This is a genomic window from Nonomuraea coxensis DSM 45129, assembly GCF_019397265.1.
GTDB lineage: Bacteria > Actinomycetota > Actinomycetes > Streptosporangiales > Streptosporangiaceae > Nonomuraea > Nonomuraea coxensis.
This window is the reverse complement of sequence record NZ_CP068985.1, coordinates 8,571,061-8,626,016: the sequence shown is the minus strand read 5'-3', so window position 1 is coordinate 8,626,016 and position 54,956 is coordinate 8,571,061. Positions and strand designations below refer to the sequence as shown.

Below are 54,956 nucleotides of genomic sequence, written 5' to 3'. Positions count from 1 at the left end.
GCCTGGCAGTGCGTGGCGGCGGGGCTGCCGTTCTGGGCGGCGCTCGCGCTCACGCTGGCGGTGTCGTTCGCGGGCGGGATGCTCATCGAGCGGATCGTGATCAGGCCGGTCGAGGGCGCGCCCGAGCTGACCCTGGTGATCGTCACCGTCGGGCTGTTCATCTTCGTCAACGCCGCCGCCGGCTGGATCTGGACGTTCCTCATCAAGGACTTCCCGAACCCGTTCCCGCGCGGCGCGCTGGAGGTCGGCGGGGTGAGCGTCGGCTTCTCGACGCTCGGCGTGCTCGGCGTGGTGGCGCTGGTCATGGGCCTGCTGTACCTGCTCTTCCAGCACACCAGGATCGGGCTCGGCATGCGGGCCGTGGCCGCGAACCCCGACTCGGCCCGGCTGGTCGGCATCCGCGTGGGCCGCACGCTCGCGATCGGCTGGGGACTCGCCGCCACCGTCGGCGCGGTGTCCGGCGTGCTGGTCGCGCCGCTGCTGTTCCTGGAGCCCAACATGATGGGCGGCGTCCTCATCTACGCCTTCGCGGCGGCCACGCTCGGCGGGTTCGACAGCCCGGCCGGCGCGGTCGTCGGCGGCGTGATCGTCGGCGTGGCGGAGACGCTGGCCGGCGCGTACGTGCCCGCCATCGGCTCCGACCTCAAGATCGGCGTGCCCCTGGCGATCATCCTCGGCGTGCTCCTGGTACGGCCACGCGGGCTGTTCGGCCGAGCGGTGGTGGAACGCGCATGACCCAGGTCGAGGACGCCGGCGTGGACACGCGCCCCGCGCGCCGCCGCCTCCGGTGGACGCCCGCCGGGCGGCGCCGGGCGGCGACGGCGGCGCTGCTGGCCGCCGCGCTCTACGCGCCGTTCCAGCTCGTCCCCTTCCACGTCTTCCAGCTCACGATGGTCCTGGTGTACGCGGTCGCGCTGCTCGGGCTGAACCTGCTCGTCGGCCACGCCGGGCAGATCTCGCTCGGGCACGGGGCGTTCTTCGCCGTGGGCGCGTACACGGCGGCGGTCCTGGCGCACGGGCCCGGCCTGCCGTACCCGCTGACGCTGCCGGCCGCGGCGGCCGTGGCGTTCCTGCTGGGGCTGGCGTTCGGGGTCCCCGCGGTCCGGCTGCGCGGGCTCTACCTGGCGCTCGTCACGCTGGCGATCGCGATCTTCCTGGTGCCGCTGCTGAAGCGGTTCGAGCACGTCACCGGCGGCTCGATGGGGCTGACGCTGCCCAAGCCGAGCCCGCCCGCCTGGAGCGGCCTCGCCGAGGACCAGTGGCTGTACTTCCTCGCCCTCGCGGTCGCCGTGGCCTCGTTCGCGCTGGTCGGCAGCCTGCTGCGGTCGCGGGTGGGGCGGGCGCTGCACGCGCTGCGCGACGACGAGGGCGCGGCCGAGGTCATGGGGGTGCGGCTGTCGGCGTACAAGACGCTGGCCTTCGCGTGGAGCGCGATGTTCGCCGGCGTGGCCGGCTGCGTCTACACGTGGGTGATCGGGTTCGTCTCGCCGGACTCGTTCACCCTCAACCTGTCGATCACCCTGCTCGCCGGCCTGGTCGTCGGCGGGCTCGGCTCGACCGCCGGGCCGGTGCTCGGCGCGCTGTTCGTGATGTTCGTCCCGAGCGTCGCGCAGGACCTCAACGAGGCCGCGCCCGGCGTCATCCTCGGCCTGCTGATCATCGCCGTGATGTACGTGGCCCCTACGGGCCTCGCCGGGCTGGCCGGCCGCCTGATCAGGAAGATCCCCCGGAAGGAGTAAGAGGGATGCGTGTATCTGCGATCGGCTGCACGGCGCTGCTCCTGGTCGCCGTCGGCGCCTGCGGGGGCCGCGAGAGCGGCGGCGACTCCGGGACGGCCGCGTCCGGCCAGTGCCAGGGCCAGCAGACGACCGGCATCACCGACAAGAGCATCAAGCTGGGCGGCATCTACCCGCTGTCCGGCCCGGCCTCCGCCTACGGGGACATCCCCAAGGGCATCAAGGCGTACTTCGACTACGTCAACGCCGAGAAGGGCGGGATCGGCGGGCGCACGGTGGAGTTCATCGTGCGCGACGACGGCTACCAGCCGCCGAAGGCCGTCGAGGAGGCCCGCAGGCTGGTGGAGCAGGACCAGGTCTTCGCCCTGTTCCAGACGCTCGGCACCCCCTCGACCACCGCCACCTGGGACTACGCCAACCAGCGCAAGGTGCCGCAGGTCTTCGTCGCGACCGGCGCGTCCAAGTGGGGCACCGACGGCGCGCACCCGTGGACCATCGGCTGGCAGCCGAACTACGTCTCCGAGGCCCGCGTCTACGCGCAGTACCTGAAGGCGGAGCAGCCGTCGGCCAAGATCGCCGTGCTCTTCCAGAACGACGACTTCGGCAAGGACCTCCTCAACGGCTTCAAGCGGGCCATCGAGGGCACCCAGCTCACGATCGTCGCCGAGCAGAGCTACGAGGTCACCGACCCGAGCATCGACCCCCAGATGCGCAACCTGGCCGGCTCGAAGGCCGACGTCTTCCTCAACATCACCACGCCGAAGTTCGGCTCACAGGCGCTGGCCGCCGACGTCAGGAACACCGGCTGGAACCCGCTGCACATCCTCAACAACGTCGCCGCGTCGATCACCGTGCTGAAGCCGGTCGGCTTCGACAACGTGCAGGGCGTCGTGTCCAGCTCGTACTACAAGGACCCGAACGACCCGACCTGGGCGACCGATGCCGAGATGACGCTCTACAAGCAGAAGGTCAAGCAGTACGCGCCCGGGGCCGACCCGAACATCCCGTACCTGACCTTCGGCTGGGCCGTCGCCAACAGCTTCCACAAGGCGATGGACGCGGCCAAGTGCCCCACCAGGGAAGGGCTGCGGGACTCGGTGCGCGACCTGCGCAACGTGCCGATCGACATGCTGCTGCCCGGCGTGACGCTCAGCACCGGGCAGGGTGACGCCTTCCCGATCGAGTCGATGCAGCTCATGACGTTCAAGGGGCAGCGGTGGGAGCTGTTCGGGAAGGTCATCGACACGCGGAAGGTGTTCGGGCCGCTGACCGGCTGACCGGACGCGCTCAGGCGGCGATCGTCCCGGCGCGGACCAGCCAGCCGACGGCCTCCTCGATCGCCTCCAGCGCCTCGTGGCGGGGCCGGTGGCCGAGCAGCCGCGCCGCCTTCGCCATGCCGCAGTGCGGGCTGTACATGATGTGGTCGTAGGTGACCGCCGCGTCCTCCTCGGACACCGTGGCCCGCCACCGCTCCCACGGGAGGTACGTCAGCCGCGCCTCCTGCCCGAACCACCCGGCCACCGCCTCGGCGTAGCCGCGCAGTGTGAGCGCGCCCTCCGCCACCGAGTGGAAGCTCTCGCCGACCGACGCGGACGGCGTGGCCAGCGCGTCCATGAACAGCCTGGCCACGTCGTCGGCGTGCACGTGCTGCACGGTCTCCATGCCGAAGTTCGGCAGCGCCAGCTCCTCCCCGTCGGCCAGGGCCTGGAAGACGGCCGGGTTGACGTTGCCCGCCGGGTTGACCGGCACCCATCCGGGACCGGTGATGTGCCCGGGATGGACGATCGTCGCGGGGAACCCGTCGCGGTGCGCCCGGTCCAGCAGGTACGCCTCGATCGCGGCCTTCTGCCTGCCGTACTCGCCGAGCGGCCGTTTCGGCCGGTCCTCGGTCGTCGGCACCCGCGCGCTGGGGCCGTGTGTCCAGATGGTCCCGCAGTGCAGGAAGTGCCGGACCCGCCCGGTCAGCGCCTCGGCCAGGTGGCGGGCGCTCGCCTCCTGGAAGCAGATGAGGTCGATGACGGCGTCGCCCTCCAGGTCGGCGATCCGCCGCCCGAAGGTGCCCGCCGCGTCCTCCGCGTCCCGGTCGGCGGTGACGGCGGTGACCCGCCGCCAGGCCCCGTGCGGGGTGTAGGGCTCCCGCTTGCCCCTGCTCACCGCCACGACGTCGTGGCCCGCGTCCACCAGCCGGGGGACGAGATAAGTGCCGATGTGCCCGCTCGCGCCGATCACCACTACACGCATGAGTGCAGCGTAACCAACGGCGCTACCAGGCGACCGGCAGCGAGGACAGCCCGTACACGACGCTGAACGAGCGGAACTGCGGCTCGGCGCCGTCGGCCACCCGGAGCCCCGGGAAGCGCTGGAACAGCGCGGGGAAGGCCATCTTCAGCTCCATCCTGGCGAGCGGCGCACCCAGGCAGTGGTGGATGCCGTGCCCGAACGCGAGGTGGCCGGGAGCGCCGCGCGTCAGGTCGAACCGGTCGGCGTCCGGCACCGCCCCGGAGTCGCGGTTGGCCGTGGGCAGGGAGCAGATCACCAGGTCGCCGGGCGCGATGACGGCGTCGCCGAGCCGGGTCTCGGCGGTGGCGACCTTGGTGGTGCCCGAGTGCACGATGCTGAGCCAGCGCAGCAGCTCCTCCACCGCCGCCTCGATCCGCTCGGGCTCCTTGCGCAGCAGGTCGAGCTGTTCCGGGTGGCGGAGCAGCGCCAGCGTGCCGAGCGAGAGCATGTTGGAGGTCGTCTCGTGCCCGGCGAACAGCAGCAGGCTGCCGATGCCGATCAGCTCGTCCTTGGTGAGGTCGTCGCCGTGCTCGCGGACCAGCATGCCGAGCAGGTCCTCGCCGGGGTCGGCCTGGATGCGGCCGACCAGGTCCTCCATGTACGCCCGCCCCTGGAACTGCAGCGCCACCCGCTCCTCGGCGGGCACCGTGACGTCGAGCATCCGGCTGGTGCGCTCCTGGAACCCGGCGCGGTCCTCGTACGGGACGCCGAGCAGCTCGCAGATCACGAGCGACGGGATCGGCAGCGCGAACGACGGCACCAGGTCCGCGGGCGGCCCGGCGGCCTCCATGGCGTCCAGGTGCTCGTCGATGATGGCCTTGACCCTGGGCTCCATGCGCCGCATGCGCCGCAGCGTGAACTCGGGGGTCAGCATGCGCCGCAGCCGGGTGTGCTCGGGCGGGTCCTGGCCGAGCAGGTTGCCCGCGTTGATCTTGGCGAGCTGTTCGGGGGTCATCTCGGGGGCTCCGGGCAGCCGCGCGATGGTCTGCCGGGCGATCGGGAACCGCTCGGCGTCGCCCAGGACCTCGCGGACGTAGGCGTACCGGCTCACCAGCCAGGCGTCGGCCCCGAACGCGGTCTTGACCCGGGTGACGCCCGACTCCTCGCGCGCCGCTGCGAGGTCCGGCGCGGGGTCGAACTGCGCGCGCCGCATGTGCAGCGGCATCACCGAGGACTCGGACATGGGAACCCCTGAATGATCGTCGTTGGTGTGGCGTAAACCGTAACAACGCGGGAGAGGCGCCTCTAGTGTGATCTTCAATCAGTTATGGGTTCGTACCGCGCTTGATCACCTTTCCGCGATCCTGGGCCCCTCGCGGGCGCCTTGACGGCGGAGACGGGACGCCAGGAGCATGCCCGTAACTGCCGCGGACGATTGGGGACGACAGTGATGAACAAGGCGGGTGTGCCGGACGAGGTGCCCGTACTGGTCGCCGGAGGCGGGCCCGTCGGCCTGGCGACCGCCGTGGAGCTGGCGCACCACGGGGTGCGGAGCCTGGTGGTGGAGCCGCGCGAGACGGTGTCGTGGCTGCGCCCCCGCGCCAAGACGACCTCCGCCCGCACGATGGAGCTGCTGCGCCGCTGGGGCCTCGCCGAGACGTTGCGCGCCCGCGCCCCGCTCGCGGTGTCCTGGTCGGACCAGGCGGTGTTCGTCAACAGCCTGCTCGGCCGCGAGATCGCCAGGATCGGCGGCTGCTTCGGCCTCGACCTGGCCGGCTCCGACCTCGCCGCAGAGCCGGGGCAGCAGGCGCCCCAGCCGCTGGTCGAGGAGATCCTGCGGGAGGCGGCCGGGGACGCGCTGCTCACCGGCTGGCAGGTGGCCGGGCTGACGGAGGACGGCGACGGCGTCACCGTGCGGATCGTGTCGGGCGAGGGCGAGGAGCGCGAGGTCCGGGCCGCGTACGTGGTCGGCTGCGACGGACCGCGCAGCGTCACCAGGGCCGCCATCGGCGCCCGCTACGAGGGCCGCCAGGACGCCCGCCCCAACTTCAACATCGTCTTCCGCGCCCCCGGCCTCGCCGAGCGCGTCCCGCACGGCCCCGCCGTCCACTACTGGGTGCTGAACCCCGCCCAGCCCGGCCTGACCGGCCGCCTCGACCTGAAGGACACCTGGTGGTGCATCGCCCAGGGCGTACGGGCCGAGGACGCCGACCCGGTGCGGCTCGTCCGCAACCTGGCCGGCGACGACGACCTGGAGGTCGAGATCCTGGCGACCGACCCGTGGACCGCCCGCATGCTGCTGGCCGACCGCTACGCGAGCGCCCGCGTGTTCCTGGCCGGCGACGCCGCCCACCAGAACCCGCCCTACGGCGGCCACGGCTTCAACACCGGCATCGGCGACGCGGTCAACATCGGCTGGAAGCTCGCCGCCGTGCTGAACGGCTGGGCGCCGGCCGCGTTGCTGGGCACGTACGAGGCCGAGCGCCGCCCGATCGCCGCCGACACCATCGAGGCCGCCGCCGCGAACATGGCCACCCTCGCCCCCGAGCTGGCCGACCCGGCGCTGATGGGCGACGAGGCCGAGTTCGAGAAGGTGCGCCCGGCGGTGGCCGAGGCCGTGCTCCGCACCAAGCACAGCGAGTTCCACAGCCTCGACCTGGTGCTCGGCTACGTCTACACGGGCTCGCCGATCGTCGCCGACGGCGCCGGCGAACGCCTCCCGCACCGCTGGCTCGCCCCCGGGGTCTCCCTCTACGACCGTCTCGGCCGCGGCTTCGCCGTCCTCGGCGACCCGGACGCGCCCGGCGTCAAGATCCTGGAGGCGGAGGCCCGCGACCTCGGCGTCCCCCTGGAACTCGTGCCGCTCCCCGGCGAACCCCTGACCCTGGTCCGCCCCGACCAGCACGTGGCCTGGCGCGGCGAGAACCCGGAAGGCGCCCTCCGCCACGCGCTGGCCATGAGCTGACCGCCCCGCGCCATCACCCGGCCGCTACATCCGGCCCAACCCCTCCGTAATGGTGCGAACACGTACAGTTACTATGTGTCAGGTTCATGCGTGTACGCATTCACACATCCCAGGGGGCTGGATATGGACGAGAACAGGGCCAACACCTCAGAACTCGACTTCGACGCCGAGGCGTCGCTGTTCCAGGCGCAGGACGACCCCTTCGCCGCCGCCGCGGCGGGCCTCGCGGTCGAGACCGAGCTGCTGCGGGACGACGACCTCGCCGACCGCGCCGCCGCCGAGGCCGACTGGCTGGCGGCCAGGCGCGAGAGCGAGCGCCGCATCGGCGAGCTGGACGCCCGGGACCAGGAGCGCGTACGCCGCCTCCAGGGCGAGCTGCGCGCCGCCGGCGCCGAGGTGTGGCCCGTGGCCCGCTGGTGGGGCTTCGAGATCAACCTCAACGAGGCCGCCGCCTCCCGCGCCGCCGAGCTGGCGCCCCTCATCGGGGAGACCGCGGGCGCGGTGCTCGGCGGCTGGCTCACGCCGATCGTCGAGTGGTCGGCCAGGAACAAGGCCCGCTGGATCAGCTCGGTCGCCGGTCCGTACGGCGCCCGCCTGGTCTCGCCGTGGACCGCGCCCGCCTCGCTCGTCCCCGTCCGCACGGCCACGACGCCGGCCGGCGACGCCCGTCTGTGGTGGACGGTCCACGAGCCCGGCGAGGGCTGGAGCGAGGACCAGCGCTTCGTCGACCACTTCACCGCCTCCGGCGCGGCGCTCGCCGAGTACCGGGACCGGCTCTACGTCGCCCACCGGGGCAGCGACGGCGACGCCGCCCTGTGGTGGGCCGTCTACGACGCCGATCAGGGCTGGAGCGAGGACCAGCGCTTCCCCAAGCACTTCAGCGCGAACGCCCCCGCGCTCGCCGTGTACGACGGCGCGCTCTACTGCGTGCACCGCGGCGCCGGCCAGGACACCGCCCTGTGGTGGACCCGCTGGGACGGCTCCACGTGGAGCCCGGACGCCAAGCTGCCCGACCACTTCTCCGTGAGCAGCCCGACCCTCGCCGCCTACGACGGCAAGCTGTGGTGCGTGCACCGCGGCGCGCACGACGACCGCCTCTGGTGGACGATCTGGGACGGCAGCAGGTGGAGCGAGGACAACCGCTTCCCCGACCACGCCAGCCGGTCCAACCCGGCGCTCGCCGTCTTCCGCGGCCACCTCTACTGCGTGCACCGCGGCGCGGGCGAGGACACCGGGCTCTGGTGGACCCGCTGGGACGGCTCCTCCTGGAGCCGCGACGAGCGGCTGCCCGACCACTTCTCGGCCGAGGGCCCGGCCCTGACCGTCTACAAGGACCGGCTCTACGTCGTGCACCGCGGCGCGGCCGACCAGAGCCTCTGGTGGGCCTCCTTCGACGGCGCGAGCTGGAGCGCCGACGAGCGACTGCCCGGCCACCTCAGCGCCGAGGCTCCCGCCGCCCTCGCCTTCCGCGACAAGAACGCCACCCGCGACCAGCTCGTGGTGCTGCACCGCGGCAGCCGCTGAGCCGCAGGAGGGGCGCCGGAGGGGCGCGGGGTACGGCGCCCCTCGTCCCTCCTCACCAGCCCGCGAGCTGCTCCACGAGCCACTCCGCCAGCGTCCTCGTCACCGCGCCGTGCGGACTGTTGCCGAGGTCGCAGCAGTGCGCGTCGAGGAACGTCCCGTCCTTCGGCAGCTCACGCAGGTCGGTGTAGAGCTCCGACGGCCAGGTCAGCGGATCCCGCGCGAGCGCGACCGCGCTCACCGACGGCACGAAGCAGGTGCCGCGGAAGCGGTCCTCGACCGGCAGCCCCATCGCGTCCGCGACCCGGCCGAACGCGTCCAGGGTGCCGCCCGGCGCCCCGTCGAACGCCGGCACGTGCGAGGTCGCGCTCGTCCACACCGGCTCGCCGAAGCCGATCGCGCCGACGTTGCGCAGCTCGCCCAGGTCCGGCTGGATCCGCGCCACCAGCCGCAGCGGGCCCTCGCCCAGGTCCAGCGCCGGCGTGCCAGGACGCAGGTCCGGCCCGCGCCCGTCGCCGCCGCCGTTGGCCAGACCCAGCTTGTACGGCCGCATCGGGAACCAGCCGACCCGGCGCAGGTCCTCCAGCAGCTCCTTGCGCAGCGGGCTGGAGTCGGTGACCCGGCCCGAGTAGCCCGTGCCCGGCAGCCATCCCCACAGGAGCTGCTGCGCCGCCGGGCTGCGGATCAGCTCGGCCTGCCCGGCCCCGTCGGGACGCGGCTGGATCGTCTCGTGCAGGTAGGCGAGCTGCTGCAGCACCAGCGGGATCCACGCCCCGAGGTGCGGGGTGTCGTACGAGACGTACTTGTCGGTCTGGTGGTCCACGCCCTCGCTCTCCATGCGGGCCAGCGCGTACCGGGTGATCATGCCGCCGGCGCCGACGCCGCCCACGATCAGCGGCGTGTCGCCCCGCCGCGTCTCCAGCACGCGCAGCAGGCAGGTCACCGCGACGGCCGCGTTCGCCTGCACGTACGCCTGCCGCTGGTCGAAGCCCAGCAGGACGACGTCGAGCCCCATCTCCAGGAGCTGGTCGAGCAGCCCGGGCACGCCCGGCTCGTACGGCGCGTTGAAGTGCCGCCACATGCTCGCCAGGTCGCTCGGCCCGTAGTTGAAGCCGTCGGCGAAGATCAGCGGCCGGACCGGCGCCGTCCGCCCCTCGGCCAGGTGGACGTGGGCCCGGCCGGTCGCCACGTGGCCCCGGTGCGGCTTGTCCGCGACCAGTTCCCACACGAGGTCGGGCTCGGCCGCCTCGCCCTCGCGCACCGGCGGGGTGGCGAACCAGACCCCCGGGTCGCCGAGCGTGCTCGCGATGCGCTCGATCTGTTCCGGGGCCAGGCCGCTCTCGACGGTCCTGGCCTTGCTCTCGACGTCGATCCTCGGTTCCTGTGCCATGGTGATCCCCTCCCTACGTGATCACTCACAGTAATCGAACCAGGTGGGAGGGGTGGTGGCGGCGCGCGTGCGCCCGCCCAAGCGCGGTTCACCGGAGTGTCAGGAAACGGCGGTTCGCCGAGTTTGCTGATGAACGCCGGGTAGGGACGCCATGAGCCACATGAGCAGGGACGATCACGTTCCAGCCGATACGGAGGTGAAAGCGATGGCGATTCCCGCCAGGCGCCACGGAGTGCCCGCGCAGTGGAGCGGCGGCGCGGGCATGCCGGCCCGCTCGTGGGACCCCTTCACGGAGTTCCAGCAGCTCTGGGACCAGATGGGCCGGCTGTTCGAGCAGGGCGTCGAGGCCGAGACCGCCGCCTGGCGGCCGGTCGCCGAGACCGAGGAGACGGTGGAGGAGTACCTGGTGCGCGCGGAGCTCCCCGGGCTGCAGCGGGACGAGATCAACGTCGAGGTGGACGGCAACGAGCTCCGCGTCTCGGGCGAGATCACCGAGGAGGAGCGGGGCCACAGGCTGAAGCGGCGCACCGGCGCGTTCGTCTACCGCACGATCCTGCCGTCCGACGCCGACCTCGACAAGGTCGGCTGCGAGCTCCACGACGGCGTGCTGACGGTGCACGTCCCCAAGACCGAGCAGGGCCGCTCGCGCCGCATCGCGATCAAGGGCTGACCGGGGCGGGGGCGGCCATGGCCGGGACCCAGGCGTTCTGGATCGACGCGGCGCACGAGGGCGCGCAGACCCGCTACGGCGAGCAGTTGCGCAGGTGGCGGCAGCTCTTCGCGGCGGCCGACGGGGAGCAGGGCGCGGCCGGCGTCACCCTCGACCCGCTGCGCTTCGCGCTCGGCGCGTGGGAGGCCGCCATGCGTCCCGTCACGGACGAGCCCTACGTGCGCTGCCATCCGCGCGTGCTCGACGCGACCTGCCACCACCCCGAGGAGGCACGCGGGCCGCTCGCCGTGGTCGAGCTCGCCGTGCCCTCGCCGGTGCCGCTGCCCGCCGGCTGGCAGACCTGGCACCGCCCGGACGGTGACGCCGGCGCGTACGCGCCGCCGCCGTACGAGCGGCCGACCGCGCTGACCACGCTGGAACTGCGGACCCCGCTCTCGCCCGACCGGCTGCCCACGCCCACCCACGCCCGCGCCGCGGGCCTGCCCAATCTGGACGACGCCCAGGCGTCGCTGGAGGCGCTGGTGACCGAGCTGAACGCGGTCGTCGCGCCCTTCCTGCACGCCCTGGAACAGAACCCGAGGTGAACCCCCGTGAACAGACCCGCAGGCGACCCTGACGACGAGTTCTTCGCGCCCGTGCTGCGCGAGCCGCCGCCCCCCGAGGCCGAGTCCGCGACCGGGAAGGTGAGCGACACCGGCGTGCGCCGGGCGCGCTCGGACGGCGGGCCGCCCACGTTCGGCTGAGCCCGGAGCGAGAAGGAGACATGACCATGAGGAACGAGCGACGGGGCGCCGCGAGCACCCAGCTCATCGACAGGGAGTGCGTGCGCGCGCTGCTGGAGTCCGACCGGGACGACGCGACGCTCGTCTACGTACGCGGCGAGTGCGTGGTGCTGCCCGACGCCGAGGTGGACGAGGCGCACCGGGGGCTGGTGATCGCCCGCCGTGACGAACTGCTGGCCAGGATGCCCGGCGAGGAGCTGACCGACCAGGTGCTCGACAACCTGGCGCACCGGCTGGACAACATCGTCCGCGATCTCGGCGCCTGACGTCTGGTGCCGCGGCCCCCTGCCGGGGTTTGATCGAAGCACCCACGACCAGGGAGACGGACCATGGCATTCCAGTTCATCGCGCTCTACAACCACCCCGAGAGCGCCGAGGACTTCGACAAGCACTACGACGGCACGCACGCCCCGCTCGCCGCGCGGCTGCCGGGGCTGCGGTCGTACACGGCGCTGCGGCCGGCGGGGGAGCGGCCTCCGTACCATCTCGTCGCGGTCCTGACCTTCGACGACGAGGCCGCCTTCAACGCGGCGATGGCCAGCGAGGAGGGCCAGGCGACCGCGGCCGACCTGGCGAACTTCGCCGGCGCCGGCGTCGAGATGCTCATGGGGCCGGCGGGGACGATCGTCTGAGGAGGGCGGGGGCAGGGCGGCGCCGCGGCCGCCCTGACGCCCGTCCAGCGCCGAAGGAAAGCGGCCGGGGTAACCATCACCTGTCCGCCGGGAGACTCTGCCCAGCGTGTTCGGATGAATACGTTCGGTGACGAGGAGCCGGCGATTGCGAGGGATGATGCCCACGGACCCCACCGAACAGCGGCTGAGCCTGGACACCAGGGCCGCGCGCACCCTGGCCACGACCACCAAGACCCGCCCCCAGATGCAGGCGATCACGTCCCGGTGGCTGCTGCGCATGCTGCCCTGGGTCGACGTGCGCGGCGGCACCTACCGGGTCAACCGGCGCCTCACCCACCGGGTGGGGCGCGGGCGGGTGAGCGTGGTGCGGGAGGGGGCCGACGACGTCCGGGTCATCCCCGAGACGCTGGCCGAGCTGCGGGCGCTGCGCGGCTACGACGACCTCGACGTGCTGACGGCCATCGCCGCCACGTTCAGGCCGCGCGAGGTCGCCCCGGGCGAGGTGATCGTGGCGGCGGGCACGCCGGTCACCGAGACCTGCATCGTCGCCCACGGCCGCCTGGAGAAGCAGGCCGTCGGCAAATACGGCGCCACCGAGGCCCTCGGCGTCCTCACCGACGGCGACCAGTTCGGCGACGAGGCCCTCGGCCAGGACGACCCCCGCTGGTCCTGCACGGTCAGGGCGGCCACCGCCGGCACGATCCTGGTCTCGCCGTGGGCCGACTTCCAGCGCGTCCTCGCCCGCGCCCCCGGCCTGCGCGCCCACCTCGACCGCTACCTCGCCGGCCTCCGCAGGCCCGTCAACCGGCGCGGCGAGGCGGCCGTCGAGATCGCCGCCGGCCACGTCGGCGAGCCCGTCATCGGCGGCACGTTCGTCGACTACGACCTCCGGCCGCGCGAGTACGAGCTGAGCGTGTCGCAGACCGTCCTCCGCGTCCACACCCGCGTGGCCGACCTCTACAACCACCCGATGAACCAGCTTGAGGAACAGCTCAGGCTCACGGTCCACGAGGTCCGCGAGCGCCAGGAGTGGGAGCTGCTCAACAACCGCGAGTTCGGCCTGCTCCACAACGCCGACTACGACCAGCGCCTGTCCACCTGGTCAGGCCCGCCCACGCCCGACGACCTGGACGACCTCATCAGCATGCGCCGCAAGACCCGCGTGCTGCTGGCCCATCCCAAGGCGATCGCCGCCTTCTTCCGCGAGTGCAACAGGCGCGGCCTCGTGCCGGGCGGCGCGGAGGTGGGCGGGCACGAGATCCCGGCCTGGAGAGGCATTCCGATCTTCCCCTGCGGCAAGATCCCGGTCAGCGCGCAGCAGACCACCTCGCGGGCCGCCCGCGCGGCGGCCCGGCCCCCTACTGCTTCTGCTCCTGCATCGTCGCGGTGACGACGTTCTCCTTGCCGTCGCGCAGGTACGTGATCCGCACCTGCTGTCCCACGGTGAACCCGCGGACCTGCCCCACGACCGTGTCGCCGCCGTCCACCGGCGTGTCGCCGATCTTCGTGATGAGGTCGCCCTGCTTGAGCCCCGCCTTGGCCGCCGGGCTGCCCTCGGTCACCTGGCGGATGAGCGCGCCGGGCACGTCGCCGGTGGCGTCGGTGACGCTCACGCCGAGGAAGGCGTGGCTCACCTTGCCCTTGCTGATGAGCTGCTCGGACACCTGCTTGGCGGTGTTCACCGGGATGGCGAAGCCGAGGTTGACGCCCTGCGAGGAGACCGCGCTGTTGATGCCGATCAGCTCGCCGGCCGCGTTGACCAGGGCGCCGCCGGAGTTGCCGGGGTTGATCGCGGCGTCGGTCTGGATCATGCCGCCGAGCGTGGTCGTCCGGCTCTGCTGCTGCTGCTGTTGCCCCCAGGGGAACTGCTGCCCGCCGCCGCCGTCACCGGCGGTCACCGTGCGGTCGAGCGCGCTGACGATGCCGGCGGTCACCGTGCCGTCCAGGCCGAGCGGGCTGCCGACGGCGAGCACGTCGTCGCCCACCTTGAGCTGGTCGCTGTCCCCGAGCGTGGCCTTGGCCAGGCCCGACACGCCCTCGGCCCGGATGACCGCGAGGTCCGTCGCCGGGTCGGTGCCGACCGTCTTGGCCTTGGCCGTCCTGCCGTCGTTGAACTTGACGGTCAGTGCGCCGCCCTGCCCGTCCACGACGTGGTTGTTGGTGAGGATCAGCCCGTCCTCCGACAGCACCACGCCTGAGCCCTCGGCGCTCTGGCCCTGGATCATCACCACCGACGGCTGCACCTTCGCCGCCACCTCGGCCACCGTGAGCTGGTCGGCCACGGTGCGGAAGGCCGGGCTCGGCGCGCTCGCCGTCGCGGTCGCGGCCGGGCGGTCCGCCCCCGCCAGGTACGCCCCCACGGCCCCGCCGCCGAGCGCCGACACCCCGAGCGCGGTCATGGCCGCCAGCGCGAGCCCCGCGACCGCCTTGCGGCTGAGCGCGAACCCCGGCCGCCGCGGCGGCGGAGGGGGCGGCGGCAGCGCCGGGCCCACGGGCTCCTTCCTGGGGAACCCGCCCACGGAGGGCGGCGTGTCACCGAACTGGGTCCAGCCGCCGGCGGCCTGCTCGCGGGGGTCGTTCGCGTCCATGTGATCTCCTAGCGTCCCGATGACACCAGACTGATCCATGGCCGGTAAGAGCTGGTTAAGGGAAAGATCGGGCCGGTGGCCGCGCCCTGACGCCGGCCTTATCACTGCTGGCCGGGCCTCCGGGGAGCGGGCGAGAAAATGTTGAGATTTCCGGCCGGTCGGGGCCGCGGCGCCCGGTAGAGCGCGACCGAGAACGGACGCGCGCAGTCCAGCTCGACGTGTTCGCCGACCTTGGCCAGCTCCGGCGCGGCGTCGGCGAAGCGGTGCAGCCGCCGCGCCTCCGGCCACGGGTGCACGAGGACCAGATGGCCGCCGGGGGCCAGCAGCGCGACCAGCCGGCGCGAGGCGGCGCGCAGCCGCTCGCCGCCGCCCACGTAGTAGAGGGTCTCCGCGCAGACCACCAGGTCGAAGCCGGGCCTGAGCCGGTGGGAGCCGTCGAGCAGGTCGGCGTGGACGAAGCGGACCCGCCCGGCGAACCGCTCGGCACGCCGCCGGGCCCGCTCCAGCGCCTTCCCGGAGATGTCGATGCCGGTGATCCCGGCGTCCGGGCACGCCTCGGCCAGCAGTTCGGTGAAGACCCCTTCGGCGCAGCCGGCCTCCAGGACGCGGCTCGGGCGCGCGGCGGGCAGCAGGGCCAGGGTGGTGCGGTACTTGTGCTGCTCGTAGGCGTCGCCGGTCAGGTTCCAGGGGTCGGGGCGGCGGTGCCACCAGTCGAAGTAGCGGCGCAGGACCGCCTTCTGGCTGCGGCGGCCGAGCAGGGCGAAGGACACGAAAAGCGCACGGTGTAACAGGTCGGGAAAGCCGGCCACAAGCCTCCTCGCGCTGGGGAGGGATCACGTGATCCGGCTCCCGAGTAGGGGGCGACAGGGCCGCACCCGAGCCTAAATTCCGCCTATTTCGTGATTAAGCCTGGGTGAGAGTTTTCTCCGGCGCGTTGGCCTGCTGCAGAGCGGCGATCACGGCCTGCTCCACCGTCTCGTGCACGTGCAGAACGGTGTTCGCCTGGGTCAGCTCCATGAGCCCGGCGATCTTGGGATGCGGCGCGGCCAGATGCAGCACGCCGCCGTGCTGACGGGCGAAGGCATGGGTGTTGAGCAGCACCCGCAGCCCCGCGCTGGCGAGGAAGGTGACCTCACTGAGATCGACGACCACGTGTTCGCCCGGCGCGCGCCGCTGGCGCTGGATGTAGAGGTCGAACGCGCGAGCCGTGGCGGAGTCGATCTCCCCTGCGACGGAGATCACGCACACGCCCGGCAGTTTCTGCACGGCGAACGTGAGATCCAGCATGCGATGCCCACCGATCGGAATTCGAGCGCGAATTCTCAGGGAACATGGACAAGGCGTGGTTCGCCTTTACCGCACGATATCCGCGTGCCGCCCGTCTTAGAAGATGCGGCGCTCGAATTCTTACCCCGGCGGACGGCCGCGCGGCCCGCCCTGCCGCTGTAAGGGTTATAGTCGATCTGCAACGGTTACAGAAGAGGGGCCCGTGGACATCCGGATAGCCGACTACGCCACCGGAGTGGCGGTGGCGAACGACCTGGTCAGCACCTCGCCTACGGTGCGGGGCGCGGCCGGGGACGCCTTGCCCTGCCCGGCCGCGCTGACGGACCTCCTGGCCAGGCACGGCCTCGTCCTCGACGCCCCGCCGACGGACGACGCCGACCTCCGCGAGGTGCTCCTGCTGCGCCGCGAGACCCGCGGCGTCATCGAGACCGAGACCGAGGAGCAGGCCGTCGCCGGAGCCATGGTGCTGGCCGGGCGCGCGGGCCGCTCCCCGGTCCTGCGGCGCGACGCCGCCGGCGCCTGGCAGTGGCACGTGCCCACCGCGCCCGGCGCCCCGCCGGCCGCCGAGCTGGCCGCCGTGATCGGCATCGGCCTGCTCGGCGCGGTGCGCGCGCTCGGCCACTCCCGCTTCCGCCCGTGCGCCGCCCCCGGCTGCCGGGGCGTGTTCGTGGACGTCAGCAGGGCGGGGCGGCGGGCGTACTGCATGCCCGACCGGTGCGGCAACCGGGTCAACGTCGCGGGCCACCGCGCCCGCCTGAGGAACGCGATCTGATGGCGGCGCTCGAAGGCGCGATCCGGCTGCCGGACGGCCTCCACGTACGGGGCCGCGGCCTGCGCCGCCCGCTCCCGCCCGGGCCGGTCCCCGACTTCGGGCTCTACCTCGGCTCCGACCGGCTCCGCCGCCGCCACGAGGAGACGCTGACCTGGCCGCACGAGTGGATCGTATGGCCCGACTTCCTGCTGCCGCGCGACCGGGACCTCGCCGTGCGCCGCATCGGTGAGCTGCGCGAGCGGGCGCGGGCGGGCCAGGCGGTCGAGGTGGCCTGCGGAGGCGGCGTCGGGCGCACCGGCACGGTGATCGCCTGCCTGGCGGTGCTGTCCGGCCTCGACCCGGCCGCCGCGCTCGCCTGGACCCGCGAGCACCATCATCCCCGCGCGGTCGAGACCCCCTGGCAGCGCCGGTGGATCGCCCGCTTTCCCCTATGATGCCGAAGGATCTTCATCCCGGAGAGAGAGGCGGTCGCCCGTGACGTCATCGGATGCCGTCATCCGCGCGGCCGTCCCCGCCGACCTGCCGGCCGTGACCGCGATCAACGCCCACTACGTCGCCAACACCGTCATCACCTTCGAGGAGACCCCGCCCACGGTGGCGGACTGGCGGGCCAGGCTCGCCGACCTGACCGCCCGCGGCTTCCCCTTCCTCGTCGCCGACGTCGGCGGCGAGGTCGCCGGCTACGCCTACGCGGGACCCTGGCGGCCCAAGCCCGCCTACCGCTACACCGTCGAGGACAGCGTCTACCTGGCTCCCGGCCTCGGCGGCCGCGGCCTCGGCGGCGCCCTGCTGGGCGCCGTGATCGACGGCGCGACGGCGGCCGGGCTGCGCCGGATGGTGGCCGTCATCGCCGACGCGGGCGACGACCGCTCGATCGCCCTGCACCGCAGGCACGGCTTCACCGAGGTCGGCCGGCTGACCGAGGTCGGCTTCAAGCTCGGCCGCTGGGTGGACACCACGCTGATGGAACGCCCGCTGACCTGAGGTTTCTCCGGTGGGTGGCGGGTAGCCGACCCTCATCCGAGTGGAGGAGCAGGCAGATGCGTTCGTCCTTCCGGTTGGGCCGCATCGGCGGGGTCGTCGTGGGGCTCAACGTCAGCGTGCTGGTGATCGTGGTGATCCTGGTGGCCGGGCTGTCGTTCGGGCAGTTCCCGCTCGCCTTTCCCGGATACCCCACGGTGGCGTACGTGCTGGCGGGGGTGGCCGCCGCCGTCCTGTTCCTGGCCTCGCTGCTCGCGCACGAGCTGGCGCACGCCATCGTGGCCCGGCGCAACGGGATCGAGGTGCCCCGGATCACGCTGTGGCTGCTCGGCGGGGTGGCCGAGCTGCGCAGCGAGCCCCGCACGCCGGGCGCGGACCTGCGGATCGCGGTCGTGGGGCCGCTGACCAGCTTCGTGTGCGCGGTGGTGTTCGTGGCGCTGGCGCTGGTGACCGGCGCCGTGTCGCTGGTGGCCGGCATGTTCGGCTATCTGGCCGCGGTCAACGTGCTGCTCGCCGTGTTCAACCTGATCCCGGCCGCGCCGCTGGACGGCGGGCGGGTGCTGCGGGCCGCGCTCTGGTCCCGCTGGGGCGACCGGGTACGCGCCGCCGTCGCCGCCGCCCGCGCCGGCCGCGTCTTCGGGTACGTGCTCATCGCGTTCGGCTTCCTCCAGGTCGTCACGGGGCTGGGCTTCCAGGGGCTGTGGCTCGTCCTCATCGGCCTGTTCCTGGTGAACGCGGCCAGCGCCGAGGAGCAGCAGGCCCAGCTCGGCGCGACGCTCCACGGGGTCCGGGTCGGCGACGTGATGTCGGGGCGGCCCGTCACCGCCTCGCCGGACGAGACCGTCGCCGGGCTCATCGACCGGCTGGTGCTGAGCCGGCGGCTGTCGACGTACCCGCTGGTGGCCGAGGACGGGACCTTTCTCGGGCTGGTGACGCTCAACCGGCTCCGGCAGGTGCCGCCGCAGGCGCGGGAGACCACCCGGCTCGCCGACATCGCCTGCCCGCCCGGCGACGTGCCCAAGGCGGTCCCCGACGAGCCGCTGCTCGGCCTGCTGCCCCGGATGACCGGCTGCGCCGACGGCCGCGCCGTGGTGCTCGGCCCGTCCGGGCAGCTTCTCGGGCTGCTCACGCCGAGCGACATCAGCCGGGTGATCCAGACCGCCGGGCTGCACGGCCACGACCCCTACCCGCACCCGCGCGGCGCCGACCTCACCGTCCCGCCCCAGCGCCAGGCCGAGGCGGGGGAACGCGAGCGCCGCCGCAGCGACGTCTGACCCCCGGCCGCACGAGGTCCCGGCGGTCACGGGCGCCTGGCGGCGGCGGCCTGGACGCCGGAGGGCGGGAGCGGCAGCACCGCGTGGACCCGGTAGCCGCCGTCCTCGCGCGGTCCCGCGTCCATGGCGCCGCGGAAGAGCGCCACCCGCTCCCTGATCCCGGTCAGCCCGTCACCGCCCGGCGGCGGCGCCGGCTCGGGCCGGCCGGCGCGCGGCCCCTCGCCGGTGATCTCCAGGCGCAGCTCGGCGTCGCCGTGCGTGATCCGGACCAGGGCATGCGTAGGGCCGGCGTGCTTGAGGACGTTCGCGAGCGCGTCCTGCGCGATGCGGTACGCGGACAGGTCCAGGCCCGCGGGCAGGGGCCGGGGCGTGCCCTCGATCCGCAGCGCCACGTCCAGGCCCGCCGAGCGCAGGTGCGTGACCAGCTCGGCCAGCCGGTCGAGGGTGGGCTGCGGGGTCGTCCCGCCGCCGTCGGGGGCGGTGCGCAGCAGGTCCAGCGTGCGGTGCAGCTCCTCCACCGCGCCGCGCCCGGTCTCCTCGATCAGGGCCAGCGCCTCGCGCTCCTGCCGCAGCTCGCGGGGCAGGAGCAGCCGTACGCCGCCGGCCTGGAGCACCATGACGCTGACGTCGTGCGCGACGAGGTCGTACAGTTCGCGGGCGATCCTGGCGCGCTCCCGCGCCACCGCCGCCGCCTCGGGAGCCTCCGTCGCCCGCGGCGGCTCGCCGGAGGCGCCGTGCTCGCGCCGGCGGCGGACCGTCACGCCGGCGACCCCGGCGACGAGGGCCAGCGCGCCCGCGACCAGGTGCTCCCCGACCGCCGCCGGATCGGCGAGCACCAGCCCCGACAGGAACAGCGCGGTCATCCCGATCCCGGCGACGCCCCGTGGGCCGCCCGCCGGGGCCAGGCTGAGCACGGTGAACAGCAGCAGCAGCGCCGTGTGCCACTGCCAGGACAGCGGCGGCCGGCCGGCCAGCAGGTACGCCCCCAGACCGATCCCCGTGAACACGGCCATCACCGCGACCGGCCACCGCCGCCGCGCCAGCACCAGAGCCGCGGCCGGCACCGCGCCCGCCGCCCAGAGCTCCGGCACCGCGCCGCCGGAGGCCCGCAGCTCCTCGGCGAGCGCGAGCAGGCCGATCACGGCGGCCGGCAGCCAGTCGATCGGCCCCGGCCACGTCGTCGTGGAGAGGTCACGGGAAGTGTCGGCCATGCAGCGCAGCCTAGGGAGCGGGAGGAGGGCGGTCATCAGCCCAGCGCCGCACGCGGGGTCCCCCTCGGGGGTGATTCCCGGCGGCGGCCGGGCCGCTGAACCGCCGCCGCCCGCCTCCCGTACCTCCGGGTGAGGACGCCGAGCGGGGAGGTCGGGACGGTGCGGCACCGGATCACGAGCGCGGCCGCTGGGCTGCTGCTGTCAATCAGCATGATCGCCGGGCCGGCGGACGCCCACGGTGCGCTGGAGAGCCCGCTCAGCAGGGCCGCCGCCTGCGGCGGGACGGACACGTACGCCGCCTGCCGCGCCGCGCTCAAGGTCGCGGGCTCGGCCGTGCCCGGCGAGTGGGACAACCTCAGGGTGGCGGGCGTCGCGGGCCGGGACCGCCGGGTCGTCCCGGACGGCAAGCTGTGCAGCGGCGGCCTGCCGGGCTTCCGTGGGCTGGACCTCGCCCGTACGGACTGGCCGGCCACCAAGCTGCGCCCCGGAGCCGCCTTCACCTTCCGTTACCGGGGCACGATCCCGCACAAGGGCACCTTCCGCCTGTACGTCACCAAGCCCGGCTACGACCCGGCCGAGCCGCTGCGCTGGTCGTCGCTGGAACGCAAGCCGTTCCTCACGGTCACCGACCCGAGGCTCGCCGACGGTTCGTACGCCTTCAAGGGCCGGCTCCCCACCGGCAGGACCGGCCGCCACCTGATCTATACGATCTGGCAGAACTCCGACACGCCGGACACCTACTACTCCTGCTCCGACGTCGTCTTCACGGCCGCCGCGAAGAAGGGCAACGCCCCCGCGCTCCAGCCGCCGGCCCAGGGCGGCCCCGCCGCGCCGGCCGGCGTCCCGTGGCAGCTCGGTGTGGCCGTCCTGCTGGCCGCCGGGGCGGGAACGGCGGCGTTCGCGGGACTCCGGGCAGGTCGCCGCCGTAGGTGAGCCGCCCGCGGATCGTCGGGTGAAGGCTCCTTCCGGCATTGGGCTTCTGGCGTTAGTGTGTGCAGCGGTCCGTACGCGCTGTCCCGCCTCAGGCACGCCTCTCCACCCCGGGAGCCCCAGTGAAACTGACCTGCAGGCACCTGCCGGGCGTCACCCTGATCACCGTGTCCGGCCCGGTCGACGCCACCAACTCCGCCGAGCTGGAAAGCTTCGTCGACGGGGCGAGGCGGCGGCTGGACGAGCATCTGGTCTTCGACCTCGGCGAAGTGTCGTTCCTCGACAGCTCGGGCCTGGCGGTCCTGCTCGCCGCCGCGACCCTGGCCCGTGCGCACGGCGTGGCCGTCCATCTCGCCGCCGTCCAGGAGCGGCCGATCCGCATCATGGAGATCACCGGCGCCTGGCGGGCCGTCCACCTGTACGACCGCGTCGACCAGGCGCTCGCGGCGGCCGGGGCCGGACCGTCCCCCCGTCGCAGCGGCACAGCGCCTTGACGGCACCGCGCTCACCCCGCGGTGTATTAACTTAGCCTTGCCTTAGTCGACACGACGTTGGGAGGCGACCATCAGCCCCGCGCAGCACGCCGTCTACGGCCCGGCCACCACCTCCGTCCTCGCCGCGTTGCCCGCCCGCCCCACGCCCGCCCACCTGGACGAGCTCCTGGCGGCGCGCGGACCGGTGCTGACGGAGTCCGCCGCCGACGGCCACACCGAGGTGACCTTCGTGACGGCCGGAGGCCGGGCCCCGCTGTCGCTCTGGATCCAGGGCGTCCGCCAGGCCCTTCCCCAGCGGATGCGCCGCCTCGGCGCAGACGGCCGGGGCCGCCAGGTGTGGGCCTTCGGCGCCCGGTTCCCGTCCGACAGCACGCTCACCTACTGCTACGTCGAGCGCGACCCGGTCGCCAGGCTCGGCCTGGTCCGCCGGGCCCGGCTGGCCGCGTCGGCCGGCGCCCGCGACGAGCTGATCGAGACCCTGTTGTCACGTTCCTTTCCCGACCCGGCCGTGGCGCGCCGCGTGCCGAACGTGCTCGGGCTGCTCGGCCGGCAGCAGGCGCCGATCCCCGCGACCGTCAGCGACTGGGTCACGCCGCTGGCCCTGCCCGGCGCGCCCGGCCAGGACTGGCGGCACCGCCCGGTGCGCCTCGGCCGCCTGGTGACCGAGCGCCCGGGGGCGGGCCCGCTGGCCCGCCCGGTCACCGTCTACCACCCGCCCTGCCGGGGCGAGGCCCGTGACCTGCCGCTGGTGGTGGTCTTCGACGGCGAGGCGTTCGCCTGGCTCGCCGGCGAGCTGGACGAGGCCATCGCGCGCGGCCGGATGCCCGCGTTCCTGGTCGCCTACGTCCACAACCTGTCGCGCCGGCGCCGGGTGGACGAGCTGTCCGGCGACCCCGGCCTCGTCGCGGGGCTCGTGTCGGAGATCGTGTCCTGGCTGCGGGCCCGGCACCACGCCGCGGCCGACCCGGCGCGGGCGATCGTGGCGGGGGCCGGGCTCGGCGGGCTGGCCGCCGCCCGCCTGGCCCATCGGCGTCCTGATCTGTTCGGGGCGGCGCTGGTGATGTCCGGCTCGCTCTGGTGGGAGCCGCGCGGGCGCGCCGCCCGTCCGGCGGGGCTCGACCTGCTGGCCCGCCTGGCCCGCGAGCACCGCCACCGCTGGCCGGTACGCCTGTGGATGAGCTACGGCACTCTGGAGGCCGACGTCGGCGACCGCAGGCTGACCCTGCTCGGCGCCGTCGAGCGCTTCGCCCGCGCGGCCCGGCCGCACGTGGACGAGCTGACGGTGCGCGAGTTCCCCGGCGGCCACGACACGCCGTGCTGGCGGCCGGCGCTCCGCGACGGGCTGCGCCATCTCACGGCCCGCTGGAGGTCCTTCTAGACTCGCCAGTCATGACCGTGATCGACGAACAGGGCCGTCCTGAGCCCCCCATCGCCGCCGGCGAGACCGCGACCCTCCTCGGCTACCTCGACTATCAGCGCGCCACCCTCGCCTGGAAATGCTCGGGCCTGGACGCGGCCGGCCTGCGGGCCACGGTCGGCGTCTCGTCGATGACCCTCGGCGGGCTGCTCAAGCACATGTCCTACGTGGAGGACCATTGGTTCTCCCGCTCGCTGCACGGCAACGACCCGCAGCCGCCGTGGGACACCGTGGACTGGGCGGCCGACCGCGACTGGGACTGGAACTCGGCCGCCGGCGACTCCCCGGAGCAGCTTCTCGCGCTGTGGCAGGGCTCCGTGGCCCGTTCGCGCGAGCTGACCGAGAAGGCCCTGGCCGATGGCGGCCCGGACCGGCTCGCGCGGCGGAGCTGGGCCGATGGCACCACCCCGTCACTCCGCTGGATCCTCTGCCACATGATCGAGGAGTACGCCCGCCACAACGGCCACGCCGACCTCATCCGCGAGTCCGTGGACGGCCTCACCGGCGAGTGACCCGGCGGACGGTCAGAGCAGCCGGTCGTGCCGGCTGTCGGCCTCCTGCCGGAGCGCGACGATGAAGGCGCGGCGCAGCTTCTGCCGGCGCGGGCCCTCCACGCTCAGGCCGCCGCCTGGCTGGGTGGCCCGGACGTGCCGCTCGTAGAACCCCCAGCAGCTCTGGATGCCGTGCAGCAGGTTCTCCAGCAGGTCGGGGGCGGGACGGCCGGGGTCGAGCGGGGTCAGGGGCAGGTGCACGGTGTCGGCGCCCACGGCGAGCTCGGGATGCTCGGCGTGGACCTCGCCGATGAGGCGCTCGGCCGCGTTGATGCGGTGGCGGGCCTCGATGATGCCGAGCAGGTGCCCCTCGCCGACATGCAGGGCGTTGCGGACCAGGGTCATGACGACCTGTCGCGGGCGCACGCCGGCCCCGAGCCCGCCGAGGACCTCGGTCAGGCTCTCGAACGCGAGCGGCTTGACCGGCTGGTCGGCGGCGGCCACGATCTGCGCCGGGTGGGCGCGGGTGAGCCGGGAGGTGACGACGACCGCGGCGTGCAGCCAGTGGGCGGCGGCGATGGCCGCCGCGGTCGGGTCGAGCCGGGTGAACAGCGCGTCGCAGCCGAACGGGTGCCGGCGCAGCAGCCGGTCGGCCTGGACGACCTGCAGCGGGGAGGTGTCCTCGCGGCTGAGGGCGACGGCCTGCCCGGCCCGCTCCGACAGGTCGCCCAGCTCGGCGCGTTCGACGGCGGCGAGCTCGGCGGCGACCTCGCCGGCGATCCGCGTCGTGAGGCCGGGCCGGTCGAGGAAGGCGAGGACGCGGCCGACCGCGTGGGCGGCCTCCTGGACCCTGGTGTCGATCTGCGCCCAGGCGGTGCGGTCGGCGGCGACGACGAAGTCGTGGACCGTTCCGAAGGCGTCGCGCTCCTGCTGCCGCTGCCGGCCGAGGCTGCCGGGCCCGTAGTGGTCGGCGACGCTGGCGGGATGGGTGTAGCAGCGCCAGCAGGCGTGCGAGAGCTGGGTGAGCCCGGCGGACAGGCGCAGCAGTTCGTGGTGGGGGAGTGCGGAAGGTAGGTCGGCCACGGTGGTGGCGGTCTCGCCGATGCCGGTGCTCCATTGAGCGATGAGCGCGCCCCGGGCGCGGTCGATGGCGTACCGAGTCACAGAGACTCCTTCGACGGGGGGACTGAGCGGGCGAGAGCCGTGCTCAGTGAGCGTGGGCGCGGTCGTGGGCGGCCACGTGCAGAATGCTAATGACGACCCCGGCCGGCCGAAGGATTTTTTCGCGAGGCGCGAATTCCTGGCGTCGGCTCAATAGTCGATAAAAGCGCATATGCCGTGCTCGGCGGGAGGATATTTTGCTCCGAGGAACGCCGCCCGGCGCTTGTGCTGCCGGGCGGCGTCCGCGTTTTCCGCACGATTCACGGATCAGGGGGCCGGATAGTCCGTGACGTACACCGGCGCGCCGGTCCTGGACGGGTCGGCCGCCTCGCCCACGCCGTTGACGACGTGGTCGATCGTGCCGGCGCTGAGGTTGACGGTCATGACGTGGTGCAGCCGGACGCCCGGGGTGCGCGGCACCTCGAAGCCGTTCTCGGTGTGGATGTCCGGGTTGTTCTGGTTGAAGACGTAGACGCCGGCTCCGTACAGGCGGTGCGTCCGGACCAGGTCGCCGACCTTGTAGCCGGCCCAGCCCTCGACGTCGCCGTTCATCCAGTCGGCCTGCGCCGGCGGGTCGTACGGCAGCTCGTTCTGGTAGAGGATCGTGGTGCCCGCCTCGCCGTTCCAGACCGTGTTGTACTGCTGGAAGTGCTCGACGAACAGCCCGGTCGCGGTCACCCGGTCGCCGTTGACGACCGCGCCGGTGCGGCCGAGGTTGGTGTTCCAGCGCTGGGTGTCGGTCAGGCCCTCCACGCCGTGGTCGGCGCGCCACACCCACGTGTGGTCGATCAGCACGTCGTCGCTGTTGACCTCCAGCGCGACGTCCGTGCGGCCGACGTGCGGGCCGCCGACCCGGAAGTACACGTCGGACAGCGTCGTCGGGTTGCCCGGCGAGCTGTGGCCCCGCCCGTTCCGCTTGCCGACCCGCAGCAGGACGGGCGACTTCCGCTCGCCCGCGTCGATGGTCACGCCGGCCACGATCACGCCGGGGACGTCGGCGACCTCGATGGGGGTCGAGCCGTTGATCGCGGTGAGCGTGGCGTGCCCGAGGCCGAGCACGACGGTGTCCGGGCGCTTGATCTCGATGCCGCGCGGGATGTCGTACACGCCGGGCGTGAGCAGCAGGTGCTTGCCGCGGGCGAGCTGGCTGTTGATGACCTGCACCGGGTCCGACGGCCGGGCCACGAAGAAGTCGCCGATCGGGATCGTCCTGCCGGGCGTCAGGCCGTCCGCCCACGAGACGCCGCGGGTGTTCCTGCGGGCGGACGGGACGCGCACCTGGTAGCGGCCGCGTGCGTCCGTGTAGAGGAACGGCTTCTCCCTGCTGACCGGGGTGGTGTCGAGCGTCGTGTACGGCGGGTCGGGGAACGCCGACTCCTCCGGCGCGCCGACGACGCCCGAGAAGACCTGGTTCCAGACCGCGTTGGACCAGCCGGCGATCTCGCTGTCGCGGGTCAGCCACTGCTGCTGGGAGCCGTTCGTGACGGCCGGCAGCCGGGAGTCGGCGATGAAGCCGCCGCTCGCGTACTGGGGGCCGGCGGTGCAGTAGTCCATCAGGGACAGGGTGCCGCCGGTGACGTCGAGCCGGCGCAGGGAGACCGCCTGGGAGACGGCCCAGAAGTCCGCCGAGGACCGGCAGCCGTCCTGGCCGGCGGCGTTGACGTTGACGGACAGGTTGGAGAGGGTGCGCCAGAAGTTGACGAGGGCGAGGCAGTTGGCGGTGCCGCCGTCGGCGAGGCAGCGGTTGTAGACCTCGACCTTGCCGTTGATGACGACGTCCGTGGGGGAGGCGCCGAGGCCGGCGATCTCGGTGTAGTAGCCGACCTTGATCTGGAGGGGGTGCTCGGCGGTGCCGTACGTGCCGGGCTTGAAGAGGTAGGCGTGCCTGGCGGTGCCCATCTCGGCGTCGACCTGGGCGGCGTGCGCGGCGTCGAGGGTGGCCTGGATGTCGGCGACCGGCATGCTCGGGTCGAAGACGGTGACGTTGGGCCCGAGGTCGGGCGCGCCGCCCGCGGGCGGTGACGCGCTCGCGGGCAGGCCGGTGGCTCCGGCGGTCATGACGGCGGTGGCGAGGACGACGCCCAACGCCATCGTCCGGCCGGTGCGCCGGCGCCCGTCGGGTTGCTGGATCGTCATGGGGTTCGTCCTTTCGACGGGCGGCCTGCCGCGCTGAGAGAGCGCTCTCTCGGGTCGTTTGTACCGTGCCGCCCGCTCCGTTCACAAGGGCGCGCACGAGCCTGTGGGGCCGCGGAAATCAGGGGTTGGCCGCAGGCCCAAGATCGTGTTGTCTGGAGGCACCCCCAGACCACGAGGATCGCCCGATGCCCCAGCCGAGAGCCGCACTCCCCGTGCTCGCCGCGGCCACGCTCGTGTCCGCCCTGCTGACCGCCGCCCCCGCGGGCGCGGCCATCAGCGGGGCGGCGGACCTGCCCCTGACCTCGGCGATCTTCGGCGCCACGCACAACAGCTACTCCGGCGACCTCGACGGCGCGAGAGGCTCGATCGTCCGCCAGCTCGACGAGGGCGTACGCTTCATCGAGCTCGACATCCACGACAACGGCTACGCGAGCGCCCGCGACTACGCGATCGGCCACGACGCCCCCGGCGACCTCGTGGACCACGCGGGCAACCCGGCCTCGAACCTCCTGCGCGACTGGCTCGCCACGATCGACGCCTGGTCGGCCGCCCATCCCGCCGCCGCGCCCGTCACCGTCGCCCTCGACATCAAGGACGACCTGACCGACAACACCTCCTACGCCGCGGGCAACCTCGCCGCGCTCAACCAGGAGCTCACCGCCGCCTTCGGAGCCCGGCTGCTGCGCGCGTCCGACTACCCGGCCGCCACGCCCACGGTGGACGGCTTACGCGGCCGGGTCCTCGTGGTGCTGTCCGGCAATGGGCGCACGCGCACGCTCTACAAGCGCGACGCCGGCACGAACCCCGCCGTCGCCATGAACGGCCGCGGCCAGGTCGTCGAGGTGCACGACTCGGGGTCGGGCGAGCTCTGGTACTGGAGCGGCACGTACGCCCCCGACGGCACCGTGACCTGGCTGCGCCACGGCCGCTACGACAGCGGCGTGACCCCGGCCGTGGCGCTCAACGACGCCGGCGACCTGGTCGAGGTCCACCAGTCCCAGAACGCCACCACGCTGTGGTACCGCGTCGGCCGCCTCGCCGCCGACGGCGAGATCACCTGGTCGGCGAGCCGCCAGTACGACAACGGCGTCCTGCCCACCGTCCGCTTCGCCGACGCCGCCGGCACCCGGCTGCACGAGATCCACCGCAGCCAGAGCAACAGCCAGAACTGGACCTGGTCCGGCGTCCTCGACCCCGCCGCGCGCACGGTCGCCTGGACCGGCAACGCGAAGACCTCCGACGCCCGCCACGACAAGACCACCGCGGTCAGCGGCACGTCCCGGGTGCGCGTCTGGACCGGCGCCGACGGCCCGACCCCGGCGACGACCCTGCGCGTCGACACCGACCGGCGCGCCGGCGAGCGCATCCGCTACCCGCAGGTCGCCTTCACCGAGTTCCAGCAGGGCGACAGCGCCGAGCTCCAGCAGGACGCGCTCCACCACGCCGCGCCCGCCACGCAGTCGTCGTTCCTCGTCGCGGCCAGGCGGGCCGGGCGGCTGGCCCGCGGCTGGAACTTCGACTCGGCGTCACAGGCGAGCGACCCCCTCGCCAATTACCCGGCGACGAACCGCCCGTACGACACTTGGTACCGGAACCTGCTCACGCAGGCGGGCGCCGTTCGCTGAACGGGATCACCGTCTCCTGATCGTCACGCAGGCCGCGTCGACGCTGAGGAAGGCGGCACCATGACCGACGCCCCGCCCCGCCCCGCGACCGGGGTCACCGTGCTGGTCGCGGCCGGGCTCGCGGCGGACCGTGACCTGCTGGCGGAGCTGGCCGGTCGCGAGTTCGCGGCGCTCGGGGCCGAAGGGCGGCTGGTCGTGCCGCCGGACGCCGCGTCCTTCGCGACCGCGCTGGACGCCGCCGGAGCCGATCCGGGGCACGCCGTCGTCGCCCTGCCCGGAGCCGATCCCGAGGTGCGCGCCCTGATGGAGCCGCCGCGGCCGTACCGCGACCGGCTGGTCTGGCTGGACCTGGGGAGGACCGGCCCGCGGCCGGCCGGCGGCGCGCTCCACCTGTACGGCCGCGGCGTCGGCGGCCTCACCTGGGCCGTCAGGGCGGCGGCGCACCGGGTGACGTGCCGCCCCCGCCGCGTCGCCTACGGCCCCCACCCCGACCAGTACGCGGAGCTGCTCCTGCCGGACGCCGGGCCCGCGCCGGTCGCGATGCTGCTGCACGGCGGCTTCTACCGGACACGCTGGGCCGCCGACCTCATGGACGCGCTCGCCGCCGACCTCGCCGGCCGCGGGTTCGCCGCCTGGAACGTGGAGTACCGCCGCCCGGACCGGCACGGCTGGGCCGCCACCGTGTCCGACGTCGCCGAGGCGTACGCCGCCCTCCAGACCCTCGGCGGGGACGTCGATCCGGCCCGCGTCGCGGTGATCGGCCACTCGGCGGGCGGCCAGCTCGCGCTGCGCCTGGCCGCCGACCTGTGGGCGGCCGGACGCGGCCCGGCGCTCGCCGTCTCCCTGGCCGGCCTCGTGGACCTGGTGGAGTGCGACCTCCGCGACCTGAGCGGCGGCGCGACGGCCCTGGCGCTCGGCGGCCGGTGCACCGAGATCCCCGACGTGTACGCGGCCTCCAGCCCTCTCGCCCGGCTCCCGCTGGGCGGCCCGCAGCTCGTGGTCCAGGGCACCGGGGACGACCCGGACCTCGTGGACTTCAACCGCCGCTACGCCCGCGCCGCGACCGCGGACCCGGTCACCTACCTGGAGGCCCCCGGCGACCACTTCTCGGTGATCGACCCGGCGACCCCCATCTGGGCCGCGACGGCCGCCCGCGTCGAGGAGGCGCTCAGGCCGGCGGGGTGACCGGCCGCCAGCCCACGGGGCTGGACAGCACCATCGTGCTCGACGGCCGCCCGTACGGCGACAGCCCGTCGATCAGCCGCTCGAAGTCGGTCATCGAGTCCAGCGCCACCACGAGCAGGCAGCAGGTGTCCCCGGTCACCCGGTACACCTGGACGATCTCGGGCCGGGCCAGCACCTCCTCGTGGCGCAGCACACAGCGGGCGCCGTAGCAGTCCATCCTGATCAGCGCCCGCACCGTGCGCCCGGCCCGGCCGAGGTCCACGTGCGCGTGGTAGCCCGAGATCACCCCGGTCTCCTCCAGCCGCCGTACGCGCTCGGCCACGGCAGGGGCGGACAGGTGCACCCGCCGTGACAGCTCGCTGTAGGAGAGCCGGGCGTCGGCCTGCAGCTCGCCGAGGATCGCCCAGTCCATCGCGTCCATGGCATCCATCCGTCACTCTCGGCAGCGGCGAAAGGCAAACCCGGGATCGCCTTTCGAACGTAAGGCCATCCTGCCTCATCACCTTTGGTCCGCCCTTTCGGCCCCGTTCGTACGAAAGCGAACATTGAGGTGAACGAGGAGGAGTGATGGCAGCCCCGAGACTGCGCTTCGCGCACGCCACCCCTTACGACGAGTACGTCGGCACCGCCACCCTGCGCGCGCTGCCCGGCCCGCGGACCGCCACCAGGGAGGAGCCCGCGTTCCTGGTCACCACGCAGGTCATGGAGCTGTACTTCGGCCTGGTGCGCACCGAGCTGCGCCTGGCCGTCGAGCTGCTCGGCGAGCCCGAGCTGCCCCCGGCGACCGCGGTGATCGCGCGCGCGGCGGCGTACCTGGACGTGGTGAACGCCGCCTGGCGGCCGCTGAACCGGCTCACGCCGCGCCAGTTCAACGCCTTCAGGCCGGCGCTCGGCGAGGGCTCCGGGTTCCAGTCGGCGCTCTACCGCGAGGTGGAGTTCCTGCTGGGGGACAAGAACCCGTCCCTCGTCCAGGTGCACCGCGGCGACCCCGAGGCCCACGGCGCGCTGCTGGCGGCCCTGCGCGCGCCCAGCCTGTACGACGCCGCCCTCTCCGCCCTGGCCCGCCGCGGGCACGACGTCCCCGAGGCCGTGCTCACGCGCGACCCGGCGCGGCCGTACGAGCCCGACCCCCAGGTGGAGAAGGCGTGGTCCCGCGTGTACGCCGAAGAGGGCCCGGGCGACGAGCTCTGGGAACTGGGCGAGGCGCTGACCGACCTCGCCGAGAACTTCATGGCGTGGCGGACCCGCCACCTGGTGGTGGTCCGGCGCGCGATGGGCGCGAAGATGGGCACGGGCGGGTCGAGCGGCGCGAGCTGGCTGGAACGGTCGCTGCGCCGCGAGATCTTCCCCGAGCTCTGGTCGGCCCGCACCCTGGTCTGACGTGCCGACCCCCTGGCGTGATGGAGAACCCGTGAACACCCACCCCGAGCAGGACGCCCTCGCCGCCGACGCCGCCGACCCCGGCCGCCGCGCGGAGTTCCTGATCCCGCCGGCCCCGGCCGGCGCCCCCTACCCGGAGACGGCCTACTTCGCCGGCAACTCCCTGGGCCTGCAGCCGAAGGACGCCGCCGCGGCCGTCCAGGCCGAGCTGGCCGAGTGGTCCGGCCAGGCCGTCGAGGCGTGGTTCGCCGCCGAACGGCCGTGGGTGAGCTACCCGGCGCTGCTCCGCGACGACATGGCCGCCCTGGTGGGCGCGCGTCCCGAGGAGACCGTGGTCATGAACGCCCTCACGGTCAACCTGCACCTGCTGATGGCCACGTTCTACCGCCCGGAGGGAGAGCGCGTCCGGATCGTCATCGAGGACACCGCCTTCCCGTCCGACTCGTACGCGGTCGCCGGTCAGGCCGCCTGGCACGGGCTCGACCCGGCCCGCACGGTCGTCCGGCTGCCCGCCGCCGACATCCCCGCCTACCTGGCGGCCGAGGGCGGCAGGGTCGCCCTGGTCCTGCTCGGCGGGATCAACTACCTCACCGGCGAACTGCTGGACATCCCCGGCATCACCGCCGCCGCGCACGAGGCGGGAGCCGTGGCCGGCTGGGACCTCGCGCACGCCGCCGGGAACGTCCCCCTCTCCCTGCACGACTGGAACGCCGACTTCGCCGTCTGGTGCACCTACAAGTACCTCAACGGCGGTCCTGGAGCCCCCGGCGCCTGCTTCGTGCACGCTCGCCACCTGACCGGCGGCGCGGACCCCGCCCTGCCCCGGCTGACCGGCTGGTGGGGCACCGACGAACGGGTCCGCTTCGAGATGCGCCCCGATCGCGACCACGTGCCCGCCGCCGACGCCTGGCAGGTCTCCACGCCGCCCATCCTCGGCCTGGCCGCGCTGCGGGCCGCGCTCGCCGTGCACGCCAAGGCCGGCATGGCCGAGCTCGGCGCCCGCAGCCGCCGGCTCACCGGCTACCTGGAGTCGCTGCTCGCCCCGATGGACGGCGGCCCGATCGAGCTGATCACCCCGTCCGACCCGGCGCGACGCGGCGCCCAGCTCTCGGTGCGGGTCGCCGCCGGCGACGCGGCCGGGCTGGCCGGGCGGCTGCACGCCCGGCACGGGGTGCTCGCCGACGTGCGCAACCCGGACGTGATCCGCTTCGCGCCGGTGCCGCTGTACTCGACGTACCACGACTGCTGGCGGGCCGCCCGCGCCCTCGCCGCCGAACTGACCGGCTGAGGCCGGAACGGCGGTCACCCGGGCGGTCGGGGCGGGCGGCGGCGTCAGCCGTCCTCCGGCTCCTGAGGCTCGGGCGGATCAGAGCGCGGGCGTTCGATGGGCGGCAGGTGGGTGGCCGGCCAGGAACCGCCGGGCGGCCTGACCGGCGGCTGCGGATCCGCGCGCGGCTCGGGTGCGGGCTGGGGGGACTCCGCCGCGCGGCGCTCGCGCGGGGCGAACATCGTGCGGGCCCGCCGCTGGATCCGGTCGAGGAACCCGGGCTGCCGCCCCTCGTCGGGCGATGGCGGCGAGCCCTGAGCTGAGGGCGGCGGCGCCCCCGGCTCGGCGGACGGCTGCACCCGGCCCACCAGCCCCCAGAGGTCGGACGCCGGCCCGGAACCTCCCCGCGCGGCGGGCCGAGCCGACGGCGCGGAGCGGGGCAGCGGACCGGACGAGCCCGGCCCCGGCCGGGACAAGGGTCCGGACGAGCCCGGCGACGGGTGGGACAGGGGGCCGGACGAGCCCGGTGATGGGCGGGGCAAGGGGCTGGACAGCCCCGGTGACGGGCGGGGCGCGGGCGGGGCGATCTCGACGGACATCGGGCGCGGCACGTCGGCGGCGGCGACGAGCAGCCTTCTGGCCGCGTCCACGTCGTGCAGCGACCTCAGTCCGATGATGACCGTGATCGGCGCGACCGCCGACCTGCCGAGGTCCCATGCCAGGGACCGCTGGTCCTCGGGGAAGGCGTAGCAGCCCGCGCCCGGCTCGCCCGGGGCCCGCGCGGGCGGCTCCTCGTCCTCGGCGCCCCACGGCGGATCAGAGGGGGGACCGTCGCGCACCGACTCCAGCTGCGCCTGGTGCAGGTCCCAGTCCAGGGCCATCCAGTGCTCGTACACGGGGCCCGCCCACGTCACGAAGCCGCGCTCGAACGCCTCGGCCGACGGCACCGGCGCGTCCGCGGACGCCACCCACCCGACGAAGCAGTAGAGCTCGCGCTGGCCGTCGGAGTGCATGGTGCGGCTCAGCTCGGCCGCCTGGACGGCGCCGCCCACCATCACGAGGCGCCGGTCGCGGGCCAGGAGGAGACGCGGCCCGGCGGCCAGCCCTTTGCCGCCCCTGACCACGGCCGACACGCTGGAGCGCGCCCACTCGGGATCGATGGAGGACGGCAGCACCCGCCACCAGCGGTCGACCCTGCGTGTCCTGCCGTAGACGATCGGCATCCATGGGACCGGCATCAGTCTCCCATCCATCGCCCGTCGATGTGCATCGACGTGTCGAGCAGTTCGCCCTGGAGGATGTCCGCTCGATACTGGCATTCTCCCGCGAGCTGAGCCATCGAGGTGGCCAGCCCTCCGTACTGGTTGATCTCGGTGTTGAGCTCGGCCAGCTTCTTGCGGCCGAGCAGCCGGCGCATCCGGCCGGAGTTGATCGACTGGTACTCGCTGGCCCGCTCGGCGCCCTGCTGCTTGGCCAGGTCGGCCTGATAGGTGAAGACCCTGCTCGCGTGCCGGTAGAAGGAGAAGAGCGAGAAGATCATCGGCTTGTGCAGCCCCGCCGGGTCCACCGCCTGGGTGTCGACCCGCTGGTTGGTGGGGCGGCCGATGTCGCCGATGGTGACCGCGCACACGGCGGTGTCCCAGTCCTGTCTGAAGTACTGGGAGAACAGGTCGTCCCTGACCAGCGCGGTCAGCTGCCTGCGCCGGGTCAGTCCGTCGCCGGTCAGGACGTGCTTGAGCAGGTCGCCCTTGGTGATCAGCACGACGAGCGAGGGCGGGATGAGCTGCTGGTCGCGGCGTTTGTCGGCGATGTCGGAGATGGTCCTGGAGTAGCGGCCGACCACGTCGCGCAGCCGTACGGCGGCGTTGCCGTGACCGGCGAGGTAGTCGGCGAGCAGCGCGCCGTCGAGCGTGACGTAGACGCTGTCGGACTCCGCCAGGCGGGCGCGGACGGCGTCGGTGTCGCCGGTGCCGCTGCGGTCGCGGATGGCGCCGCCCCTGTAGTCGATCCAGTCGAGCGTGAGCAGGGGGTCCATCCCGTACCGGAAGGTGAAGGGGTAGACGCGCAGGTCCTCGGCGCTCGTCGGGGGCGGCAGGATGCCGTCCTCCACCATGGCGCTCCACGCGGTGGACAGGTCCAGGTCCACGTCGGGGTCGTCGGCGGTCAGGAAGAACCGCTGCAGACCCGCCGACAGGTGGGCGTACATCCCGATCAGGTAGGTGGTCTTGCCGCTGCCCGTGCCGCCCAGCATCGTGACCTGGATCTGCGGGATTCCCTCTGTCATGAGTTGACACCTCCACCGAGCAGGACGAAGTTCTCCGCCAGGAAGGATTCGAGCGCCTGGGCGGGGCCGAGCAGGGTGAGCAGGGCCTGCTGCTCGACGTAGGCCTTCTGATAGGCGAGGGAGGCGAGCTCGCGGTTGCTCAGCTCGCCGTTCCAGCCGCTCCTGACCCGGTTCCACCAGGTGTCGCCGCGGCTGTACCTGTCGCCGGTGGCGGCGCTCTGCTGCATCAGCGCGCCGAGGAAGTAGACCTGGGACATCAACCCGAAGCAGAGGCAGAACAGGACGGGGACCTCGACGTTCTGCGGGCGGGGCCCGCAGGCGACCCCGATGGGTAGGCAGACGACGAGCCTGTTGTCCGACACGGCCTCCAGGAGCGGATAGAGGACCTCGATCCCGTCGTCGCGGTCGGGGTCGGCCAGGTCGGCCTTGGTCAGCACGACGACGATGGGGGTCAGCCGGTCGCGGCCGGACAGGGCCTGGAACAGCAACGTCGTCAGCCTGCGCACCTTCTCCCTCGCCGCGCGGCCGCGCTGCAGGTCGACGAAGTCGATGAACAGGACGATCGCGTCGGCGGCCTCCAGGTCGTCGAGCAGCCGCCGCGTGTCCTCGGAGGTGCTGCGGTCCAGCAGCGCGCCTCCCCGGTAGTCGCGCCACAGGAAGTCGAGCAGCTCGCTCGCCCCGTGGCGGAAGGTCAGCTCGTAGTCGGAGTGCCGGTCGGAGGGCGCGGGGTACTCGCCCCTGCCGATCCGGTCGGCGGCCGACATGAGTTGGTAGTGGTCGGCGTTGGACTTGGCCCGCACCCGGAACCCGTAGAACCCGTCGGCCGCCATGAGCTTGTACATGGACGACATGTAGGTGGTCTTGCCGGCGTTGGGGTGGCCGAGCATCACGATGTTCATCAGTCGTCCAGGGGATTGCGGTTGGCTCGCTGAGTCCAGCCGCTGCGGCCGAGCAAGGGCCGCGGCGCGGGGGGCGGCACGGGGGACACGGGCGCCGGCGGGAGCGCGACCGGCTCCGCCGGTGACTCCGCCGCCGGTTCCTCGGGCTGTCCCTGGTCGGTGAGCAGGCTCTCGCTGAGCAGGTCCAGGCTTTCCAGGCGGAGCTGGTCGTGCTCGGGGAAGCTCTCGAACACCTCGCGCAGCTTGGCCTTGTGGTGTTCCTCGGTGGAGGCGCTGCCGAGGGCCTCCCGCATCAGCCGCAGCGCCCTCCGCTCGGCCTCGCTCTTGACGCCGCTCAGCACCCGGAGCGCGCGGTTGACGTCCTCGATCGCCTCGTCCTTCAGCCCTCTCCTGACCTTGCGCTGGGCGCGGTGCAGCAGGTGGAAGGCGGGGTCGGCGACCAGGGCGGAGTTCACGCCGAGGTCGGCGGGCCAGTCGTCGCCGAAGATCCCCGCGGCGGCGACGGCCTCGTCGAACTGCTCGACGTAGGCGCGGCGGCGTTGCAGGTAGTAGGTGTCGACCGCGACGACCACGCAGATGGTGACCAGGCGGGTGGCCAGGTCGTGGTTGAGTTCGAGCAGGTCGTGCTCGTCGGCGGGCGGCTCGGCGGCGAGGCCGGCCAGGGCGGAGGTGTCCTTGCTCCACTCGTCCAGGCTGGGGAAGGTCATCGCGTGCACCCTGCTCATCTCGTGCACGGTCTCGGCGCTGACGTGGCAGCCGCCGAGGTGGATGCCGAGGCGCTTGTGGTCGACGCTGAACTGCACGATGAGCGTGGGGATGCCGTAGAGGTCGATGGTGTAGAGGTCGTGGTTGACCCAGTGGAAGGGCCGGTCGACCTTGCGCAGGATCACCAGGCCGCGGTTCTGGTAGGTCATCAGGTTGTCGTAGACGCGCTGGCGCAGGCCCGACCAGGTCGGGCTGCTGGGGTCCTCGTTGTCGGGCGGGCAGAGCAGGACCGTGAGCACCTGCGGGTTGTTCCTCCGGCTCAGCGTCAGCGCCTTGCGTAACTGGCCGGGGCCCTCCGCGATCGGGTAGTGGTCGCGCTGGTGCTGTTCGAGCGCTCTGAGCCGCTCGGCGGCGAGGACGTCGCGCTGCTGGTCGGCCTGGTAGGCCGCGCGTCTCGCCTCCAGTTCGTGCGCGTACGTCTGGCCGATGGCGAGTTTTTCGCGCTCGAATTCCTGATTTTCCAGCCGAATGCGGGCATTAGCCGCATTTTTCGTTTTTTCCCCTGCGTAACCGGAGACAACGCCAATGGTCGCGTCTATCAGTTTCCCCAGGATCAACGCACCTGACAGCGGATCCGCCATGACCGTCCTCCCCCCGGACCCCACGTCAGAATGGCTCTTTGTCGCCCTTTTCGGCAAGTGCCACGCAGGAAAACGGAGGGAGTGACGTAAATCGTGAGAATTATTCGTGAAAGGCCGGGATATCAGGCCAGCCGGAAGGTGAACTCCACCCGCCGCCACGGTCCAGGCCGCCCGTCGGGCGCGGGGTCGTCCTGCTCGGAGAAGGGCACGATGATGGGCTCCTTCACGCCGAACACGGCGTCGGAGTCGAGATAGTCGCCGCCCTCCACGAAGAGCTGGGTGACCAGCGTGCGCCGCCCGGGCGCGGCGATCATGAAGTGCAGGTGCGGGGCGCGCATCGAGTGGCGGCCCGCGGCGGCCAGCAGCTCGCCCACCGGCCCGTCGTCCGGGATCGGGTACGGCGCCGGCAGGATCGTCCAGAACCTCAGCCGCCCGCCGGCGTCGGTGCGCAGCCGCCCCCGCAGCACCGGCCCCTCCTGGTCCGGGAGCTGGACGTCGTAGTAGCCGTCCTTGTTCGCCTGCCACACGTCCACCACGGCGTCGGCGACGGGAACGCCCGCGGTGTCGGTGATCGTGACGTCCGCCAGGACGGGCTCGCCGTCGAGGCCGCCCGAGATGTCGGCGCCCTGCGGCAGCTCCGGCGGGCCCTCGACGTAGAAGGGGCCGAGCACGGCCGACGGCGTGGCCCCGGCGGCGCGGGCGTTGCCGAGGACGTCGACCAGGCTGCTCACGCCGAGGACGTCCGAGAGCAGGATGAACTCCTGGCGAACGTCGCTGGTGATGTGCCCGGTCCGGGTGAGGAAGCCGATCGCGTACCGCCACTCCTCGTCGGTGACGTCGTTCTCGCGCACGAAGGCGTGCAGGTGGGAGACGAGGCCGCGGGCGAGCGTACGCAGCCGCTCCGGCGCGCCGTCGAAGCTCGCCAGCACCGTCCGCGTCAGCTCGTCCGCCGCCCGCTCGACCGCTTCGTCAGGGGTCGTGGTCATCGTGGTCCTCCGATCGATTGCCCGGTGAGCGCCCGGCGCAGCAGGTCCGCGACGCCGTCGCGGGTGACCGGGCGGGGGTTGGGGTACGGCCGTTCGGTCGCGAGCCCGGCCGCCCGGTCCACGTCGGCCTCGCCGAACCCCAGCCCGGCGAGGTCGGCGGGCCCGCCCAGGGAGCGGGTGAACCGCTGGAGACCGGCCGGGGCGTCCGCCACGCCGAGAGCGCCGGCCACGGCGCGCATCGCCTCCCGCGCGGCCGGCGCGTTGTAGTCCATCGCGTACGGCAGCACCACGGTGTGGAGAGGCGCGTGCGGCAGGCCGAAGGAGCCGCCGAGCGTGTGGCACAGCTTGTGGTGCAGCCCCATCCCGACGGCGCCGAGGCAGAGCCCGGCCAGGTAGGCGCCGTACAGCAGCTCCGCCCGCGCCTCCCCGGAGCCTGTGGCGAGCTGCCGCAGGCCGGTCGCCAGCGCGGCGATCGACTCGGTCGCCATCCGGTCGGTCGCGCCGGTGCGGCCGGGGGCGTAGAGCGCCTCCACGGCGTGCGCCATCGAGTTGACGGCGCTGGCGACCGTCACCGGCCAGGGCAGGCCCGTGGTCAGCGACACGTCGTAGATCACGGTGTCGGGGCGGATCGCGGGGTCGGTCGTGGTCGTCTTCCGCCCCCCGGCGGTCTCCCCGAGCACGGGCGTGACCTCGGACCCGGCGTACGTCGTCGGCAGCACGACGTGCGGCACCCCGAGCCGGTACGCGACCGCCTTCCCGAGCCCGGTCGTCGTCCCGCCGCCCACCGACACCACCGAGTCGGCGCCGGCCTCGGCGGCCCGCGCCAGCGCGGCCTCGGTCACCTCGACGGGCGTGTGCATGACGGCACCATCGAACACCCCCGCGGCGGCCCCGCCCAGCCCGGCCACGACACGGGAGACGAGTTCGCCGCGCCGCGGCGTGGACAGCACCAGCGCCCGCCGGCCGCCGAGCCGGTCGAGCTCGTCGCGGAGCCGGGCCAGCGTGCCCGTCCCGAACACCACCCGCAGGCCGCCGTCGTCCCGCTCGAAGTCGCGCACCACCGGGCTACCTGACCGGCTCGCTGCCGGCCACCGTGACCGGAGCCGTGACCGGAGCCGTGGCCGGGACCGCCGCCGCGCCGGCTCCGGCGACGCACACGTTGCGCATGCGCCCGATGCCGTCCACCCAGGACTCCACCACGTCGCCCGGCTGCAGGAACCGCTGCGGGCTGCGCCCCGCGCCCACCCCGGCGGGAGTGCCGGTGAAGATCAGGTCGCCCGGCATGAGCGGCAGGATGTGGGACAGCCGGGAGATCAGCTCAGGGATGGAGAAGACGAGGTCGGCGGTGCTGCCGCTCTGCACGACCTCGCCGTTGACCGAGCAGCCGAGCGCGAGCCGGTCCCGGCCCGGCAGGTCGTCGGCGGCCACCAGCCACGGACCGATGGGGCCGAACGTGGGGAACGACTTCGCCAGGCTGAACTGCGGCATCGGGCCCGCGGTCTGCCGCGACCGCTCGGAGATGTCCTGACCCACGGTGAGGCCCGCGACGTGCTCCCACCCCCGCTCGGCGGGCACCTGGTAGGCGTGCCGGCCGACGACCGCGACGACCTCGACCTCCCAGTCGCAGCAGCCGTCGATGAGCCTGATCGGCTCGTACGGCCCGCTCAGGCACGACAGGTACTTCGTGAAGACGCTCGGCGACTCCGGCGGCTCGCTGCCGATCTCGCCGGCGTGGTCCAGGTAGTTCATGCCGATGGCGAACACCTGGCGGGGCTCGTCCACCGGCGCGCGCAGCAGCGCGGGATCGAGCGGCCGGCCCGCGCCCAGGTCGGCGTTCTCAGTCCAGTCCCTGAACGCCGCCCAGTCCTCCAGGACCGACCGCGGACCCGGCCCGAACCGGCCCGACGACTGCTCGGCGATGTCGACGTACGCGGAGCCGTCGACGATGATCGACGCCCGTCCGTCGACGTTGGCGATGCGCAACAGACTCAAACCCTTCAGAAGGAAGCTCGTGGACGTGCGGCGTCAGTGCCGGTATCCGGTGTACCCGGGCGAGCAGCCGGGCGTCGCCGCGGTGCGTCCGCCGTCCACCGGCAGCAGGACGCCGGTGACGTAGGAGGCCGCCCGCGAGGCGAGGTAGAGCACGGCGGCGGCGTACTCGCCGGGCTCGGCCACCGGGCGGAGCGGCGTGGCCCGCCCGAGCTCGGCGACGATGTCGGTCTTCAGCGGCATGGCCGACGAGCCGGCCCGCGAGATGCCGTTGACGCGGATGCCCGAGGAGGCCAGCTCGGCGGCCAGGACGTGCACCAGGCTGTGCACGGCGCCCTTGGAGGCGGAGTAGCTGACGACGTTCGGGTTGCCGTAGGTGCCGTCGATCGAGCCGGCGTGCACCATCGACGCCCGCGACGACCGCTTCAGGTGCGGCAGGAACGCCTGGGAGGCGGCGTAGACGCCGGTCAGGTTGATCCGCACGGTCTCCTCGAACTGCTCGATCGACAGGTCGGGGAAGCGGCCGAAGTCGTTGGCGAAGTGGTGGGTGACCAGGGTGTCCACGGTGTCCCAGCCCTCCGGCAGGTCCGCCGCGAGCCGCTGGGGCCCGTACGGGTCGCGCGGGTCGTGGACCACGACGCGGGGCTCGCCGCCGGCGTCGCGGATCGCCTCCGCGGTGGCCTCGGCGGCCTCCTTCGTGGCCTGGGCCACCAGGACCTCGGCGCCGCACCGGGTGAAGGCGGCGGCCGACGAGGAGGCGACGTCCTCGGGGCCGTTGACGCCGATGCCGGTGCCGATCAGGACCACCTTGTAACCGGTGAAGTCGAAGGCTTGCGCGATGTCCATCTGTTCCTCGTGCTCTGTTGTCGGTGACGGCTTCATTCGGGGACGGCCGCGAGGTCCCGTACGGCGCGGTCGGGGGCCTGGTACTGCCACAGCCACGCGCTGACCTGGGAGTCGGTCGCGCCCGCGGCGACGGCCCTGTCGCGCTCTTGCTGCTCGGGGCCGTCGGGCAGGTGGAAGGTCGTCGCGTTGGCGGCCGACAGCGCCTGCACCCGGTTGGCCCGCCGGACCCGCAGCGACTCGAAGGCGCGGAACGCCGCCGCCGGCTCCGGATGGGCGGCGAAGGCCGCGCCGAGCGCGTGCCCGTCCTCGATGGCCTGGGCGGCGCCCTGCCCGAGGTAGGGCAGCATCGGATGGCAGGCGTCGCCGAGCAGGGACACCCGCCCGGTGTGCCAGGTCTCCAACGCGGGCTGGGTGTAGATGTCGTAGCGGGTCACCCCGTTGCCCTTGGTGATCAGCCGGCGCAGCGGCTCGTGCCAGCCGTCGAGGTGGGCCAGGGTCTCGTCCAGCCCGACGGGGGCCGCGGTGGCGCCGGAGGCGATGGCCGGGGCCTCGATGCAGGCGGTGATGTTGATCATCGAGCCGCGCCGGAAGGGGCAGTGCACGACGTGCGCGCCCGGGCCCAGCCACGACTCGAAGCCGTTGCGCTCGACGAACTCCGCCAGCTCGGGGTCGCCCAGCAGCCGCTCCGACGGGACCTGGGTGCGGAACCCGCTGTGCCCGGCGTACACGGGCTCCTCCGCGCCGAACAGCCGCCTGCGGACGACGGAGCGGATGCCGTCCGCGGCCACGACCGCCTCGGCCGTGAACCGCTCGCCGTCCGTGGTCGTGACCGTGCCCGTCGCGGGGTCCACGTCGGCGACGCGCCGGCCCAGCAGCACCTCGGCGGGCCTGCCCGGCTCCGCCGGGTCCCGCGCCGCGTCGAGCAGCGCGCGCTGCAGGTCGCCCCGGTGGGCGAACCAGAACGGGTGCCCGTACGTCTCCTCGACGGTCCCGGCGAGCGGGGCCTTGAACAGCTCGCGCCCGTCCTGCCAGCGACGACGGGTCGTCCAGGTCGGGAGCGAGACGTCCGCGTCCAGCCGGGGCGCGAGCCCGAGGGCCGTGAGCGCGCCCACCGCGTTCGGCCCGAGGCCGAGCCCGGCCCCGACCTCGCTGATGCGCGGCGACTGCTCCAGGACGGTGACGCCGGCTCCGGCCCGCCGCAGCGCCACGGCCGCGGCGAGCCCGCCGATGCCCGCGCCGATGACGATCGCTTGCATGGTGATGTCCGCTCCCTTCAGATGATCGTGGTCTCGCCGCTGGGCTCGACGTCCACGGGGGTGAACAGCGAGGCCACCGAGGGGTCGCCGGTCGTGATGCCCTGCTCGCGGGCGTAGCGCACGATCAGCTCCATGGCGCGCTCGTTCGCCCGGGTGAGGCCGTACTGCCACGGGTCGCGGCCCATGAGCTCGTCCTGCTCGCGCCACACGTCCTGGACGAACGCCAGCGGCAGCGCGCGCGGGTTGCGCAGCCGTTCCATGGCGGCCCTGCGGGCCGCCGTGAAGGCCGCCGTCAGGCTGGCGGGGACCCACGGATGCCGGTCGACGACCTCCTGCCTGATCGTGACCACGTGCATGACGGGGAACACCCCGGTCCGCGCGTAGTACTCCCGCTCGACCCGGGGGAAGTCGGGGAACAGCCGCGCCACCGCCGGGTCGCCGGCGAGCAACGACGGCGGGTTGTAGGCCGACACGGTGGCGCTCACGCCGCCCGTGGTCAGCAGGTCGTCGATGCGGTGCCGGGCCGCGCTGTCCGTCGGGAGCAGGGGCGCGTCCTGGCCGTCGGGGAGGCGGCCGAAGGCGCCGAAGACGTCCTGCCAGTCCACCTTGTCCAGGTTCAGGCCATGCTCGTCCTGGAGGATGCCGCGGATCCACACGGCCGCGGCCGGCTCGTACCCGCCGATGCCGACCGCGCGGCCCTCCAGGTCGGCGACGGTGCGGATGCCGCTCGCGGTGTTCACGAAGATCGAGCCGTGCCGGAAGCGGCGGTGCGGGAACACCGGGATCGCGGTCAGCGGCTCGCCGCGCTCCCTGGCCCGCAGGTACTGCACCACGTTGAACTCGGCGACGTCGCACTCGGCGCGGCGGTCCAGCCGGAAGATCCGCTCCTTGTCGGCCGTGAGCACGTGCAGGTCGATGCCGTCCGGCCGGACCTGCCCGTCCGTGAGGGCGCGGGTGATCTCGTAGTCACCGCACGCCAGCGACAGCGTGAGCCGGCTCACTGGTGGTGCCCCAGAGCGCCGAACACCGAGGCGCGCAGGCGGCCGAACTCGTCCAGCGCCTTCGTCGCGATCTGGTCGCGGGGCCGCGGCAGGTCGACCGGCATGACCTCGCGGATGGTGGTCGGCGTCCGCGTCAGCACGACGATGCGCCCGCCCAGGTAGATCGCCTCGTCGATGTCGTGCGTGACGAACGCGATCGTCATGTCCCGCTCCGCCCACAGCCGCAGCGTGAGGTCCTCCAGCTCGACCCGGGTCTGCGCGTCCACCGAGGCGAACGGCTCGTCCATCAGCAGCAGCCGCGGGTGGTAGGCCAGCGCGCGGGCGATGGCCACGCGCTGCTGCATGCCGCCGGAGAGCTGCCACGGCTTCTTGCGGGTGTGCGCGGCCAGGCCGACCGACTCCAGCGCCTCGGCCGTGCGCTCCTCGGCCTCCCGCTTCGAGATCTGCTTGTAGCGCAGCGGCAGCCGGACGTTGTCGGCCACGCTCAGCCACGGCAGCAGCGAGCGGCTGTAGTCCTGGAAGACCAGCCCGAGGGTGTCGGGCGGGCCGGTGACCTCCTCCCCGGCGATCCGTACGGTGCCGCCCTCGTACGGCAGCAGCCCGGACAGGCAGCGCAGCATCGTGGTCTTGCCGCAGCCCGAGGGGCCGACGATGGACACCAGCTCGCCCTCGAAGATGCGCAGCGTGATGTCCTCCAGGACCAGCTCGCTGCCGTAGCTCTTGCGCAGGCCGTCGACCTCGAGGATCGCGACACGGTCGTCCTTGCCGGGGCTGGTCGGGGAGGTCCGGCTCAGCCCTGCCGTCTCAGTCATGTGCGTTCTCACCGAATTTCTTGTCGAGCCGGCGGCCCGCCACGGCGACCAGCGTGTTCAGCACCACGCCGATCAGGCCGAGCAGGACGACCGCCGACCACATGTCCGCCAGGCGGAAGCTCGTGGAGGTCTGGGAGACGAAGTAGCCGATGCCGTTGACGCTGGAGTAGTACTCGGAGGCCACCATCACCACGAACGCGATGGGCAGCGCGGCCCGCACGCCGCTCCAGATGTGCGGGACGGCGGTCGGCAGGATCATCCAGCGGAACCTGGCCCGCCAGGGCAGGCCGAAGACGCGGCCCATGTCGTCGCGCACCGGCTCCAGCGAGCGCACGCCGTCCACGGTGGCCAGCAGGATCGGCCACACCGCGGAGGCGGCGATCACGGCGATCTTCATGCCGTCGCCGGTGCCGAGCACCAGGATCATCGGCGGCAGGATCAGGATGGGCGGCAGCGCGCGCATGAACTCGAGCTGCGGCTTCACGTACGGCTCCGCGCGGCGTACGGACCCGATGGCCGCGCCGGCCCCGACGCCCGCCACGATCCCGATGAGCATGCCGAGACCCACCCGCCACAGGCTGGGCAGCACCATCGACGCGAAGTCCGCGGAGAACCAGTTGGTCGCGAACGCGGCCAGGATGTCGCGCAGCGGCGGGAAGAACAACGACGTGGAGGAGGCGCTGAGCACCCACCACAGCCCGGCGACGGCCAGGGTGACCAGCGCGGGCACCACGACGGCGTACAGCAGTCGCCTCATTTGGCCGCCCTCCGCGAGGAGTGCCACGACAGCAGCCGGTCCTCGACCGGCACGAACACGAAGTTGACCAGCAGGCCGAGCAGCCCGGCCGCGATCGTGTAGGCGTAGACGCCGGCCTTGTCGCCGTTCTGCAGCGACGCCTGCACGTCCTTGCCGAGGCCCGGCATGCCGCCGAGCAGCTCCACCGTGATGGCCACGACCAGCGCGACCGAGGCGGCGATGCGGATGCCGGTCAGGATGAACGGCAGCGCGCTCGGCAGCACCAGCCGCCAGACCCGCGCCAGCGGCGGCACCCCGAACGACACCAGCGTCTGCTCCGCCACCGGGTCGGTCGCGCGGGCGCCGCGGATGGCGAGCACGAGCACCATCCACAGGCTGGACAGGCCGGTGAGGATCACCGCGCCGCTCATGCCGACGCCGGCGGTCAGGATGACGAGCGGCAGCAGCGCGATCGAGGGGATCGGCCGCAGGAACTCGATGATCGGCCGCGCGGCCTGCTCGGCCGGCGCGAACCGGCCGAGCAGGAGGCCCAGCGGCACCGCGACCGCCGTACCGAGGGCCAGGCCCAGCAGCGCCTGGCTGAGGCTGTCGCCGACGCTCACCCAGAAGCCGGCCCCGACGACCAGCTCGCCGAACCGCACCAGCACCTCGGAGGGCAGCGGGAAGCTGTCCCGGCTCAGCACCCCGGTCACGCTCAGCGCCTGCACGAGCAGCAGCGTCACGAGGACCGACAGGAGCTGGCGCCGGCCGGGCAGCCGCCGCCAGGTGAGTGCGGGTCTCACTGGTCGTCCACCAGGAGCTGGGAGATGTCCACCTTCTTGGTCGCGAACCCGGCGTCCGCCATGAGGTCGGCCACGGACTGCAGCTTCTCGACGTCGATGGCGGCCGGGAACTCGTAGGCCGGCACCTTCTGCGCCAGCTCGGGCGTGAGCTTGGTGTAGGTGGTGACGAAGTCCCGGTAGGACTTGCTGGTGTTGAGCTGCTCGGCGGCCTCGGTCATCGACGCCTTGAACGCGGCCACCGCCTTCGGGTTCTGCTTGACGAACGCCTCGCTCATCACGTAGCCGGCGATGGGGGAGCCGGCCAGGCGGCCCGCGTACGGGTCGAGCAGCAGCTTCGCCTTCTTGTCCTCGGCCTGCGTGGAGAACGGCGGCACCAGGTAGGCGGCGTCCACCTTGCCCGCGACCAGCGCGTCCGCCATCGTGGCCAGCGGCAGCACCTGGAACTGCACCTTGTTCACGTCCACGCCGGCTTCCTGGAGCGCCACCCGCGAGTTCAGCTCGAAGTTGGCCTTCGGCTGGTTGATGGCGACGTTCTTGCCCTCCAGGTCCTTGACGGAGGAGATCCCGCTGGACGGCATCACGTAGATGCCGGTCTGGGTGTCCGCCGCGCCGTTGATGCCGGGGAAGATCGCCCGCAGCGGCACGCCCTGCGCGGTGGCCTGGATGAACGTGGCCCACGCCATCGACACGGCCTGGTAGCTGCCGGAAATGAGCGGCGGGACCTCGGAGGCGCCCTTGGGGTCGATCGTGACGTCCAGCCCGTTCTTCGCGAAGATCCCCTTGTCCTTGGCGTAGTAGAGCGGCGCGAAGTCGCCGACCGGCGTCACACCGACCTTCATCACCGTCGTGCCGGACTCCCCGGACCCGCCGGAGCCCGCGGATCCGCCGGAGTCCCCGGAGCCGCCGCACGCCGACAGCCCGACGGTGCAGGCGAGCGCCACCACGCCCAGGACGGCCGCCCGGCTTCTGCCCTTACCCAAAGCAACCACGCCGCTTCCTTTCTCACGGTAAGTCGCGCCCTCACACCGCTACGGCCCCCTGTCGAACAGGAGTTCGGGTCTCACTTCTCACGTGCTCATTTGTGCGTTGTCCGAAACCGGACATGTTCGTAACTTCGGACACGCAGTAGGAGGAAGTCAAGAGATTTCGAAAATTTCCTCCGATCTCCGATTCTGGGACGATCGTTGGTGCTACGCTCCTCGTGTGTCACGAAGACGCGAACAGACGCGCCCCACACGGGGGGAAGTCATCCTCCACGCGCTGCGCAACGACATCCTCAACGGCTACCTGGTCCCCGGCTCGCCCCTGGGCTTCGCGGACCTCGGAGCCCGTTACGAGGCGAGCACCGGCGTGCTGCGCGAAGTGCTGCCCCGCCTCGTCGAGCAGGGCCTGGTGACCGTGGTGCCGCAGATCGGCTACCGCGTGGTCGAGGTCAGCGTGCAGGATCTCGTGCACCTCACCGAGGCCCGGGCCGCCATCGAGACGCAGGTCCTCGCCCAGTCCATCAGGGACGGCGACCTCGACTGGGAGTCGTCCGTGGTGGCCGCCCACCACCGGCTGAGCCAGCTCTCCACGATCGGCGACGACGGCGAGATCAACACCGACTGGCTGCACGCCCACCGCCGCTTCCACCAGGTCCTCCTGGAGGGCTGCCCCAACCTGCGGCTGCGCGAGGTCGCCGAACGGCTGCGGGACATCAGCGAGGTCTACCGCTGCTGGTCGGTCCGCAACACCGAGCAGATCCAGCAGCGGGACGCCGAGCACGCGCGGCTCGCCGCGCTGGCGCTGGAGCGGGACGTGGAAGGGGCGAAGAAGGAGCTCGCCGACCACATCCACCGCACCACGGAGGTCCTGCTGGCCGCCCAGCAGGACGCCACACAGGCCCCCTCCTAGCCGGCCTGCTGGGTCGATACGGTTCCTGACGCGCCGGCTCGCGGCGTTCCGGCCGACTGCCGCCATTCGAGCGCTTCGGCCGTCTCGCGATACTCCAGGAGGTGCTGTCCGGCGATCTTCTGCAGGAGGTCCCGCACCTCGGCCGGCGTGGCCAGGAAGAACTCGCGGCGCAGGTTCACCTTGTTGAGCCGCCGATCGCTCAGCTCCGCACGCAGTTGTCCGCCTCCGCGTTGTACGCCCTCAGCATCAGCTTCGAGAAGTCGCGGACCATCTTGCGTCCCTCGGCGGCGGCTTCCACCCCTGGGGAGGTGCGGGCCAGCCGGGAGGGGAGTTGAAGCGGTACTCGGGCATGAGCGCTCCTCGTCTGCGCACGACGGCCCTGCACAGGAGAGATGGCTCTGAGCGGCGCGGGAGTTACACGAAGCCGGCGGACCGGGCGGTGCGCATCGACCGGCTGGTGGAGGGGGCGTGGACAAATGCGGGGCGGGTCGTACGATGAATGCCTTCGTGCCGATGGGAGGGGTTTCATGAGCACGCAACCAGAGGGCGGACCGGGCGATTGAAAACGTTCAGAAGCATCCCGGCGGGCCGAACCGAATTCGTCGGCGATTCACCGGCCATACGGAAATAGCTGGCTCAGGCCGTCACCGAGATGCTGCAGTATCACCAATCCCACCTCAGCGTCGACAATCCCGTCTACGACAACTGCGAGGGCGAACTCGACGCGATCGGCCGGCAGATCGTGGCTGCCGGGCTCACGTACTGCGGGGTGGTGGGCCTGACCGTCGCGCCCGCTGAAAGGCGGAAGTTTCGGGGTGCTGAAAGGCGATCGGGCCGAGACGTTCAAACAGAAAGTGGCGAACTACTGGGACAAGTGAACCGGGATTCCGTGTCAAAGCCCGTGTTCGTGGTGATGACTGTTCGGGTTGAGGGCGGCCCGCGGGTGCTGTTACCTTCGCACGGTGGACGACAGGCGTGCGCGGGCGGAGGCGATCGAGGACTTCGCGGCGACTCTGCGGGAATTGCGCAACGCGGTCGGCAACCCGCCTTTTCGGGAGATGTCCGGCCGATCGGGGGCGATTTCCCACACGACGCTGCACGAAGCCACAAAAGGTAACCGGCTTCCGAGCTGGGAGACCACCGTCGAGTTCGTCAAGGCGTGCGACGCCGATCCGGCCGCGTACCGCGAGCACTGGGAGCGGGCCAACCGGGTGGTGAGATCGGCGAGCGCCGGTGAGCCGTCGGAGCCTGCGTCCGAGGGGCCGGCGGGGCGTCCGGCCGAGGAGGCCGGGGCCGCCGCCGACCCCCGTGCTTCGCAGCTCACCCTCGCGTCGCAAGCCCTCCGATCCGCGAGCGACGACGTGCCGGCGCCACATCCCGCGTCGCCGGGCGGTGCCGGCCCGCTCCCGCTTCCCGGGTCGCCGGGCGGTGAGGGGCGGGTCAGGTCGGCGCGGGCCGCGATGTTCGTGGCGGCGGGGGCGGTCGTCGTGGCGGTGGCGGCGGTTCTTGTCGTGGTGGTGCTCGATCGGGGCTCCACGACCGGCGGAGCCGGCCTGGACCCGACCGGCGGCCCGTCGGCAGCCGCGCTGTCCCCGGCCGACTGCCCGGTGCGCTCGACCAACCCGCCCTGGGCCCCGCCCCTGCACCCGGGTGACGCGGCCGTGTTCATCGAGGACGTCACGCTCCCCGACTGCACGCGCGTCGCCGCCGGCAAGACCATGACCAAGGTGTGGCGGCTGAAGAACGCCGGGACCGTGCCGTGGACGGGCTACTCGCTGCGCCGCCTCGACTTCGCGCAGCAGGCCGATCAGTGCCAGACCATCTCCGACGTGCCGATCAAGGACACGCCGCCCGGCGAGACGGTCGACATCGAGACCGTCGTCACCACCCCCAGGAAGCCGGGCCTGTGTTACGTGCGGTTCAAGATGGTGGACGCCTCGGGGGCGATCCTGTTTCCCGGGAGCCGGCCGATCAACTTCCAGATCATCGTGGACGCACCCTAGTTCCCCGCCGCGCCGCAGGGCACGACGGGGAACCGAGGAGGAGGGCTCAGGAGCCGAGAGCGATCCCCGTGTAGTAGTGCTGGAGGATCCTGGAGTGGCTCCAGCCCGCTCGGGCCTTGTCGCGGGAGCCGTTCTGCGACATCCAGTCGCCGTCGACCCAGTTGCCGCACGCCGTCGTCGTGGCGCAGTACTGAGCCCGGAAGATCTTCCCGTTCCGGGTCAGCCGGGTGCCCCAGGTCGCGTCGATCGCGGCGCTCGTCACGGCCTTCGCCGAGCCGGGCCTGTACACCTGGCTGGACGTGTGGTCGTAGACGTCGAAGCACTGGCCGCTAGGCGTCCTGCGGGTGGAGTGCAGCGCCCAGTACCAGCCGAAGTTCTTCACGGCGAGAGCCCCGGCCTTGAGCGACTCGCCCGGCCAGCTCGACACCCACTCGTTGGGCAGGACGTTCTTGACGTACGTCCGGAAATCCACCCGCTCCACCCGATCGAGGGACGTGCGGTACACGAGGATCGTCGTGGGCGGCCTGGTGTCCGTGCCGTCGGTCTTGCACCCGGGCCCGGCCGGCGGCGGCGCGGAGGCCAGGAACCGGTGGGAGGCGTTCTGGTTCTTGAGGGTGGCGTTCAGGTTGGCCTTCGCGCCGGGGGCGAAGTCCTGGTAGCTGCCGGCGTAGCCGGTGTTGAAGTAGACGCGGACGGTCTTGCCGCTGCGGTTCCAGACGGAGGCGGCGGCGTTCTTGATGCAGGTGCCCTTGCCGGCGCCGGGGCCTTTGAAGTCGTAGCAGGTGGGCTGTTCGGTGCTGTAGTCGGCGATCGATCCGGTGAAGTCGGAGACCGATCCCTGGTGGTTGCTGTTGAAGTAGTAGCAGAACTCGCCGGTGTCGCAGACGCCGTCACGGCCGGCGGCGGTTGCGGGGGAGGCGGTGGCGAGGACCGCCCCGCCGAGCGCCACCGCGGCGAGCCGCGAGAGCAGGCGGACCGTTCGTACGGACACGTGGTTTCCTCTTCTGAGTGCGGCCGTGGCGCGTTATCGGATGCTGTAGCCCTGGGAGTTCCAGAACGAGGTGGGGTTCGGGTTGTCGAGGTGCGGGTCGCCGACGCTCTTGGCGGCGCGCGTCTGCCGTCCGGGTCGCATCTCGACGTGGGTGTGCGCGGACGCACGGCTCGACACCCCGTGCCACGACTCGGTGGCGATGACCTGGCCGCGGCTGACCTGCTGGCCCACGCGCAAGGAGGACAGCGGGGCGGAGTGCAGGTAGATGACCGTCTTGTTCAGCGAGGCGTTGTAGATGGCGATGGTGGAGAGATTCGCCCTGCCGGTGGAGCCGCGTACGACGTTGATGACCTGGCCCGCCACCAGGGCGCGCACGTTCGAGCCGACGCCGCGCGCGATGTCGATGCCCTCGTGCCGGCCTGAGGTGGAGGTGTAGCCGTCGAAGCCGCAGGTGATCCGGCCGGTGGCCGCGTACAGCGAGTACGACATCGCGCCGCGCGCCGTCGACGACGGGCTGAACTGGTGGGAGGCGTTCTGGTTCTTGAGGGTGGCGTTCAGGTTGGCCTTCGCGCCGGGCGCGAAGTCCTGGTAGCTGCCGGCGTAGCCGGTGTTGAAGTAGACGCGGACGGTCTTGCCGCTGCGGTTCCAGACGGAGGCGGCGGCGTTCTTGATGCAGGTGCCCTTGCCGGCGCCGGGGCCCTTGAAGTCGTAGCAGGTGGGCTGTTCGGTGCTGTAGTCGGCGATCGATCCGGTGAAGTCGGAGACCGATCCCTGGTGGTTGCTGTTGAAGTAGTAGCAGAACTCGCCGGTGTCGCAGACGCCGTCACGGCCGGCGGCGGTTGCGGGGGAGGCGGTGGCGAGGACCGCCCCGCCGAGCGCCACCGCGGTGGTCGCCACGGCGAGGGTCCTGGTGAGATTGCTCATGCTGTTCTCCTTCTGTCTGCGCTGTCGGGATCTGTCTGCGCTGTCGGGATGCGGATCGGGTACGGAAGTCAGCGGCGCCGGTACTCCTCCCAGGTGCGGATCGTCGTCCGCGGGCCGTCGTCCCGGCCGCGGCCGGCGAGCCCGTCGAAGCCGAGGTAGTAGTCGCCGACCTGGTGCTGGGCCTGGCTGGACAGGTCCGTGTCGCTGATGGCGACGGCGTGGACGTGCCAGGGCCAGTCGCCCTGTGCGGGGCTGCGCAGCCACGCGGCGAAGCCGACGAGCCGCAGCGCGCGGACGACCGCGGTACGGGTGGCGGCGTTCATCCCCTTCACCGAGAGGTCCACGACGCCGCCGCCGTCATGGGTGCCCGCGGAGGTGGGGTCGCCGCCGGCGTTGTACGAGCCCTGATCCAGCTCGACGTCCCGCCCGAGCAGCCGCTCGGCCTCGGCCAGCATGCTCCGCGTACGGGCGTTGAGCACGGAACCGCCCTCGGACACCCGCGGCCCCGGCGTGATGACGTGGGTGACCGTGAACCGGCCGGCGCCGAGCCTGGTGAGCGACGTCCTGCCCGGCAGGCCGTTGGCGTCGAGACCGGTGAGGCCGAGCGACTTCTGGTAGTTCGCGTAGGCGGCGACCGTCGTGGAGCCGAAATAGCCGTCCACCCACCTCGCGTCGAGCAGACGCAGGTCGCGCAGCGCCTGCTCGACGAGGAGCACGCCGGCCTTGGCGCCCGGGGTCAGCGTGTTGTCGGGCCGCCGCGGGTCGATCTGGGCCGCCTTGACGGTGGCTTCCATGTTCACGCTCGGGAGGGCCTCAGCGCCGGCCCGCCGCTGCGCCGCCGCCGTCCCGGTCACCCCACTGAGCGACGTGAGCAGGACGGCGGCCGCGAGGGCGGCGGCGCATGAGGACAGCTTCATCGGGACTCCTGGTTCAGGGGGCCGGGGCGGTTCCGGCGTGACGGAGTCCAAGCTGTCGGCTCGCCCGCGTGTCCGGTAGGCGAACGCTGTTGTCAGCCTGTTCGACGTGCTCCTACCTGCGGGAGTACACGTCGTCTGACAAGGCGGCGGCGTCGGTCCAGCCGCCGAGGCGGATGATCCCCCGGGTGGCCGCGACGGTCACGGCGGCGGTACGGTCGTCGACGCCGAGCTTGGCGAAGACGTGCAGCAGGTGGGTCTTGACCGTGGCCTCGCTGATGCACAGGTGCGCGGCGATGGCCTTGTTGCTCATCCCCTGGGCGACCGCGCCGAGGACCTCGATCTCCCGCCCGCTGAGCGTGCCGGGCGCGTCGGTACGGGCCCACGACAACACCCGGGTCGCGATCGACGGCGACAGGGCGCTCTCCCCCTGGGCCGCCGCCCTGATCGCGTCGAACAGCTGCTCGCGGGGCGTGTCCTTGAGCAGGTAGCCGATCGCCCCGGCGTCGATGGCGCGGGAGATGTCGCTGTCGGTGTCATAGGTGGTCAGCACGATCACCCTGGCGCCGGGGTCGTCCGCGCGGATCCCGCTGATCGCCGTCGCGCCGTCCAGCTCGGGCATCTGCAGGTCCATCAGCGTGACGTCCGGCCGCAGGTCGCGCGCCAGCCGTACCGCGTCCGCGCCCGAGACGGCCTCGCCGACCACCTCCAGGTCGTCCTGGGTCCCGAGCATCGCCCTGATGCCGTCACGGACCACCGGATGGTCGTCGGCGATCAGGACCCTGATCGCGGCCCGCGCGCTCATCGGGCCGCCACCGGGAGGCTCGCCACGACCGTCGTGCCCTCCCCGGCCGCGCTCTCCACGAGGAGCGTGCCGCCGAGCTGCGCCATCCGCTCGGACATGATCAGCAGGCCGTGGCCGGCGGCGGCCCGCCCGGGATCGAAGCCGTCGCCGTCGTCGTGGACGTCCAGCACGACCAGGTCCTCCATGTACGACAGCGTGAGCGTCACCCGCCCCGCGCCCGCGTGCCTGCGGGCGTTCGCGACCGCCTCCTGCGCCACCCGCAGCAGCTCCGCCTGGACCTGCGCGTCCAGGGGCCGCAGCGGCCCCGTGATCACGGCGTGCGCGTCGATGCCGGTCTCGTCGGACAGCCGGCCCGACAGCCGGCGCAGCGCCTCGGGCAGGCCGCCGTCGTCGAGCTCGCCCGGCCGCAGCGCCCGCACCACGCGCCGGCTCTCCACGAGGTTCTCCCTGGCCGTGCACAACGCCTGGGCCAGGTGCCGGTCGTCGGGCGAGCGCTCCTGCGCCGCCTCCAGCAGCATCACCACGCTGGCGAACCCCTGCGTCAGGCTGTCGTGGATGTCGCGCGCCAGCCGCTGCCGCTCGGCGGCCACGCCCGCCTGCCGTTCGGCCGCCGCCCGCGCCTCCTGGGCGGCCTGCAACTGGTCGATCAGCTCCTTGCGCTCGGCGCTCTGCCGGGCCACCGAGGAGAAGTAGCCCACCGAGGTGGCCGCGCTGACCGCGATCAGCACGGTGATGGCGATCTCGGTCCAGCTGATCGACCCGCCGTGGTGGTAGCTGTGCCAGAGCCAGCCCCCGGCGCACGACAGCACCGCGACCAGCCCGATGCGCACGGCGTCCATGCAGTACGGCACCAGCACGCACAGGCAGACCACCAGGAACGACCGGTCGATCGCGAACAGCCCCAGGCAGAGCAGCGCGCCGCCGGCCACGTACGGCAGGGGCACCTCGCCGGCCGGAGGCGTACGCAGCACGAACCACACCGCGTACCAGGCGGCCAGCCCGGCCACCAGCGCCACCGGCAGGACCTGGCCCACCTCCGTCAGCGGGCCGGCCGAGGTCAGCACCAGCCACGACCCGAAGAAGGCGTGCTGCCACCGGCGCCGGGTCCGCTCCCAGGACTCCACGGCACCGACGATAACCAGCCGCCCGGCGGTCCGGCATCAACCAGTCGACTGACCCGGGGATCGGCGTCCCGCTCGATGCGCGCCCGGCCGCCCCGGCGCGAGACTCGGCGGTGTGACAGCCATCCCCAGCCCGTCGCAGGGCGTCTGGCATCTCGGCCCGCTGCCGATCCGCGCGTACTCGCTGCTCATGGTGCTCGCCATCGTCGTCGGCGCCTGGGTCACCCGGCGCCGCTGGGCGGCCCGCGGCGGCGAACGCGACGCGGTCGTGGACCTCGCCACCTGGGCCGTGCCGTTCGGCCTGGCCGGCGCGCGCATCTACCACGTGGCCACCGACTGGCGGCAGTACTTCGGCCCCGGCGGCGAGCCTCTGCGCGCCTTCGCGATCTGGGAGGGCGGCATCAGCATCTGGGGCGCCGTCGCCGGGGGCGCGCTCGGCGCGTGGCTGGCCTGCCGCCGGCGCGGCATCCCGCTGCGCGACTTCGCCGACGCCGTCGCGCCGGGGATCGCGCTCGGGCAGGCCATCGCCCGCTGGGGCAACTGGTTCAACCAGGAGCTGTACGGCCGGCCGACCGACCTGCCCTGGGCGCTGGAGATCGACCCCGCCCACCGGCCGCCCGGCCTCGCGTCCACGGCGACGTACCATCCGGCCTTCCTCTACGAGTCGCTGTGGGACCTGGGCGTGGCCGGGCTCGTCCTCTGGGCCGAGCGCCGCTTCCACCTGGACCGCGGCCGGACCTTCGCGCTGTACGCCGCCGCCTACGCCACCGGCCGCGCCTGGATCGAATGGCTGCGCGTGGACCCCGCCCCCCTCGTCCTCGGCCTGCGCCTCAACGTCTGGACCGCCCTGCTGGTCCTCGCCGCCGCGGTCACGTACCTGACCCTCACCCGCCGCCCACCGACCGCGAACTGACCTCGATCTCCGCACGACGGTACCCCTGGCTGTACCTGCTTTTGGGGCGTACGCGGGAACGACCGGAAGGGGGCGTGGCTGGTGTGCTGATGGCTGTCCATCAAGCGCTCCCCAAGGGAATCACTGACATGCCAGCCAACAGCCAGACCGGGCTCCGGGGCGTCATCCGGCGCCGCCCGCTGATCAGCTTCTTCGTCCTCGCCAATCTCATGAGCTGGGTCGCCTGGCTCCCTTACATCCTGTCGGCGAACGGCACCGGGGTCCTGGACTTCGAGTTCCCCGCCGTGCTCGGCACCTCGCAGTTGCTCGGCATGCTCCC

At 73.0% G+C, this 54,956-nt stretch carries 59 protein-coding genes (2 of these 59 only partly in view); 28 read left to right on the top strand and 31 right to left on the bottom strand.

Going from position 1 to position 54,956, the window contains the following annotated elements; all coding sequences use genetic code 11:
- The 3 genes in view from Nocox_RS40445 to Nocox_RS40435 are tightly spaced (at most 5 nt apart) and all read left to right on the top strand, a layout consistent with a single transcriptional unit that may run on beyond the window.
- Positions 1–735, top strand: the 3' portion of a protein-coding gene (locus Nocox_RS40445) for a branched-chain amino acid ABC transporter permease (protein WP_020543263.1). 147 nt of this gene lie to the left of the window's left edge; the window shows 735 of its 882 coding nt (coding positions 148–882); the start codon falls outside the window, past its left edge; the stop codon is at positions 733–735.
- Positions 732–1,739 (top strand): branched-chain amino acid ABC transporter permease, encoded by a 1,008-nt coding sequence (locus tag Nocox_RS40440; RefSeq protein ID WP_020543262.1) that lies wholly within the window; start codon positions 732–734, stop codon positions 1,737–1,739. The genes Nocox_RS40445 and Nocox_RS40440 overlap by 4 nt, the downstream gene beginning before the upstream one ends.
- A gap of 5 nt (positions 1,740–1,744) precedes the next feature.
- Complete coding sequence (locus Nocox_RS40435; protein WP_020543261.1) at positions 1,745–3,013, top strand: ABC transporter substrate-binding protein; 1,269 nt, start codon at positions 1,745–1,747, stop codon at positions 3,011–3,013.
- Positions 3,014–3,023: 10 nt separating this feature from the next.
- Here the strand turns inward: Nocox_RS40435 and Nocox_RS40430 are convergent, their stop codons facing one another.
- Positions 3,024–3,977 (bottom strand): NAD-dependent epimerase/dehydratase family protein, encoded by a 954-nt coding sequence (locus tag Nocox_RS40430; RefSeq protein WP_026214349.1) that lies wholly within the window; start codon positions 3,975–3,977, stop codon positions 3,024–3,026.
- 22 nt (positions 3,978–3,999) lie between these two features.
- Positions 4,000–5,199 carry a cytochrome P450 gene (locus Nocox_RS40425; RefSeq protein WP_020543259.1) on the bottom strand — a complete coding sequence of 400 codons (1,200 nt, stop codon included), beginning with the start codon at positions 5,197–5,199 and terminating at the stop codon, positions 4,000–4,002.
- A gap of 207 nt (positions 5,200–5,406) precedes the next feature.
- Here Nocox_RS40425 and Nocox_RS40420 point away from each other — a divergent pair, with 207 nt between their 5' ends.
- Both Nocox_RS40420 and Nocox_RS40415 read left to right on the top strand, forming a co-directional pair.
- Positions 5,407–6,921 (top strand): FAD-dependent monooxygenase, encoded by a 1,515-nt coding sequence (locus Nocox_RS40420; protein ID WP_033409038.1) that lies wholly within the window; start codon positions 5,407–5,409, stop codon positions 6,919–6,921.
- Between the two features lie 123 nt (positions 6,922–7,044).
- Positions 7,045–8,445: a PLL family lectin gene (locus tag Nocox_RS40415; RefSeq protein WP_020543257.1), complete on the top strand. Its 1,401-nt coding sequence runs from the start codon at positions 7,045–7,047 to the stop codon at positions 8,443–8,445.
- 52 nt (positions 8,446–8,497) lie between these two features.
- Here the strand turns inward: Nocox_RS40415 and Nocox_RS40410 are convergent, their stop codons facing one another.
- On the bottom strand, positions 8,498–9,832 hold the full coding sequence (locus Nocox_RS40410; RefSeq protein ID WP_020543256.1) for a hypothetical protein: 1,335 nt from the start codon (positions 9,830–9,832) through the stop codon (positions 8,498–8,500).
- 205 nt (positions 9,833–10,037) lie between these two features.
- Between Nocox_RS40410 and Nocox_RS40405 the strand changes: the two genes are divergently transcribed.
- From Nocox_RS40405 to Nocox_RS40380, 6 genes are all read left to right on the top strand, one after another.
- Positions 10,038–10,502 (top strand): Hsp20/alpha crystallin family protein, encoded by a 465-nt coding sequence (locus Nocox_RS40405; RefSeq protein ID WP_026214348.1) that lies wholly within the window; start codon positions 10,038–10,040, stop codon positions 10,500–10,502.
- A gap of 17 nt (positions 10,503–10,519) precedes the next feature.
- Complete coding sequence (locus tag Nocox_RS40400) at positions 10,520–11,086, top strand: hypothetical protein (RefSeq protein WP_020543254.1); 567 nt, start codon at positions 10,520–10,522, stop codon at positions 11,084–11,086.
- 6 nt (positions 11,087–11,092) lie between these two features.
- Complete coding sequence (locus tag Nocox_RS40395; protein ID WP_020543253.1) at positions 11,093–11,245, top strand: hypothetical protein; 153 nt, start codon at positions 11,093–11,095, stop codon at positions 11,243–11,245.
- A gap of 26 nt (positions 11,246–11,271) precedes the next feature.
- Positions 11,272–11,550, top strand: coding sequence for a hypothetical protein (locus Nocox_RS40390; RefSeq protein WP_157383052.1), 279 nt, complete (start codon positions 11,272–11,274; stop codon positions 11,548–11,550).
- A gap of 63 nt (positions 11,551–11,613) precedes the next feature.
- Positions 11,614–11,916, top strand: coding sequence for an EthD family reductase (locus tag Nocox_RS40385; RefSeq protein WP_020543251.1), 303 nt, complete (start codon positions 11,614–11,616; stop codon positions 11,914–11,916).
- 154 nt (positions 11,917–12,070) lie between these two features.
- Complete coding sequence (locus tag Nocox_RS40380; RefSeq protein ID WP_020543250.1) at positions 12,071–13,306, top strand: family 2B encapsulin nanocompartment shell protein; 1,236 nt, start codon at positions 12,071–12,073, stop codon at positions 13,304–13,306.
- On the opposite strand, the gene Nocox_RS40375 is transcribed toward Nocox_RS40380, so the two are convergent.
- The 3 genes from Nocox_RS40375 to Nocox_RS40365 form a co-directional block, all read right to left on the bottom strand.
- On the bottom strand, positions 13,275–14,504 hold the full coding sequence (locus tag Nocox_RS40375; protein WP_020543249.1) for a S1C family serine protease: 1,230 nt from the start codon (positions 14,502–14,504) through the stop codon (positions 13,275–13,277). The two genes, Nocox_RS40380 and Nocox_RS40375, sit on opposite strands and share 32 nt — an antisense overlap.
- A gap of 101 nt (positions 14,505–14,605) precedes the next feature.
- Entirely contained in the window at positions 14,606–15,274 is a 669-nt protein-coding gene (locus tag Nocox_RS40370) for a class I SAM-dependent methyltransferase (RefSeq protein ID WP_157383051.1), read from the bottom strand.
- A gap of 133 nt (positions 15,275–15,407) precedes the next feature.
- A complete protein-coding gene (locus Nocox_RS40365) occupies positions 15,408–15,791 on the bottom strand; it encodes an STAS domain-containing protein (protein ID WP_020543247.1) in 384 nt (127 codons plus the stop codon).
- 202 nt (positions 15,792–15,993) lie between these two features.
- Here Nocox_RS40365 and Nocox_RS40360 point away from each other — a divergent pair, with 202 nt between their 5' ends.
- From Nocox_RS40360 to Nocox_RS40345, 4 genes are read left to right on the top strand one after another with little or no spacing between them, the layout of a single operon-like run.
- Complete coding sequence (locus tag Nocox_RS40360; protein ID WP_020543246.1) at positions 15,994–16,563, top strand: CGNR zinc finger domain-containing protein; 570 nt, start codon at positions 15,994–15,996, stop codon at positions 16,561–16,563.
- A complete protein-coding gene (locus tag Nocox_RS40355) occupies positions 16,563–16,997 on the top strand; it encodes a phosphatase domain-containing protein (protein ID WP_020543245.1) in 435 nt (144 codons plus the stop codon). The genes Nocox_RS40360 and Nocox_RS40355 overlap by 1 nt, the downstream gene beginning before the upstream one ends.
- Positions 16,998–17,037: 40 nt before the next feature.
- Positions 17,038–17,547 carry a GNAT family N-acetyltransferase gene (locus Nocox_RS40350; RefSeq protein ID WP_020543244.1) on the top strand — a complete coding sequence of 170 codons (510 nt, stop codon included), beginning with the start codon at positions 17,038–17,040 and terminating at the stop codon, positions 17,545–17,547.
- Positions 17,548–17,603: 56 nt separating this feature from the next.
- A complete protein-coding gene (locus Nocox_RS40345) occupies positions 17,604–18,818 on the top strand; it encodes a site-2 protease family protein (protein ID WP_020543243.1) in 1,215 nt (404 codons plus the stop codon).
- Positions 18,819–18,844: 26 nt separating this feature from the next.
- Here Nocox_RS40345 and Nocox_RS40340 read toward each other — a convergent pair whose 3' ends face one another.
- On the bottom strand, positions 18,845–20,029 hold the full coding sequence (locus Nocox_RS40340) for a sensor histidine kinase (protein WP_020543242.1): 1,185 nt from the start codon (positions 20,027–20,029) through the stop codon (positions 18,845–18,847).
- A gap of 159 nt (positions 20,030–20,188) precedes the next feature.
- On the opposite strand from Nocox_RS40340, the gene Nocox_RS40335 reads away from it, so the two are divergent.
- The 4 genes from Nocox_RS40335 (at position 20,189) to Nocox_RS40320 (ending at position 23,382) form a co-directional block, all read left to right on the top strand.
- Positions 20,189–20,962 carry a lytic polysaccharide monooxygenase auxiliary activity family 9 protein gene (locus tag Nocox_RS40335; protein ID WP_020543241.1) on the top strand — a complete coding sequence of 258 codons (774 nt, stop codon included), beginning with the start codon at positions 20,189–20,191 and terminating at the stop codon, positions 20,960–20,962.
- A 119-nt stretch (positions 20,963–21,081) separates the two neighbouring features.
- Positions 21,082–21,453: an STAS domain-containing protein gene (locus tag Nocox_RS40330; protein ID WP_020543240.1), complete on the top strand. Its 372-nt coding sequence runs from the start codon at positions 21,082–21,084 to the stop codon at positions 21,451–21,453.
- 127 nt (positions 21,454–21,580) lie between these two features.
- Complete coding sequence (locus Nocox_RS40325; protein WP_020543239.1) at positions 21,581–22,831, top strand: alpha/beta hydrolase; 1,251 nt, start codon at positions 21,581–21,583, stop codon at positions 22,829–22,831.
- A gap of 11 nt (positions 22,832–22,842) precedes the next feature.
- Positions 22,843–23,382 (top strand): DinB family protein, encoded by a 540-nt coding sequence (locus Nocox_RS40320; protein WP_020543238.1) that lies wholly within the window; start codon positions 22,843–22,845, stop codon positions 23,380–23,382.
- A gap of 12 nt (positions 23,383–23,394) precedes the next feature.
- Here Nocox_RS40320 and Nocox_RS40315 read toward each other — a convergent pair whose 3' ends face one another.
- A complete protein-coding gene (locus Nocox_RS40315; protein WP_020543237.1) occupies positions 23,395–24,525 on the bottom strand; it encodes a hypothetical protein in 1,131 nt (376 codons plus the stop codon).
- Between the two features lie 264 nt (positions 24,526–24,789).
- On the bottom strand, positions 24,790–26,658 hold the full coding sequence (locus tag Nocox_RS40310) for a hypothetical protein (protein ID WP_020543236.1): 1,869 nt from the start codon (positions 26,656–26,658) through the stop codon (positions 24,790–24,792).
- A gap of 185 nt (positions 26,659–26,843) precedes the next feature.
- Here Nocox_RS40310 and Nocox_RS40305 point away from each other — a divergent pair, with 185 nt between their 5' ends.
- Together Nocox_RS40305 and Nocox_RS43515 are read left to right on the top strand one after the other, a co-directional pair.
- Positions 26,844–28,283 (top strand): PI-PLC domain-containing protein, encoded by a 1,440-nt coding sequence (locus Nocox_RS40305; protein ID WP_033409036.1) that lies wholly within the window; start codon positions 26,844–26,846, stop codon positions 28,281–28,283.
- 60 nt (positions 28,284–28,343) lie between these two features.
- Entirely contained in the window at positions 28,344–29,468 is a 1,125-nt protein-coding gene (locus Nocox_RS43515; RefSeq protein WP_020543234.1) for an alpha/beta hydrolase, read from the top strand.
- Here Nocox_RS43515 and Nocox_RS40295 read toward each other — a convergent pair.
- Positions 29,452–29,889 carry an Lrp/AsnC family transcriptional regulator gene (locus tag Nocox_RS40295; RefSeq protein ID WP_020543233.1) on the bottom strand — a complete coding sequence of 146 codons (438 nt, stop codon included), beginning with the start codon at positions 29,887–29,889 and terminating at the stop codon, positions 29,452–29,454. The two genes, Nocox_RS43515 and Nocox_RS40295, sit on opposite strands and share 17 nt — an antisense overlap.
- A 146-nt stretch (positions 29,890–30,035) precedes the next feature.
- On the opposite strand from Nocox_RS40295, the gene Nocox_RS40290 reads away from it, so the two are divergent.
- A complete protein-coding gene (locus Nocox_RS40290; protein WP_020543232.1) occupies positions 30,036–30,848 on the top strand; it encodes a tryptophan 2,3-dioxygenase in 813 nt (270 codons plus the stop codon).
- 31 nt (positions 30,849–30,879) lie between these two features.
- Positions 30,880–32,136, top strand: a complete 1,257-nt coding sequence (kynU, locus tag Nocox_RS40285) for a kynureninase (protein WP_020543231.1) — start codon at positions 30,880–30,882, stop codon at positions 32,134–32,136.
- Positions 32,137–32,180: 44 nt separating this feature from the next.
- On the opposite strand, the gene Nocox_RS40280 is transcribed toward kynU, so the two are convergent.
- From Nocox_RS40280 to Nocox_RS40265, 4 genes are read right to left on the bottom strand one after another with little or no spacing between them, the layout of a single operon-like run.
- Entirely contained in the window at positions 32,181–33,353 is a 1,173-nt protein-coding gene (locus Nocox_RS40280; protein WP_026214346.1) for a hypothetical protein, read from the bottom strand.
- On the bottom strand, positions 33,353–34,399 hold the full coding sequence (locus tag Nocox_RS40275; protein ID WP_020543230.1) for a hypothetical protein: 1,047 nt from the start codon (positions 34,397–34,399) through the stop codon (positions 33,353–33,355). The genes Nocox_RS40280 and Nocox_RS40275 overlap by 1 nt, the downstream gene beginning before the upstream one ends.
- On the bottom strand, positions 34,396–35,298 hold the full coding sequence (locus Nocox_RS40270) for a TRAFAC clade GTPase domain-containing protein (RefSeq protein WP_020543229.1): 903 nt from the start codon (positions 35,296–35,298) through the stop codon (positions 34,396–34,398). Before Nocox_RS40270 ends, Nocox_RS40275 begins: the two co-directional genes overlap by 4 nt.
- Positions 35,298–36,302: a hypothetical protein gene (locus Nocox_RS40265; RefSeq protein WP_020543228.1), complete on the bottom strand. Its 1,005-nt coding sequence runs from the start codon at positions 36,300–36,302 to the stop codon at positions 35,298–35,300. Before Nocox_RS40265 ends, Nocox_RS40270 begins: the two co-directional genes overlap by 1 nt.
- 69 nt (positions 36,303–36,371) lie before the next feature.
- Here Nocox_RS40265 and Nocox_RS40260 point away from each other — a divergent pair, with 69 nt between their 5' ends.
- Complete coding sequence (locus Nocox_RS40260) at positions 36,372–36,629, top strand: hypothetical protein (protein ID WP_020543227.1); 258 nt, start codon at positions 36,372–36,374, stop codon at positions 36,627–36,629.
- 137 nt (positions 36,630–36,766) lie between these two features.
- Here the strand turns inward: Nocox_RS40260 and Nocox_RS40255 are convergent, their stop codons facing one another.
- From Nocox_RS40255 to Nocox_RS40210, 10 genes are read right to left on the bottom strand one after another with little or no spacing between them, the layout of a single operon-like run.
- Complete coding sequence (locus Nocox_RS40255) at positions 36,767–37,630, bottom strand: dioxygenase family protein (protein ID WP_020543226.1); 864 nt, start codon at positions 37,628–37,630, stop codon at positions 36,767–36,769.
- Positions 37,627–38,691, bottom strand: a complete 1,065-nt coding sequence (locus Nocox_RS40250; RefSeq protein WP_020543225.1) for a maleylacetate reductase — start codon at positions 38,689–38,691, stop codon at positions 37,627–37,629. Before Nocox_RS40250 ends, Nocox_RS40255 begins: the two co-directional genes overlap by 4 nt.
- A gap of 4 nt (positions 38,692–38,695) precedes the next feature.
- Complete coding sequence (locus Nocox_RS40245; RefSeq protein ID WP_020543224.1) at positions 38,696–39,613, bottom strand: fumarylacetoacetate hydrolase family protein; 918 nt, start codon at positions 39,611–39,613, stop codon at positions 38,696–38,698.
- 42 nt (positions 39,614–39,655) lie between these two features.
- Positions 39,656–40,465, bottom strand: coding sequence for an SDR family NAD(P)-dependent oxidoreductase (locus Nocox_RS40240; RefSeq protein ID WP_020543223.1), 810 nt, complete (start codon positions 40,463–40,465; stop codon positions 39,656–39,658).
- Between the two features lie 32 nt (positions 40,466–40,497).
- The gene (locus Nocox_RS40235; RefSeq protein WP_020543222.1) at positions 40,498–41,721 is read right to left on the bottom strand and encodes an FAD-dependent monooxygenase; all 1,224 of its coding nucleotides are present in this window, start codon (positions 41,719–41,721) and stop codon (positions 40,498–40,500) included.
- 17 nt (positions 41,722–41,738) lie between these two features.
- On the bottom strand, positions 41,739–42,722 hold the full coding sequence (locus tag Nocox_RS40230; protein ID WP_020543221.1) for an ABC transporter substrate-binding protein: 984 nt from the start codon (positions 42,720–42,722) through the stop codon (positions 41,739–41,741).
- Positions 42,719–43,534: an ABC transporter ATP-binding protein gene (locus tag Nocox_RS40225; RefSeq protein WP_020543220.1), complete on the bottom strand. Its 816-nt coding sequence runs from the start codon at positions 43,532–43,534 to the stop codon at positions 42,719–42,721. The genes Nocox_RS40230 and Nocox_RS40225 overlap by 4 nt, the downstream gene beginning before the upstream one ends.
- Complete coding sequence (locus Nocox_RS40220) at positions 43,527–44,291, bottom strand: ABC transporter permease (RefSeq protein ID WP_020543219.1); 765 nt, start codon at positions 44,289–44,291, stop codon at positions 43,527–43,529. Before Nocox_RS40220 ends, Nocox_RS40225 begins: the two co-directional genes overlap by 8 nt.
- Positions 44,288–45,073 carry an ABC transporter permease gene (locus Nocox_RS40215; RefSeq protein ID WP_020543218.1) on the bottom strand — a complete coding sequence of 262 codons (786 nt, stop codon included), beginning with the start codon at positions 45,071–45,073 and terminating at the stop codon, positions 44,288–44,290. Before Nocox_RS40215 ends, Nocox_RS40220 begins: the two co-directional genes overlap by 4 nt.
- Positions 45,070–46,062: an ABC transporter substrate-binding protein gene (locus Nocox_RS40210; RefSeq protein WP_157383049.1), complete on the bottom strand. Its 993-nt coding sequence runs from the start codon at positions 46,060–46,062 to the stop codon at positions 45,070–45,072. The genes Nocox_RS40215 and Nocox_RS40210 overlap by 4 nt, the downstream gene beginning before the upstream one ends.
- A 214-nt stretch (positions 46,063–46,276) precedes the next feature.
- On the opposite strand from Nocox_RS40210, the gene Nocox_RS40205 reads away from it, so the two are divergent.
- Positions 46,277–46,966 carry a GntR family transcriptional regulator gene (locus Nocox_RS40205; RefSeq protein ID WP_020543216.1) on the top strand — a complete coding sequence of 230 codons (690 nt, stop codon included), beginning with the start codon at positions 46,277–46,279 and terminating at the stop codon, positions 46,964–46,966.
- Here Nocox_RS40205 and Nocox_RS40200 read toward each other — a convergent pair.
- Both Nocox_RS40200 and Nocox_RS40195 read right to left on the bottom strand, forming a co-directional pair.
- On the bottom strand, positions 46,963–47,145 hold the full coding sequence (locus tag Nocox_RS40200) for a hypothetical protein (protein ID WP_020543215.1): 183 nt from the start codon (positions 47,143–47,145) through the stop codon (positions 46,963–46,965). The genes Nocox_RS40205 and Nocox_RS40200 overlap by 4 nt on opposite strands.
- Before the next feature lie 20 nt (positions 47,146–47,165).
- Positions 47,166–47,264: an SNIPE associated domain-containing protein gene (locus Nocox_RS40195; RefSeq protein ID WP_020543214.1), complete on the bottom strand. Its 99-nt coding sequence runs from the start codon at positions 47,262–47,264 to the stop codon at positions 47,166–47,168.
- A 664-nt stretch (positions 47,265–47,928) separates the two neighbouring features.
- Between Nocox_RS40195 and Nocox_RS40190 the strand changes: the two genes are divergently transcribed.
- A complete protein-coding gene (locus Nocox_RS40190; protein ID WP_020543213.1) occupies positions 47,929–48,969 on the top strand; it encodes an NBR1-Ig-like domain-containing protein in 1,041 nt (346 codons plus the stop codon).
- 46 nt (positions 48,970–49,015) lie between these two features.
- On the opposite strand, the gene Nocox_RS40185 is transcribed toward Nocox_RS40190, so the two are convergent.
- The 5 genes from Nocox_RS40185 to Nocox_RS40165 form a co-directional block, all read right to left on the bottom strand.
- Positions 49,016–49,960: a SpoIID/LytB domain-containing protein gene (locus tag Nocox_RS40185; protein WP_219495551.1), complete on the bottom strand. Its 945-nt coding sequence runs from the start codon at positions 49,958–49,960 to the stop codon at positions 49,016–49,018.
- 33 nt (positions 49,961–49,993) lie between these two features.
- Positions 49,994–50,884 carry a peptidase inhibitor family I36 protein gene (locus Nocox_RS40180; protein ID WP_219495550.1) on the bottom strand — a complete coding sequence of 297 codons (891 nt, stop codon included), beginning with the start codon at positions 50,882–50,884 and terminating at the stop codon, positions 49,994–49,996.
- Positions 50,885–50,952: 68 nt separating this feature from the next.
- A complete protein-coding gene (locus Nocox_RS40175) occupies positions 50,953–51,801 on the bottom strand; it encodes a peptidoglycan-binding domain-containing protein (RefSeq protein ID WP_020545531.1) in 849 nt (282 codons plus the stop codon).
- A gap of 112 nt (positions 51,802–51,913) precedes the next feature.
- Complete coding sequence (locus tag Nocox_RS40170) at positions 51,914–52,603, bottom strand: response regulator (RefSeq protein WP_020545532.1); 690 nt, start codon at positions 52,601–52,603, stop codon at positions 51,914–51,916.
- A complete protein-coding gene (locus tag Nocox_RS40165; protein WP_020545533.1) occupies positions 52,600–53,727 on the bottom strand; it encodes a sensor histidine kinase in 1,128 nt (375 codons plus the stop codon). Before Nocox_RS40165 ends, Nocox_RS40170 begins: the two co-directional genes overlap by 4 nt.
- 112 nt (positions 53,728–53,839) lie before the next feature.
- Between Nocox_RS40165 and lgt the strand changes: the two genes are divergently transcribed.
- Entirely contained in the window at positions 53,840–54,637 is a 798-nt protein-coding gene (gene lgt / locus Nocox_RS40160) for a prolipoprotein diacylglyceryl transferase (protein WP_020545534.1), read from the top strand.
- A gap of 128 nt (positions 54,638–54,765) precedes the next feature.
- A protein-coding gene (locus Nocox_RS40155; protein WP_020545535.1) for a CPBP family intramembrane glutamic endopeptidase crosses the window boundary here: on the top strand, positions 54,766–54,956 show its 5' end (the start). 730 nt of this gene lie beyond the right edge of the window; the window shows 191 of its 921 coding nt (coding positions 1–191); it begins with the start codon at positions 54,766–54,768; the stop codon falls past the right edge of the window.

Bases quoted from the DNA above. Each gene is read 5' to 3' on its own strand.
- Nocox_RS40310 (WP_020543236.1), bottom strand. From the start codon at position 26,658: ATGACGATCCAGCAACCCGACGGGCGCCGGCGCACCGGCCGGACGATG.
- Nocox_RS40180 (WP_219495550.1), bottom strand. From the start codon at position 50,884: ATGAGCAATCTCACCAGGACCCTCGCCGTGGCGACCACCGCGGTGGCG.
- Nocox_RS40420 (WP_033409038.1), top strand. From the start codon at position 5,407: ATGAACAAGGCGGGTGTGCCGGACGAGGTGCCCGTACTGGTCGCCGGA.
- Nocox_RS40255 (WP_020543226.1), bottom strand. From the start codon at position 37,630: ATGACCACGACCCCTGACGAAGCGGTCGAGCGGGCGGCGGACGAGCTG.
- Nocox_RS40430 (WP_026214349.1), bottom strand. From the start codon at position 3,977: ATGCGTGTAGTGGTGATCGGCGCGAGCGGGCACATCGGCACTTATCTC.
- Nocox_RS40390 (WP_157383052.1), top strand. From the start codon at position 11,272: ATGAGGAACGAGCGACGGGGCGCCGCGAGCACCCAGCTCATCGACAGG.
- Nocox_RS40275 (WP_020543230.1), bottom strand. From the start codon at position 34,399: ATGACAGAGGGAATCCCGCAGATCCAGGTCACGATGCTGGGCGGCACG.
- Nocox_RS40435 (WP_020543261.1), top strand. From the start codon at position 1,745: ATGCGTGTATCTGCGATCGGCTGCACGGCGCTGCTCCTGGTCGCCGTC.
- Nocox_RS43515 (WP_020543234.1), top strand. From the start codon at position 28,344: ATGACCGACGCCCCGCCCCGCCCCGCGACCGGGGTCACCGTGCTGGTC.
- Nocox_RS40365 (WP_020543247.1), bottom strand. From the start codon at position 15,791: ATGCTGGATCTCACGTTCGCCGTGCAGAAACTGCCGGGCGTGTGCGTG.
- Nocox_RS40270 (WP_020543229.1), bottom strand. From the start codon at position 35,298: ATGAACATCGTGATGCTCGGCCACCCCAACGCCGGCAAGACCACCTAC.
- Nocox_RS40295 (WP_020543233.1), bottom strand. From the start codon at position 29,889: ATGGACGCGATGGACTGGGCGATCCTCGGCGAGCTGCAGGCCGACGCC.
- Nocox_RS40225 (WP_020543220.1), bottom strand. From the start codon at position 43,534: ATGACTGAGACGGCAGGGCTGAGCCGGACCTCCCCGACCAGCCCCGGC.
- Nocox_RS40280 (WP_026214346.1), bottom strand. From the start codon at position 33,353: ATGCCGGTCCCATGGATGCCGATCGTCTACGGCAGGACACGCAGGGTC.
- Nocox_RS40440 (WP_020543262.1), top strand. From the start codon at position 732: ATGACCCAGGTCGAGGACGCCGGCGTGGACACGCGCCCCGCGCGCCGC.
- Nocox_RS40170 (WP_020545532.1), bottom strand. From the start codon at position 52,603: ATGAGCGCGCGGGCCGCGATCAGGGTCCTGATCGCCGACGACCATCCG.
- Nocox_RS40415 (WP_020543257.1), top strand. From the start codon at position 7,045: ATGGACGAGAACAGGGCCAACACCTCAGAACTCGACTTCGACGCCGAG.
- Nocox_RS40235 (WP_020543222.1), bottom strand. From the start codon at position 41,721: ATGCAAGCGATCGTCATCGGCGCGGGCATCGGCGGGCTCGCCGCGGCC.
- Nocox_RS40380 (WP_020543250.1), top strand. From the start codon at position 12,071: ATGATGCCCACGGACCCCACCGAACAGCGGCTGAGCCTGGACACCAGG.
- Nocox_RS40175 (WP_020545531.1), bottom strand. From the start codon at position 51,801: ATGAAGCTGTCCTCATGCGCCGCCGCCCTCGCGGCCGCCGTCCTGCTC.
- Nocox_RS40410 (WP_020543256.1), bottom strand. From the start codon at position 9,832: ATGGCACAGGAACCGAGGATCGACGTCGAGAGCAAGGCCAGGACCGTC.
- Nocox_RS40425 (WP_020543259.1), bottom strand. From the start codon at position 5,199: ATGTCCGAGTCCTCGGTGATGCCGCTGCACATGCGGCGCGCGCAGTTC.
- Nocox_RS40340 (WP_020543242.1), bottom strand. From the start codon at position 20,029: ATGGCCGACACTTCCCGTGACCTCTCCACGACGACGTGGCCGGGGCCG.
- Nocox_RS40385 (WP_020543251.1), top strand. From the start codon at position 11,614: ATGGCATTCCAGTTCATCGCGCTCTACAACCACCCCGAGAGCGCCGAG.
- Nocox_RS40400 (WP_020543254.1), top strand. From the start codon at position 10,520: ATGGCCGGGACCCAGGCGTTCTGGATCGACGCGGCGCACGAGGGCGCG.
- Nocox_RS40345 (WP_020543243.1), top strand. From the start codon at position 17,604: ATGCGTTCGTCCTTCCGGTTGGGCCGCATCGGCGGGGTCGTCGTGGGG.
- Nocox_RS40405 (WP_026214348.1), top strand. From the start codon at position 10,038: ATGGCGATTCCCGCCAGGCGCCACGGAGTGCCCGCGCAGTGGAGCGGC.
- Nocox_RS40375 (WP_020543249.1), bottom strand. From the start codon at position 14,504: ATGGACGCGAACGACCCCCGCGAGCAGGCCGCCGGCGGCTGGACCCAG.
- Nocox_RS40355 (WP_020543245.1), top strand. From the start codon at position 16,563: ATGGCGGCGCTCGAAGGCGCGATCCGGCTGCCGGACGGCCTCCACGTA.
- Nocox_RS40220 (WP_020543219.1), bottom strand. From the start codon at position 44,291: ATGAGGCGACTGCTGTACGCCGTCGTGGTGCCCGCGCTGGTCACCCTG.
- Nocox_RS40290 (WP_020543232.1), top strand. From the start codon at position 30,036: ATGGCAGCCCCGAGACTGCGCTTCGCGCACGCCACCCCTTACGACGAG.
- Nocox_RS40240 (WP_020543223.1), bottom strand. From the start codon at position 40,465: ATGGACATCGCGCAAGCCTTCGACTTCACCGGTTACAAGGTGGTCCTG.
- Nocox_RS40305 (WP_033409036.1), top strand. From the start codon at position 26,844: ATGCCCCAGCCGAGAGCCGCACTCCCCGTGCTCGCCGCGGCCACGCTC.
- Nocox_RS40320 (WP_020543238.1), top strand. From the start codon at position 22,843: ATGACCGTGATCGACGAACAGGGCCGTCCTGAGCCCCCCATCGCCGCC.